49 protein-coding genes (1 of these 49 running past the window's edge) are annotated in these 57671 nt (G+C 73.4%); 28 read left to right on the top strand and 21 right to left on the bottom strand.

The features are described from left to right. Window positions 1–779 precede the first annotated feature (779 nt). Both AC5L34_RS28100 and AC5L34_RS28105 read right to left on the bottom strand, forming a co-directional pair. Window positions 780–2072, bottom strand: coding sequence for an RNA polymerase sigma factor (locus AC5L34_RS28100; RefSeq protein WP_441178053.1), 1293 nt, complete (start codon window positions 2070–2072; stop codon window positions 780–782). A gap of 160 nt (window positions 2073–2232) precedes the next feature. Continuing rightward, on the bottom strand, window positions 2233–2637 hold the full coding sequence (locus AC5L34_RS28105; protein ID WP_441178002.1) for a YciI family protein: 405 nt from the start codon (window positions 2635–2637) through the stop codon (window positions 2233–2235). A gap of 212 nt (window positions 2638–2849) precedes the next feature. Here AC5L34_RS28105 and AC5L34_RS28110 point away from each other — a divergent pair, with 212 nt between their 5' ends. Both AC5L34_RS28110 and AC5L34_RS28115 read left to right on the top strand, forming a co-directional pair. Continuing rightward, the gene (locus AC5L34_RS28110) at window positions 2850–3287 is read left to right on the top strand and encodes an ArsC/Spx/MgsR family protein (RefSeq protein WP_494827700.1); all 438 of its coding nucleotides are present in this window, start codon (window positions 2850–2852) and stop codon (window positions 3285–3287) included. Window positions 3288–3360: 73 nt separating this feature from the next. After that, window positions 3361–5028, top strand: coding sequence for a right-handed parallel beta-helix repeat-containing protein (locus AC5L34_RS28115; RefSeq protein WP_494827702.1), 1668 nt, complete (start codon window positions 3361–3363; stop codon window positions 5026–5028). Between the two features lie 12 nt (window positions 5029–5040). Here AC5L34_RS28115 and AC5L34_RS28120 read toward each other — a convergent pair whose 3' ends face one another. Then, entirely contained in the window at window positions 5041–5223 is a 183-nt protein-coding gene (locus tag AC5L34_RS28120) for a hypothetical protein (protein WP_363900470.1), read from the bottom strand. A 19-nt stretch (window positions 5224–5242) separates the two neighbouring features. On the opposite strand from AC5L34_RS28120, the gene AC5L34_RS28125 reads away from it, so the two are divergent. The 4 genes from AC5L34_RS28125 to pulA all read left to right on the top strand — a co-directional run bounded on the left by AC5L34_RS28125 (window position 5243) and on the right by pulA (window position 12903). Continuing rightward, window positions 5243–5971 carry a hypothetical protein gene (locus AC5L34_RS28125; RefSeq protein WP_494827704.1) on the top strand — a complete coding sequence of 243 codons (729 nt, stop codon included), beginning with the start codon at window positions 5243–5245 and terminating at the stop codon, window positions 5969–5971. Window positions 5972–6008: 37 nt separating this feature from the next. Then, window positions 6009–6398 carry a DUF6841 family protein gene (locus AC5L34_RS28130; RefSeq protein ID WP_441178006.1) on the top strand — a complete coding sequence of 130 codons (390 nt, stop codon included), beginning with the start codon at window positions 6009–6011 and terminating at the stop codon, window positions 6396–6398. A 171-nt stretch (window positions 6399–6569) separates the two neighbouring features. Further along, window positions 6570–7259, top strand: coding sequence for a cellulose binding domain-containing protein (locus tag AC5L34_RS28135; RefSeq protein WP_350823439.1), 690 nt, complete (start codon window positions 6570–6572; stop codon window positions 7257–7259). A gap of 151 nt (window positions 7260–7410) precedes the next feature. Further along, window positions 7411–12903, top strand: a complete 5493-nt coding sequence (gene pulA, locus AC5L34_RS28140; protein WP_494827707.1) for a pullulanase-type alpha-1,6-glucosidase — start codon at window positions 7411–7413, stop codon at window positions 12901–12903. A gap of 101 nt (window positions 12904–13004) precedes the next feature. On the opposite strand, the gene AC5L34_RS28145 is transcribed toward pulA, so the two are convergent. The 3 genes from AC5L34_RS28145 to AC5L34_RS28155 all read right to left on the bottom strand — a co-directional run bounded on the left by AC5L34_RS28145 (window position 13005) and on the right by AC5L34_RS28155 (window position 18235). Further along, window positions 13005–14564, bottom strand: coding sequence for a collagen-like domain-containing protein (locus tag AC5L34_RS28145; RefSeq protein ID WP_441178008.1), 1560 nt, complete (start codon window positions 14562–14564; stop codon window positions 13005–13007). Window positions 14565–14919: 355 nt separating this feature from the next. Next, window positions 14920–16410, bottom strand: a complete 1491-nt coding sequence (locus tag AC5L34_RS28150) for a hypothetical protein (protein WP_441178009.1) — start codon at window positions 16408–16410, stop codon at window positions 14920–14922. A gap of 343 nt (window positions 16411–16753) precedes the next feature. Continuing rightward, complete coding sequence (locus AC5L34_RS28155) at window positions 16754–18235, bottom strand: aminopeptidase P family protein (RefSeq protein WP_441178010.1); 1482 nt, start codon at window positions 18233–18235, stop codon at window positions 16754–16756. Window positions 18236–18462: 227 nt separating this feature from the next. Between AC5L34_RS28155 and asnB the strand changes: the two genes are divergently transcribed. Next, the gene (asnB, locus tag AC5L34_RS28160) at window positions 18463–20424 is read left to right on the top strand and encodes an asparagine synthase (glutamine-hydrolyzing) (RefSeq protein WP_089003352.1); all 1962 of its coding nucleotides are present in this window, start codon (window positions 18463–18465) and stop codon (window positions 20422–20424) included. Between the two features lie 114 nt (window positions 20425–20538). Here the strand turns inward: asnB and AC5L34_RS28165 are convergent, their stop codons facing one another. Together AC5L34_RS28165 and AC5L34_RS28170 are read right to left on the bottom strand one after the other, a co-directional pair. Then, the gene (locus AC5L34_RS28165; RefSeq protein WP_494827709.1) at window positions 20539–21657 is read right to left on the bottom strand and encodes a lytic polysaccharide monooxygenase; all 1119 of its coding nucleotides are present in this window, start codon (window positions 21655–21657) and stop codon (window positions 20539–20541) included. 274 nt (window positions 21658–21931) lie between these two features. Further along, a complete protein-coding gene (locus tag AC5L34_RS28170) occupies window positions 21932–22306 on the bottom strand; it encodes a nuclear transport factor 2 family protein (RefSeq protein WP_441178012.1) in 375 nt (124 codons plus the stop codon). 65 nt (window positions 22307–22371) lie between these two features. Between AC5L34_RS28170 and AC5L34_RS28175 the strand changes: the two genes are divergently transcribed. Then, window positions 22372–23307, top strand: coding sequence for a PfkB family carbohydrate kinase (locus tag AC5L34_RS28175; RefSeq protein WP_441178013.1), 936 nt, complete (start codon window positions 22372–22374; stop codon window positions 23305–23307). Here the strand turns inward: AC5L34_RS28175 and AC5L34_RS28180 are convergent. From AC5L34_RS28180 to AC5L34_RS28190, 3 genes are all read right to left on the bottom strand, one after another. Beyond that, window positions 23304–24242, bottom strand: coding sequence for a MerR family transcriptional regulator (locus AC5L34_RS28180; protein WP_494827711.1), 939 nt, complete (start codon window positions 24240–24242; stop codon window positions 23304–23306). The two genes, AC5L34_RS28175 and AC5L34_RS28180, sit on opposite strands and share 4 nt — an antisense overlap. Before the next feature lie 61 nt (window positions 24243–24303). Continuing rightward, window positions 24304–25131 carry an MBL fold metallo-hydrolase gene (locus tag AC5L34_RS28185; protein WP_494827713.1) on the bottom strand — a complete coding sequence of 276 codons (828 nt, stop codon included), beginning with the start codon at window positions 25129–25131 and terminating at the stop codon, window positions 24304–24306. Beyond that, on the bottom strand, window positions 25128–25538 hold the full coding sequence (locus tag AC5L34_RS28190) for a thioesterase family protein (RefSeq protein ID WP_441178016.1): 411 nt from the start codon (window positions 25536–25538) through the stop codon (window positions 25128–25130). The genes AC5L34_RS28185 and AC5L34_RS28190 overlap by 4 nt, the downstream gene beginning before the upstream one ends. 96 nt (window positions 25539–25634) lie before the next feature. Here AC5L34_RS28190 and AC5L34_RS28195 point away from each other — a divergent pair, with 96 nt between their 5' ends. Next, a complete protein-coding gene (locus AC5L34_RS28195) occupies window positions 25635–26666 on the top strand; it encodes a phosphatase PAP2 family protein (RefSeq protein WP_441178017.1) in 1032 nt (343 codons plus the stop codon). A 15-nt stretch (window positions 26667–26681) separates the two neighbouring features. Here AC5L34_RS28195 and AC5L34_RS28200 read toward each other — a convergent pair whose 3' ends face one another. The 3 genes from AC5L34_RS28200 to AC5L34_RS28210 are packed head-to-tail and all read right to left on the bottom strand — an operon-like array spanning window position 26682 to window position 29027. After that, the gene (locus AC5L34_RS28200) at window positions 26682–28196 is read right to left on the bottom strand and encodes a PH domain-containing protein (protein WP_494827755.1); all 1515 of its coding nucleotides are present in this window, start codon (window positions 28194–28196) and stop codon (window positions 26682–26684) included. A gap of 38 nt (window positions 28197–28234) precedes the next feature. Beyond that, window positions 28235–28774 (bottom strand): PH domain-containing protein, encoded by a 540-nt coding sequence (locus AC5L34_RS28205; protein WP_441178018.1) that lies wholly within the window; start codon window positions 28772–28774, stop codon window positions 28235–28237. A gap of 22 nt (window positions 28775–28796) precedes the next feature. Next, entirely contained in the window at window positions 28797–29027 is a 231-nt protein-coding gene (locus AC5L34_RS28210; RefSeq protein ID WP_494827715.1) for a hypothetical protein, read from the bottom strand. A gap of 275 nt (window positions 29028–29302) precedes the next feature. On the opposite strand from AC5L34_RS28210, the gene AC5L34_RS28215 reads away from it, so the two are divergent. The 7 genes from AC5L34_RS28215 to AC5L34_RS28245 all read left to right on the top strand — a co-directional run bounded on the left by AC5L34_RS28215 (window position 29303) and on the right by AC5L34_RS28245 (window position 36473). Further along, complete coding sequence (locus tag AC5L34_RS28215) at window positions 29303–30409, top strand: AAA family ATPase (protein WP_441178019.1); 1107 nt, start codon at window positions 29303–29305, stop codon at window positions 30407–30409. Then, window positions 30388–31392: a DUF58 domain-containing protein gene (locus tag AC5L34_RS28220; RefSeq protein ID WP_441178020.1), complete on the top strand. Its 1005-nt coding sequence runs from the start codon at window positions 30388–30390 to the stop codon at window positions 31390–31392. Before AC5L34_RS28215 ends, AC5L34_RS28220 begins: the two co-directional genes overlap by 22 nt. Further along, entirely contained in the window at window positions 31389–32339 is a 951-nt protein-coding gene (locus AC5L34_RS28225; protein ID WP_101411557.1) for a VWA domain-containing protein, read from the top strand. The genes AC5L34_RS28220 and AC5L34_RS28225 overlap by 4 nt, the downstream gene beginning before the upstream one ends. Window positions 32340–32962: 623 nt before the next feature. Beyond that, entirely contained in the window at window positions 32963–33667 is a 705-nt protein-coding gene (gene fabG, locus AC5L34_RS28230; protein ID WP_358167034.1) for a 3-oxoacyl-ACP reductase FabG, read from the top strand. A 33-nt stretch (window positions 33668–33700) separates the two neighbouring features. Then, a complete protein-coding gene (gene fabI / locus AC5L34_RS28235; protein ID WP_088999425.1) occupies window positions 33701–34468 on the top strand; it encodes an enoyl-ACP reductase FabI in 768 nt (255 codons plus the stop codon). Between the two features lie 113 nt (window positions 34469–34581). Beyond that, entirely contained in the window at window positions 34582–35643 is a 1062-nt protein-coding gene (locus AC5L34_RS28240; protein WP_494827717.1) for a ferrochelatase, read from the top strand. Beyond that, on the top strand, window positions 35562–36473 hold the full coding sequence (locus AC5L34_RS28245; RefSeq protein WP_494827719.1) for an HAD-IIA family hydrolase: 912 nt from the start codon (window positions 35562–35564) through the stop codon (window positions 36471–36473). The genes AC5L34_RS28240 and AC5L34_RS28245 overlap by 82 nt, the downstream gene beginning before the upstream one ends. Window positions 36474–36503: 30 nt before the next feature. On the opposite strand, the gene AC5L34_RS28250 is transcribed toward AC5L34_RS28245, so the two are convergent. Beyond that, a complete protein-coding gene (locus tag AC5L34_RS28250; protein ID WP_494827721.1) occupies window positions 36504–37259 on the bottom strand; it encodes an alpha/beta fold hydrolase in 756 nt (251 codons plus the stop codon). Between the two features lie 28 nt (window positions 37260–37287). Here AC5L34_RS28250 and AC5L34_RS28255 point away from each other — a divergent pair, with 28 nt between their 5' ends. After that, complete coding sequence (locus AC5L34_RS28255) at window positions 37288–37914, top strand: TetR/AcrR family transcriptional regulator (protein ID WP_494827722.1); 627 nt, start codon at window positions 37288–37290, stop codon at window positions 37912–37914. 39 nt (window positions 37915–37953) lie between these two features. Here AC5L34_RS28255 and AC5L34_RS28260 read toward each other — a convergent pair whose 3' ends face one another. Continuing rightward, window positions 37954–38748, bottom strand: a complete 795-nt coding sequence (locus tag AC5L34_RS28260; RefSeq protein WP_101411551.1) for an Rv1486c family protein — start codon at window positions 38746–38748, stop codon at window positions 37954–37956. Between the two features lie 118 nt (window positions 38749–38866). On the opposite strand from AC5L34_RS28260, the gene AC5L34_RS28265 reads away from it, so the two are divergent. After that, window positions 38867–39676 carry a DUF3097 domain-containing protein gene (locus tag AC5L34_RS28265; protein WP_494827724.1) on the top strand — a complete coding sequence of 270 codons (810 nt, stop codon included), beginning with the start codon at window positions 38867–38869 and terminating at the stop codon, window positions 39674–39676. A gap of 19 nt (window positions 39677–39695) precedes the next feature. On the opposite strand, the gene AC5L34_RS28270 is transcribed toward AC5L34_RS28265, so the two are convergent. Next, complete coding sequence (locus tag AC5L34_RS28270; protein ID WP_441178027.1) at window positions 39696–41012, bottom strand: serine hydrolase domain-containing protein; 1317 nt, start codon at window positions 41010–41012, stop codon at window positions 39696–39698. A 190-nt stretch (window positions 41013–41202) separates the two neighbouring features. Here AC5L34_RS28270 and AC5L34_RS28275 point away from each other — a divergent pair, with 190 nt between their 5' ends. The 5 genes from AC5L34_RS28275 (at window position 41203) to AC5L34_RS28295 (ending at window position 46933) form a co-directional block, all read left to right on the top strand. Continuing rightward, window positions 41203–41676: an NfeD family protein gene (locus AC5L34_RS28275; RefSeq protein WP_363900547.1), complete on the top strand. Its 474-nt coding sequence runs from the start codon at window positions 41203–41205 to the stop codon at window positions 41674–41676. A gap of 4 nt (window positions 41677–41680) precedes the next feature. Next, window positions 41681–42787 (top strand): SPFH domain-containing protein, encoded by a 1107-nt coding sequence (locus AC5L34_RS28280; RefSeq protein ID WP_494827726.1) that lies wholly within the window; start codon window positions 41681–41683, stop codon window positions 42785–42787. A gap of 148 nt (window positions 42788–42935) precedes the next feature. Further along, entirely contained in the window at window positions 42936–43730 is a 795-nt protein-coding gene (locus AC5L34_RS28285) for a hypothetical protein (protein WP_441178029.1), read from the top strand. A 143-nt stretch (window positions 43731–43873) separates the two neighbouring features. After that, window positions 43874–46108, top strand: a complete 2235-nt coding sequence (locus tag AC5L34_RS28290) for a transglycosylase domain-containing protein (RefSeq protein ID WP_441178030.1) — start codon at window positions 43874–43876, stop codon at window positions 46106–46108. A gap of 261 nt (window positions 46109–46369) precedes the next feature. Continuing rightward, window positions 46370–46933 (top strand): dihydrofolate reductase family protein, encoded by a 564-nt coding sequence (locus AC5L34_RS28295; RefSeq protein ID WP_441178031.1) that lies wholly within the window; start codon window positions 46370–46372, stop codon window positions 46931–46933. Window positions 46934–46936: 3 nt separating this feature from the next. On the opposite strand, the gene AC5L34_RS28300 is transcribed toward AC5L34_RS28295, so the two are convergent. Beyond that, a complete protein-coding gene (locus AC5L34_RS28300; protein ID WP_441178055.1) occupies window positions 46937–48799 on the bottom strand; it encodes a thiamine pyrophosphate-requiring protein in 1863 nt (620 codons plus the stop codon). 80 nt (window positions 48800–48879) lie between these two features. Here AC5L34_RS28300 and AC5L34_RS28305 point away from each other — a divergent pair, with 80 nt between their 5' ends. Both AC5L34_RS28305 and argG read left to right on the top strand, forming a co-directional pair. Continuing rightward, the gene (locus AC5L34_RS28305) at window positions 48880–49758 is read left to right on the top strand and encodes a TrmH family RNA methyltransferase (protein ID WP_441178056.1); all 879 of its coding nucleotides are present in this window, start codon (window positions 48880–48882) and stop codon (window positions 49756–49758) included. A gap of 61 nt (window positions 49759–49819) precedes the next feature. Beyond that, entirely contained in the window at window positions 49820–51271 is a 1452-nt protein-coding gene (argG, locus tag AC5L34_RS28310; RefSeq protein WP_494827727.1) for an argininosuccinate synthase, read from the top strand. Window positions 51272–51336: 65 nt separating this feature from the next. On the opposite strand, the gene AC5L34_RS28315 is transcribed toward argG, so the two are convergent. Continuing rightward, the gene (locus AC5L34_RS28315) at window positions 51337–52335 is read right to left on the bottom strand and encodes a quinone oxidoreductase family protein (protein WP_494827729.1); all 999 of its coding nucleotides are present in this window, start codon (window positions 52333–52335) and stop codon (window positions 51337–51339) included. Window positions 52336–52421: 86 nt separating this feature from the next. Here AC5L34_RS28315 and AC5L34_RS28320 point away from each other — a divergent pair, with 86 nt between their 5' ends. Further along, window positions 52422–52844: a MarR family winged helix-turn-helix transcriptional regulator gene (locus AC5L34_RS28320; protein WP_357093949.1), complete on the top strand. Its 423-nt coding sequence runs from the start codon at window positions 52422–52424 to the stop codon at window positions 52842–52844. Between the two features lie 164 nt (window positions 52845–53008). Then, on the top strand, window positions 53009–54793 hold the full coding sequence (locus tag AC5L34_RS28325) for a PucR family transcriptional regulator (RefSeq protein WP_494827731.1): 1785 nt from the start codon (window positions 53009–53011) through the stop codon (window positions 54791–54793). Between the two features lie 42 nt (window positions 54794–54835). On the opposite strand, the gene AC5L34_RS28330 is transcribed toward AC5L34_RS28325, so the two are convergent. Next, window positions 54836–56185 carry a MurL-like N-terminal domain-containing gene (locus tag AC5L34_RS28330; protein WP_494827733.1) on the bottom strand — a complete coding sequence of 450 codons (1350 nt, stop codon included), beginning with the start codon at window positions 56183–56185 and terminating at the stop codon, window positions 54836–54838. A gap of 89 nt (window positions 56186–56274) precedes the next feature. On the opposite strand from AC5L34_RS28330, the gene murD reads away from it, so the two are divergent. Beyond that, window positions 56275–57621 (top strand): UDP-N-acetylmuramoyl-L-alanine--D-glutamate ligase, encoded by a 1347-nt coding sequence (murD, locus tag AC5L34_RS28335; protein ID WP_494827735.1) that lies wholly within the window; start codon window positions 56275–56277, stop codon window positions 57619–57621. A 1-nt stretch (window position 57622) separates the two neighbouring features. Here the strand turns inward: murD and AC5L34_RS28340 are convergent, their stop codons facing one another. Beyond that, window positions 57623–57671: the 3' end of a DUF6114 domain-containing protein gene (locus tag AC5L34_RS28340; protein ID WP_494827737.1), read on the bottom strand. The gene runs 485 nt beyond the window's last position; 49 of the gene's 534 nt are visible here — the last part of the coding sequence; its start codon lies off the right edge, out of view; it ends in the stop codon at window positions 57623–57625.

A 57671-nucleotide genomic window follows, 5' to 3' on the forward strand; every position in this document is an offset into this window, starting at 1 on the left:
GCGGCGTAGGCGGTGGTGACGGGGCCGGCGATGGCGCCGCCGGTGAAGGCGAGCCCGGCGGCGGTCAGGGCGGTCTTGCGCAGGATGTCGGTACGCATGATGTCGGCACCTTCCGATCGGGGGTACGCGGACACGCCAAAGGGGGGACGGGTGCCGCGGGTGAGGAAAGGGGTCGAAACCAGAAAGGGGTGCGCCCTACGACGAGAGGGTGGGGCGTGTCCCGGGGGGATGCAACGACGCGGACCCGGCCGGCATTCCGACCTCGGCCCGGCCACCGCAAGGGCTCCCGGGGGTCACGCGCTCACGATGGATACAACGACCGGGGCCCCCGACCCATGCCCACCGACCCGGTGACCCGCCCCACCCCAAACCCCCGCAAACCAGACGAGACCGGCCCGGACGCGCTGACCCGGGGATCGCACACCATCCCCGAACCGCACAGGATGCCCGAACCGGACACAGCGCCGGAACCGCCCACCATGCCGGAGCCGCACATCCTGTCGGAATCGGACTCCGCGCCGGAGCCGCACATCCTGTCGGAACCGGACTCCGCACCCGAACCGCACGAGATGGCCGCATCGTGATCAGGACCCCATGGCGTTTTCCGGCTGCTTTACGGTCCATGAGGTTCTGATCACCATGGCTTAGCGTCGTGAACGGCAGCGGCGTTCGCGCAGGCGCTCTCGGGAGCGACGGGGCTTGTCGGCCCACCGGGCGCTCGCCGCAGAAGGGCTGGCGCTATGGGAGTGGTCCCGCGCGAGGGCAGCGGGGCCTGGGTGTCACGTCGGCGTACCGGCCGGGCCGGTCGGGCGCCTTTCGGAATTCTGGGGCGTGGCGTCCATCGGGGTGAGCCGGTCGGCTCGGGCACGCAGGTAGCGCTGCTCCGGGAGGCTGAAGGTGCGCTGGGACGCGAGCAGGTAGTCCTCCCGCGCGGCTGCCGTGTCTCCGGCGAGTTCCCGCAGGTGGGCGCGGGTGGCCGCGAGGCGGTGGTGGCGGGCCATCCGGTCGTCGGCGGCCAGCGCCGACACCATGGCCAGGGCGGCGTCCGGACCGTCGGTCATCGCCACGGCGATCGCGTGGTTGAGCGTCGCCATGGGATTGGGCGCGATCCGGCACAGCAGGCGGTACAGGAACTCGATCTGCCGCCAGTCGGTGTCGGCCACGTGGGGCGCCCCCACGTGCACGGCCGCGATGGCCGCCTGTAGCTGGTACGGGCCGAGCGGGCAGCGCAGCATCGCGTCGGTGACGAGCCGGGTACCTTCCTCGATCAGGTCGGCGTCCCAGCGGAGCCGGTCCTGTTCGCCCAGCGGGACCAGGCCGCCCTCGGCGTCGGTACGGGCCGCGCGTCGGGCGTCGGTCAGCAGCATCAACGCGAGCAGGCCGGCGACCTCACCGTCGTCGGGCAGCGAGCGGTGGATCGCCCGGGTCAGCCGGATGGCCTCCGTGGCCAGGTCGGGTCGGTGCAGGTCGGGGCCGGAGGTCGCGGTGTAGCCCTCGTTGAAGATCAGATAGAGCACGTGCAGGACGGCGCCCAGCCGTTCGGCGTACGCCGGTCCGCTCAACGTCGTGCCGGCGGCCCGGATCCGTTGCTTGGCGCGGCTGATGCGCGGACCCATGGTGGCCTCGGGCACCAGGAAGGCGCCGGCGACCTCGGCCGTGGTGAGACCGCCGACGGCGCGCAGCGTCAGGGCGACCTGCGAGGCCGGGGTGAGCGCGGGATGGCAGCACATGAACAGCAGCGTCAGGGTGTCGTCGTGGTCGCGCGGCATCTGCTCGTCGGGGCCGGGGGCGACCATCGCCTCGGGCAGTTCCCGGCTCGCGCTGGCCGCCTCCCGGTCCCGGCGGGCCCGTTCGCTGCGGATCTGGTCGATGAACCTGCGGGCGGCGACCGTCACCAACCAGCCGCGCGGGTGCTCCGGCACCCCGTCGACCGGCCACTGGACCGTCGCCGCCAGCATGGCCTCCTGGAGCGCGTCCTCGCAGGCGTCGAAGTCGTCGTACCTGCGCAGCAGCGCGCCGAGGACCCGCGGTGCCAGCTCACGCAGCAGGCGCCCGAGATCCTCGCCGCCCACCCGGCCGTCGCGTGCCTGCAGCCGGCCACGGCCCGCCCGCCCGTCGTCGCGGTCGCGGCCTACCAGCGCGTCGCGGCCCGCCCGTCCGTCGTCGTGGGCAGCGGTGGGAACGCCGGTGGACCGGTCGGCGAGCACCTGGCCGCCGACCGGTACGCCCGACTCAGCTCGTCGCCGCCGCACCGCTCACCCGTACCGAGGCCGCTTCGGCCCCCGAGGAGAAGATCACCTGACGGATCTCGACGCCGAGACCCTCCACCCTGGCGTCCGGGATCAGCGCGGCCAGCTCGACGGCCCGGTCCCGGTCGGCGCACTCGATGAGGTAGTAGCCGCCGAGGTACTCCTTGGCTTCCAGGTACGGGCCGTCGCTTACCGTGGGCGCGCCTCCACGGACCCGGACGACGACGCTCTCGGCCGGCTCGGCCAGCGCGGTCGTCCCGAGCATCTCGCCGGACTCGCGGATCGTCTCGATGAACTCCTCGTGGCCCTTCATCACCTCGTTGCGTTCGTCCTCGGTGAGCGCCTCCCAGATCTGCGGGTTCATGTGCATGATCAACAGGAACTTCACGTCTGATTCTCCTCGCCCGTGGGCGTCCCGGTGACGCCGCTCGCTCAGTGGTCGTCGCCGGTCCGCCGGTCTTGACATCGTCCCCGATCCGCGACGCGAGAACGCCGCGCCGCTCCGGCCGCGTACGGAAGGGAAGAACGGGGAACGCGGGTGACGCCACCCCGGACGGCCCTCATCGTGCCGACGGCGGGGTGGTTGCGACCATGGCGGGCATGGAGATCTGGAACAACCCGTCCTGCTCGAAGTGCGCCGCCGCCCGTACCGCCCTCGACGAGGCAGGGGTCGGCTACGTGGTGCGCCCGTACCTGGACCGGCCGCCGAGCGCCGCGGAGCTGACCGAGGTGCTGCGCCGGCTCGACGCGCGCCCCTGGGAAGTCTGTCGTACGCGGGAACCCGCCGCGGTGGCCCTCGGCATGGCCGACTGGCCACGGGACGAGGCGGCGGAGCCGCGCTGGATCGAGGCGATGGTGGCCGCCCCGGAGCTGATCCAGCGGCCCCTGCTGCTGCTCGACGACGGGGGAGCGCTCGTGGGACGTACCGCGGAGGCCGTGGCGGAGGCGGTGCGCCGCACCGGCGCGACGCCCGGCACCGGTGCGGAGCCCGGCCCGTCGCCGGCCGCGTCGTCGGAGGGGTCCACGCCCGCCGGGTAGCGCGTTTCCCGGCGGGTGCGGCGGGAATGCGCCGGTCACCGGCGAACGCCGGACGTCGTGGAGGAGGGGTCGGATGCCGCAGCAGGGCGTGTCCACCGCGAAGCGGCTCACCCCGGTCGCAGGGGCGCCCCTGTGGTGCGACGCGCGGGAGTTCGGGCTGCGCGGCGACGGCGTGACGAACGACCAGCCGGCACTGTCGGCCCTGGTCGACCGCCTCGGCGAGGGATACGCCGCCGACGGGCGGGCCCGGGTCATCCACTGCCCGCCGGGGATCTACTCGATCCGTGACGCCGGGACGGTCTGGCGCAGCGGGGTGTCGCTGATCGGCTCCGGTCCGGGGGCGACGCGGTTCCTGCTCAGCAACGAGGGCAACCGGGCGAACCCGACGCCGTTGGCCTTCTGGACGACGGTGCAGCACGGCGCGAGCCGCGACCGGTACATCGCCGACTGCACCTTCGCGGACTTCGAGATCGACGGCTCCGGCGTGGCGATGGTCGAGTACAACTACCTCGCCAAGGGGCTCGGCCTCCAGTACGTGGTGCGCGGCGTCTTCCGCAACCTCTACATCCACCACACCGGCGCCACCGGGCTCGGCTGCGACTTCCTCCAGGACAGCCTGATCGACGGCGTGGTCGTGGTCGGGTGCGGGCGGCTCGACAACGGCGAGGAGATGGGCGGCGCGGGCATCGGCGTCGGCATCGGCGGGTGGGGCGACGTGGAGCGTCTCACGATCGCCAACTGCACCGCCCTCGGCAACGGCACCAACGGGATCTTCCTCGAACTCCAGAAGGACTACTGGACCCCGCCACGCGGCTACCGCATCATCGGCTGCCACAGCCAGGCGAACCGCTTCGGCATCTCCGACTGGGGCGCCGACGGGCTGATCGTCTCCGCCTGCACCCTGACCGGCAACCTGGACGCGGGCTTCGACGTCTCCGGCAACGGCACGGCGGGAGTCGCCGGCCGGGGCGGCATCATCAGCGACTGCGTGATAGACCGCAACGTCCGCGACGGGATCAGCATGGGCAACACGCCCGGCCCGTACACGGTGCGCGGGAACCGGATCAGCGCCAACGGGGAGTACGGCTACCACGAGCACGACCTGGGACACGGCTACCGGGGTGCGGCGGCGGGCGTGGTCGTCGACGGCAACGACTTCTGGGACAACGGCCTGGACGCGATCCGGATCGACCGGCCGATGACCGACGCGGTCGTGGTGGGCAACCGGATCCGCAACAACGGCCGCCGGTGCGCCCCGGCCGCCACCGGCCAGGGCGAGTCGGTGCGCTACCACCACCGGTCCGTCACCGACCTGGCGGCGCACTGGCCGCACGACGGGCACCGGGGCAAGGTGGTACGGGTCGGCTCACGCACGGCGGTGGTGGTGTCGAACACCGACACCGCCCTGACGCTCGCCGAGGTGCGGGCGGACTCGCCGACCGGCTGGAACGAGGACACGCCGCCGCCCGGCGCGTCGTACGAACTGCCGGCGGCCCCACCGGTCAGGGCCGGCATCACCGTCAACGCGCCGTTCGACTCCGCCACGGTGCGCGGCAACCGGATCTGGGACCACCGCGACGAGCAGACCCAGACGTACGGGCTCTGGATCACCCCGGCGGGCAGTTGCGTGTCCTGCCGGATCGAGGACAACGACCTCGCGGGCAACGCCGTCGGGGCGGTGCGGCTGGACACCCCGCCCGTCGGCGGGCGCTGGGACCGCAACCACCACGACGTCGACTGACGTCGGCGGGGCTCAGCGCGCGTCGTCGGCGGGCGCCGTCGCCTCCGCGTGCCGGTCGCGCAGCCGGGCCCGGATCTCCTCCGGGGTGTACGCCCGACGCCGCCGTTCCGCCCGGGCGATGACCACGCCCGACGCCGCCACGCCGGCGAGGCCGGCCAGCCCGAGCACCTTCCACCACCGCATCCCTTGCCGCATCGGCCTAGGGTAGACCCCCATGAGCATCAGCCTGGACGAGGCCGTGGACCTGACCCGTACCGGTGACGTGTGGGTCTTCCGGGGCCGCAGCGTGCCCGACCGGGCCATCCAGTTGACCACGAACAGCCCGGTCAACCACGTCGGCATGGCGGTCGTGCTGGACGACATGCCGCCGCTGATGTGGCACGCCGAGCTGGGCAGGTCGCTGCCGGACATGTGGACGGGCACCCACCAGCGCGGCGTGCAGCTGCACGACCTGCGCGACGCGGTCTGCGTGTGGGCCAACCGGTACGGCCAGCGGGCCTGGCTGCGCCAGCTCGACCCGGCGGCCGACGCGGAGATGGAGAAGGCGGTGCTGCGCACCGTCGCCCGGCTGGACGGCACCCCGTTCCCGTCCACCGCCCAGCTCGCCTGGCGCTGGCTGCGGGGCCGGGTCCCGGCGGTACGCGTGCCGACCCTGCGCGGCCAGGTCCCGGCGGTGCGCGTGCCGGCCCTGCGCGGCCGCGACGGCCACCGCCCCGAGGCCCCGGCGCCCGAGCGCGCCGGAGCCGCCGCACGCGAGCGTGCGCTGGAGACGGCGTACTGTGCGGAGGTGGTCGCGGTGACCTACGAGGCGATGGGTCTGCTCCCCGCCGGGCGGCGCCCCAACTGGTACGACCCGGGTCGGTTCTGGAGCGGCGACGACCTCGGCCTCGCGAACGGCGCCCAGCTCGGGGCCGAGATCGAGGTACGCATCCCGCCGCGCTGAGGTTTGGTCCGTGGTCCGGCCGGCAATTGCTGTCCCCGTGAGAGCATCCACCGATCTGGACACGCTGACCGACTTCTTCGACCGGTACGGCGTGGCGCTGACCACCGGCGACGTGGCCGCCATCGCCGGCTGTTACGCGCTGCCGGGGATGGTGGTCGCCGACACGTACAGCTTCTCGTTCACCTCGCCGGCAGCGGTGGCGCTGTCCTTCGTCGGCGCGGCCCCCGACTACCAGGAGCGCGAGCTGGTCGCGGCGCACGCGGCCATCGAGGACGTGCAGCCGATGTCGGCGCTGCTGACCATGGTGGCCGTGGAGTGGGAGTTCCTGGACAGCCGGGGCCGCAGGGTGCCCGGCGAGCGCTACCGCTACCTCCTGCGCTCCACCGACGACGGTCCGGTCATCTGCACCGTCCTGCGTACCTCCTGACCGCCGACGCGACCGCGACGCCCGAAGGCCGTGGCGGCGGCCCGCATCGCCGCGTCGCCCGTGTCGGCACCGGCCGCGTGGGAGCCGGCGCGCGGTCGCGCCGTGCGCGGACGGTCGCACCATGTCGCCGTCGACCGCTACGCTGCCCGGGACGACCGCGGGAGGATGGGCATGCCCGAGACGCGCCGAGCACCGAGCAGGTCCTACGGCACGACCGCCGTCGCGTCGTCGCCGTGGATCGTGGTGTCCGTCGGCGTCGTGGTGATGGTGGTCCTGCTCGCCATCGCGCTGGGCACCTACCGGGGGCGCGGTCCCGCGTTCGACGCACAGCCCGCCCCGCCGCTGCCGACCGTCGGCCTGGCCGACCCGGAGCCGTCGGCGACCAGCGCCACGGCCACCCGCTCGCCCCGGGCGACGGCCTCGCCGTCCGCGCGTGCCACCGCCCGCCCCACTCCGACGCGGTCCAGGCCCGAGCGCAGCAGCCGCCCGCCGTCGCCGACCCCCAGCGGCAGTGGCGCGGCGCTGATCGCGCCGCCACCGTCGCCCGCGTCGCCGCTGACGGGCCGCTACCGGGTGGTGGAGTCGTACGCGGACGGCTTCGTCGGGGAGCTGCTGGTCGGCAACACCTCGTCGACGGGTCGGGAGTGGACGGCGCGGCTGACCTTCCCGGGGGCGCGGCTGGGCAGCGCGTGGATCGAGGGCGCGCCACAGGGGACGGCGCAACGGATCGACGACGGTTTCACCTACCGCAGCGGCGGCGACCTGCCCGGGGGCGCGTCGGCCACCCTGCGCTTCTACGTCCAGGGCACCCAGAGCCGCCCGACGAGCTGCTCGGTCGACGGCGGCGCCTGCCGCGTCTAGCCCACCCCACCCTCCCCGGCCCGGCGCGAACCTCGCCGGGCCGTTTCCTTTGCAAGCCATCTGCCGTGTTACGACTTTGTTTGCAAGGTATTGCAGAACGTTTCGGCAAGGGTTAGCGTGCGGGCCAGTCAGCGACCAGAGGAAGGCGTCGATGAAACCCCCGCCGTTACCGCGCAAGGCCCTGCTCGCCCTCGTCTCCCTGCTCACCCTCACCCTCGTCGGCACCCCGATGGCCGTGCGGCAGCTCGCCGCCGACGCCCCCGACGGCACCGGCCCGCTGCTCACCGCCGGCGCCACGCAGTGGCGCGCCGAGCCCTCCGCGGAGGCGCTGCTCTCCGCCGGTGACCCGCAGGCCCGCGCCGAGCAGTTCTACTTCGTCCTGCCGGACCGGTTCGCCAACGGCGACCGGCGCAACGACACCGGCGGCCTCACCGGCGACCGCCTCTCCACCGGCCTCGACCCCACCGACAAGGGCTTCTACCACGGTGGCGACCTCAAGGGCGTCATGGACCGGCTCGACTACATCGAGGGGCTCGGCACGACGGCCATCTGGCTCGCCCCCATCTTCAAGAACCGTCCGGTGCAGGGCACCGGGGCCGACGTCTCCGCCGGCTACCACGGCTACTGGATCACCGACTTCACCCAGGTCGACCCGCACTTCGGCACGAAGGAGGACCTGAAGCGGCTGGTCGCGCTCGCGCACCGGCGGGGCATCAAGGTCTACCTCGACGTCATCGTCAACCACACCGCCGACGTCATCAAGTACGCCGAGGACAAGTACACCTACGTGGACAAGGCGACGTCGCCGTACACCGACGCGCAGGGGCGCCCCTTCGAGGACCGCAACTACGCCGACGGCAGCCGGGGCTTCCCGAAGGTGGACACGACGTCGTTCCCGTACACCCCGACGTTCGCGACCCCGGCCGACGCGAAGGTCAAGGTCCCGGCGTGGCTCAACGACCCGACGATGTACCACAACCGGGGCGACTCCACCTTCGCCGGCGAGAACAGCGAGTACGGCGACTTCTTCGGCCTCGACGACCTGTGGACCGAGCGCCCCGAGGTGGTGCGCGGCCTGACCAAGGTCTACTCCGACTGGGTGGCCTCCACCGGCGTCGACGGCTTCCGGCTGGACACCGTCAAGCACGCGAACCTCGAATTCTGGCCGCAGTTCAGCCAGGGCGTCGAGCGCGCCGCCGCGCGCGCCGGCAAGAAGGACTTCTTCATGTTCGGCGAGGTCTACAGCGCCGATCCGGAGATCACCTCGACGTACGTGCGGCGCGGCGGCCTGCCGGCCACCCTCGACTTCGCCTTCCAGGAGGCGGCGCGCGGCTATACCGCCGGCGACGGCTCCGCCAGGGCGCTCGCCGACGTGTACGCCCGCGACGACCTCTACCGCGCCCGCGACACCGACGCGCGCCGGCTGACCACCTTCCTCGGCAACCACGACATGGGCCGGATCGGCTCGTTCATCGCCGGCGGCGGCACCGACCCGGCCACCCACCTGCGCCGCGACCAGCTCGCCCACGAGCTGATGTTCCTGACCCGCGGTCAGCCGGTGGTCTACTCCGGCGACGAGCAGGGCTTCACCGGCCCGGGCGGCGACAAGGACGCCCGGCAGGACATGTTCGCCTCGAAGACCCCCGACTACCTCGACGACGACCTGCTCGGCACCGACCGCACCCACTCCAGCGACCAGTTCGACCGCGCCCACCCGCTGTACCGGGCCATCGCCGAGCTGGGCGCGCTGCGTCAGGCGCACCCGGCCCTGCGCGACGGCGTGCAGGTCGGCCGGTACGCCGCCGACGGCCCGGGCGTCTTCGCGTTCTCCCGGATCGACCCGAAGCAGCGCACCGAGTACGTCGTCGCGGTGAACAACGCCGCGACGGCGCAGACTGTCACCGTGGACACCTGGTCGGCCGGCGCCACCTTCACCGGCGTCTACGGCGCATCGTCCGCCCCGGTCGCCGGCGCGGACGGCAAACTCACGCTGACCGTGCCGCCGCTGTCGGCCGTGGTGCACCGTGCCGGCGCCCCGATCGCGGCGCCCGACGCCGCGCCACGGATCACGATCACCGCCCCCGCACCCGGCGCGCCCGTCGCCACGAAGGCCGCCGTCACCGCGCAGGTCACCGGCGACCCGCTGGCCACGGTCACCGTCGCCGCCCGGGTCGCCGGCGGCAGGTGGACGCTGCTCGCCAGCGCCGAGACGGCCCCGTACACGGTGCACCACGACCTGACCGGGCTGGCCGGCGGTACGCGGATCGAGTACAAGGCCGTCGTCCGCGACGGAAAGGGCCGCACCGCGACCGCCCGGTCCACCGCGACCGTGGGCACCCCGGCGCAGTCCGCGTCCCGGGAGTGGGCCGTGGTGCACTACCAGCGCCCGGCCGGCGGCTACGACGACTGGGGCCTCTACGCCTGGGGCGACATCGACCCGGCGTACGCGACCGAGTGGCCCAAGGGGCAGCCGTTCGCCGGCGAGGACTCCTACGGCCGGTTCGCCTGGGTGAAGCTCAAGCCGGGCGCGAAGTCCGTCGGCTTCCTGGTCGTGGACAAGGCCGGCACCAAGGACGTGGAACAGGACCGGACGATCGACGTGACGCGCACCGGCGAGGTCTGGGTCAAGCAGGGCGACCCGGCGACCTACCCGAGCCGGGAGGCCGCCACCGGCGAGCCCGACCCGCCCGTGGCGGACGGCACCGCCGTCATCCACTACCGCCGCGCCGACGGCAACTACGACGGTTGGGGCCTGCACGTGTGGGACGGCGCCGCCAACCCGACGGACTGGGCCGCCCCGCTCGCCCCGGCCCGGATCGACTCCTTCGGCGCGGTCTTCCGGGTGCCGCTGGCCGCCGGGGCGACCGGACTCAGCTACATCATCCACAAGGGGGACGAGAAGGACCTGCCGACCGACCAGCGGCTCGACTTCGCCGCCGCCGGGCGGGAGGTGTGGCTGCTCGCCGGCACGCCCGGGCGGCTGCTGCCGTCCACCGCGTCCGGCGCCGCCCGGGACGTCGACATCACGAAACAGAAGGCGCACTGGATCGACCGCTCCACCGTCGCCTGGCAGGCCGGGCCCACCGACGGCAGGACGTACGCCCTGGTGGCCGCCCCGACCGGCGGGGTGACCGTTGCCGACGGCGAGCTCGTCGGGACGTACGCCACGCTGCCGTTGACCGCGCAGCGCAACGGCCTCACCGAGGCCCAGCGCGCGGCCTTCCCGCACCTGTGGGCGCACGGCGCCTTCACCCTCGACCGGCGGGACCTGGCGAAGGTGCCGGCGGCCCTGCGCGGGCAGCTCCTCGTGACCGAGCGGGACGCCGAGGGCGCCCTGCTCGCCGCGACCGGCGTGCAGATCCCCGGCGTGCTCGACGACGTCTACGCCCGCGCCACCAGCGCGCGACTCGGACCGACCTTCGCCGGCAGGGTGCCGACGCTGTCGCTCTGGGCGCCGACGGCGCGGCAGGTGTCGTTGCAGCTCTTCGACTCGCCGACCGCGACGCCGCGGACGGTGGCGATGCGCCGCGACGACCGCACCGGCGTCTGGTCGGTGCGCGGCTCCCGCGACTGGACCGGCCGGTACTACCGCTACCAGGTCCAGGCGTGGCAGCCGGCGACGCAGAAGCTGGTCACCGCCTCGGTGACCGACCCGTACTCGCTGGCGCTCGCGCCGGACTCCACGCACAGCCAGATCGTGGACCTGACCGACCCGGCGCTCGCCCCGGCGGGCTGGGCGAAGCTGCGCAAGCCGGCGGCGGTGCCGTCGACGAAGGTACAGATCTCCGAGCTGTCGGTGCGGGACTTCTCCGTCGCCGACACCACCGTGCCGGCCGAGCGGCGGGGGACCTACCTCGCCTTCACCGACCCGGGCACCGCCGGCATGAAGCACCTGAAGGCGCTCGGCGACGCGGGGGTCACCCACCTGCACCTGCTGCCCGCGTTCGACTTCGCCACCATCCCCGAGCGCCGCGCCGACCAGCGGCAGCCGGCCTGCGACCTGGCCGCGTTGCCGCCGGACTCCGAGCAGCAGCAGAAGTGCGTCGCGGCGGTCGCCGACACCGACGGCTACAACTGGGGGTACGACCCGCTGCACTACACCGTGCCGGAGGGCGGCTACGCCGTCGACCCGGCCGGGGCGAAGCGCACGACGGAGTTCCGGCAGATGGTGGCCGGCGTCAACGGCGCCGGGCTGCGCGTGGTGATGGACGTCGTCTACAACCACACCTCGGCGGCGGGCGCCGATCCGAAGTCGGTGCTCGACCAGATCGTGCCCGGCTACTACCACCGCCTGCTCGACGACGGCGCCGTCGCCACCTCGACCTGCTGCGCCAACACCGCCCCCGAGCACGCCATGATGGGCAAGCTCGTCGTGGACTCCCTGGTCACCTGGGCCCGGGCGTACAAGGTGGACGGCTTCCGGTTCGACCTGATGGGCCACCACCCGAAGGCGAACATCCTGGCCGTACGCAAGGCGCTCGACGAGCTGACCGTCGCCCGCGACGGCGTGGACGGCAGGAAGATCCTGCTCTACGGCGAGGGCTGGAACTTTGGCGAGGTCGCCGACGACGCCCGGTTCACGCAGGCCACCCAGGCCAACATGGCCGGCACCGGGATCGGCACCTTCAACGACCGGCTCCGCGACGCGGTGCGCGGCGGCGGGCCGTTCGACGCCAACCCCCGCGTGCAGGGCTTCGCCTCCGGTCTGTTCACCGACCCCAACGGCGACGACGTGAACGGGTCCACGGCCCAGCAGCGGGCCCGCCTGCTGCACCAGCACGACCTGATCAAGGTGGGGCTCACCGGCAACCTGCGCGGGTACCGGTTCACCGACTCGTCGGGCCGGCAGGTCACCGGCGCGCAGGTCGACTACAACGGCTCGCCCGCCGGCTACACCGCCGCGCCGGGGGAGGCGGTCACCTACGTCGACGCGCACGACAACGAGATCCTGTACGACGCGCTGGCGTACAAGCTGCCGCAGGACACCCCGGCGGCGGACCGGGCGCGGATGCAGGTGCTGGCGCTGAGCACGGTGGTGATGGGGCAGGGGCCCGGGTTCGTCACCACCGGCACCGAGCGGCTGCGCTCGAAGTCGCTGGACCGCAACTCGTACAACTCCGGCGACTGGTTCAACCAGATCCGCTGGGACTGCGCCCAGGGCAACGGCTTCGGCGCCGGCCTGCCGCCCGAGCAGGACAACCGGGACAAGTGGCCGTACGCGAAGCCGCTGCTGGCCGACCCGGCGCTGGTCCCGGACTGCGCGGCGATCGACCTGGCCGACGCCCGCTACGCCGAGCTGCTGAAGATCCGGGGCTCCTCGCCGGTCTTCGGGTTGGCCACGGCGGAGCAGGTGCAGAAGCGGGTCGCCTTCCCGCTCTCCGGCGCGGCCGAAACCCCTGGCGTACTCACGATGACGCTGGACGGCCGGGGCCTCGACGGGCGGTGGAAGTCGGTGACGGTGGTCTTCAACGCCACGCCCGAGACGGCGACGCAGCGGCTGACCGGGCTGCGCGGGGCGGACGTGGCACTGCACCCGGTGCTGCGGACCTCGGCGGACGAGGCGCTGCGGACGGCCTCCTTCGACCGGGCCAGCGGCACGTTCACGGTGCCGGCGCGCAGCGTGGCGGTCTTCGTGCGGCAGTAGTCGTGTCACACGTGTCCGGCCCCCTCCCGCCGAGCGGAAGGGGGCCGGACCGTTCTCTGTGTCAGCCGATGCCGTTCCCAGCTGATACCGCGTGACTGTCGTCAGTTGGCGCAGCCGGTGACGTTGGTGCAGTTGCGGGGTTCGTTCTTCTTGATGATGGTCTTGTTGTCGAGGTTGACGGCGGTGGCGTTGCCGTTGTTGTAGATGCCACCTGCGCCGGCGGTTTCGGAGGCGAAGTTGCCGACGATCTTGCTGTCGCGGATGGTGAGGACGGCGTTGTTGTCGTTGTAGATGGCGCCGCCCTGTTCGGCGTGGTTGCCCTTGAACTCGCTGTCGTAGAGGTTGAGGGTTTCGCCGTTGAACAGGCCGCCGCCGTTGTCGCCGGCGGTGTTGTCGGTGAAGGCGGTGTGCTTGATGGTGGCGATGTTGTCGCTGTCGTGGTAGATGCCGCCGCCGTCGTCGGTGGCCTTGTTTCCGGCGATGATGACGTATTCCAGCAGCATGGTGGAGTCGCCGTCGTTGTGGATGCCGCCGCCGTCGTCGCAGGCGGTGTTGTGGGCGATCTTGGTGCGGGTGATGGTGAGGCGGGCGTCGTCTTCGCTGTGGATGCCGCCGCCGTCGTTGCTGGCCTTGTTGTTGGTGATCTGGCTGTAGGCGATGGTGGCGATGCCGTCGTCCTCGTTGGCGATGCCGCCGCCGTTGCCGCTGACCGCGCTGTTGCCGGTGGCGGTGTTGCTGTCGATGCGGGTGTCGTGGACGGTCAGTACGCCTTCGTTGTAGATGGCGCCGCCGTTGCCGCCGTTGCCGACGCCGCGGGCGTGGTTGTTGGCGAGGACGCTCTTGTCGATCTCGACCGTGCCGAAGTTGGCGATGGCGCCGCCGTTGCCCTGGTTGCCGACGCCGGTGACCCGGTTGTCGATGAGTTTGGTGTGCTTCAGGGTGGCCTCGCCGCCCTCCTGGACCAGCAGGGCGCCGCCGTTGGCGCCGCTCGGCGGTGGCGGGGGCGCGGTCACCTGGCCGCCCTTGAGGGTGAGGTCCTTCAGCGTCAGGTCGCCGCCGGAGGCGACCTCGAAGAACCGGAACAGTGCGGTGCCGTCGTGGAAGAACGTCGAGTTGTTGCCCAGGATCGTGATCCGCTCGTCGATGACGGGGAAGGCGTTGTTCCCGGTCTCCTCGGTGAACCGGTAGGTGCAGTCCTTGGCCAGCTTGAACGCTCCGCCGTTGTCCTCGTTGGCCCTGTTCACCGCCTCGACCAGCACGTCGGTGTCGCACGGCAGTTCCTTGGCGTCCTTGCCGTCACGGCCGTCCTTGTCCTTGCCGTCGCGGCCGTCCTTGCCCTGCCAGTCCTTGCCGTCCTTGCCCTGCCAGTCCTTGCCCTGCCAGTCGTCCCGGCCACCGCGGGCGTCCTGCCCCTCCTGGCCCTTGCCGGTCTCGCCCGCCCGGTCGTCGCGACCGGCGGCGTCATCCTTGGTGACCTGCTCGGCCGTGGACCACTTCAGGTCGGTGAGACGGTCGACCCCGACGGCGCCCGCGCTGCTCGCGACGGTGACGCCGGCGAGGCTGACCACGCCGGTCAGCCCGGCGACGCCGGTGGCGAGCCACAGCTTGCGCCGGCTCTTCGGCGCGGTGTTCTCGGCGTTCTTGCGAAGGTAGTTGGACATCGGAGCTCTCTGCTCTCTCCTCGTACCAGACAGGGCTGCTCCGCCACTGCGGGCTGCCCTGGCTACAAATCGGTTGTAGCTACTGAGGACCACCGTATGAGAATCTTTTTCCCTTCACGGTCATATCCGAAAGGAGCCCACGTTAGGGGTATCGCGGGTCAAGGCGTGACGGTCCGGACGGCGAGGAGTGCGCCCCGCAGTCGTGCCGAACCGGCGGCTACGCCACGAGTCGCCTCAATCGCCCCGGAACCCGGGCACCTTTCCAGCCCCGGGGCGGATTCGTCCCGGACCGGCGCCCGCACGGAAGGGATCCCTCCCCCGGGCAGGGGAAGGGATCCCTTCGTTATGTGGTGGTTCAGTTGGCGCAGCCGGTGACGTTGGTGCAGTTGCGGGGTTCGTTCTTCTTGATGATGGTCTTGTTGTCGAGGTTGACGGCGGTGGCGTTGCCGTTGTTGTAGATGCCACCTGCGCCGGCGGTTTCGGAGGCGAAGTTGCCGACGATCTTGCTGTCGCGGATGGTGAGGACGGCGTTGTTGTCGTTGTAGATGGCGCCGCCCTGTTCGGCGTGGTTGCCCTTGAACTCGCTGTCGTAGAGGTTGAGGGTTTCGCCGTTGAACAGGCCGCCGCCGTTGTCGCCGGCGGTGTTGTCGGTGAAGGCGGTGTGCTTGATGGTGGCGATGTTGTCGCTGTCGTGGTAGATGCCGCCGCCGTCGTCGGTGGCCTTGTTTCCGGCGATGATGACGTATTCCAGCAGCATGGTGGAGTCGCCGTCGTTGTGGATGCCGCCGCCGTCGTCGCAGGCGGTGTTGTGGGCGATCTTGGTGCGGGTGATGGTGAGGCGGGCGTCGTCTTCGCTGTGGATGCCGCCGCCGTCGTTGCTGGCCTTGTTGTTGGTGATCTGGCTGTAGGCGATGGTGGCGATGCCGTCGTCCTCGTTGGCGATGCCGCCGCCGTTGCCGCTGACCGCGCTGTTGCCGGTGGCGGTGTTGCTGTCGATGCGGGTGTCGTGGACGGTCAGTACGCCTTCGTTGTAGATGGCGCCGCCGTTGCCGCCGTTGCCGACGCCGCGGGCGTGGTTGTTGGCGAGGACGCTCTTGTCGATCTCGACCGTGCCGAAGTTGGCGATGGCGCCGCCGTTGCCCTGGTTGCCGACGCCGGTGACCCGGTTGTCGATGAGTTTGGTGTGCTTCAGGGTGGCCTCGCCGCCCTCCTGGACCAGCAGGGCGCCGCCGTTGGCGCCGCTCGGCGGTGGCGGGGGCGCGGTCACCTGGCCGCCCTTGAGGGTGAGGTCCTTCAGCGTCAGGTCGCCGCCGGAGGCGACCTCGAAGAACCGGAACAGTGCGGTGCCGTCGTGGAAGAACGTCGAGTTGTTGCCCAGGATCGTGATCCGCTCGTCGATGACGGGGAAGGCGTTGTTCCCGGTCTCCTCGGTGAACCGGTAGGTGCAGTCCTTGGCCAGCTTGAACGCTCCGCCGTTGTCCTCGTTGGCCCTGTTCACCGCCTCGACCAGCACGTCGGTGTCGCACGGCAGTTCCTTGGCGTCCTTGCCGTCACGGCCGTCCTTGTCCTTGCCGTCGCGGCCGTCCTTGCCCTGCCAGTCCTTGCCGTCCTTGCCCTGCCAGTCCTTGCCCTGCCAGTCGTCCCGGCCACCGCGGGCGTCCTGGACACCCCTCTTGTCGTCTTTCTCACCGGAGCCCAGGTCGGCTGTGCCAGCGTCGCTGACGTTCTGCCGCAGGGTCGACGACTGCGCGTCCGACAGCCGGTCCGCGCCGCCGGACTTGTCCTCGCGGGCGGCCAGGCCGCCCAGTGCCGCCAGGCCGACCACGCCGGCAACGCCTGCAGCCACCCAGAGTTTGCGCCGCCCTCGGGCCGGGGCGCCCGTGGGGGCGCCACCGTCGGGAGTCGTTACGTCATTGGACATCAGAGCCTTCCGCCCTTTCCTGCTGTCAGACGGGGTCGCACCATCTGAAGCGGCGCGACTAGCCACAAATGGGTTTGTAGCCTCTGATAGCCACCGTATGAGAAGGATCCTCGCGAGATGCCCTAATCCGAGAAAACCCCGTATTCCCCTCACTCTGGACGTGACGCGGCAACCCGGACGGTCCGGGCAGGAAGGGGGTGAGCAGCGCAAACGACGACGGGACCCGCGCCGGTGGCGGCGGGTCCCGTCATGTGGTCGTACCCCGGGATCAGCCGGGCAGGCGGGGACCCGCCTCGCGCTGCTCGGCCAGCCAGGTCTCCACCTCGTCGGCGGCGCGCGGCAGCCCGGCGGAGAGGTTCACCGCGCCGGTCGCGGTGACCAGGATGTCGTCCTCGATCCGGATGCCGATGCCGCGCAGCTCCTCGGGCACCAGCTCGTCCTCGGGCTGGAAGTAGAGCCCGGGCTCGACGGTGAGCACGTAGCCCTCGCCCAGCGTGCCGTCGCGGTACTTCTCCTTGCGGGCGTTCGCGCAGTCGTGCACGTCGATGCCGAGCATGTGACTGGTGCCGTGCAGCGTCCAGCGCCGGTAGACCGTCGACCCCCCGTCCATGGCCTCGTCGACGCTCACCGGCAGCAGGCCCAGGTCCGACAGCGCCTGCGCGAGCACCCGCATCGCCGTCAGGTGGACCTCCCGGAACGCCACGCCGGGCCGGATCGCGTCGATGCCGGCCTGCTGCGCGGCGTGCACGGCGTCGTAGACCTGACGCTGGAGCGGGGTGAAGCGGCCGTCGACCGGCAGCACCCGGGTGACGTCGGCCGTGTAGAGGTGGCGGTTCTCCACGCCCATGTCCATCAGCAGCAGCTCGCCGGGCCGGGTGGTGCCGTGGTTGTGCACCCAGTGCAGGATCGTGGCGTGCTCGCCCGCGCCGACGATCGAGCCGTAACCGACGTCGTTGCCGTCGTGCCGGGCGCGCAGCGCGAAGATCCCCTCCAGCAGGCGCTCCGAGACGCCCCGGTCCGCCGGCAGGGCCCGGGCCACGTCCTCGAAGCCCCGTACGGTCGCGTCGACCGCGTCCTGGAGCTGGGCGATCTCCCACTCGTCCTTGACCAGCTTCAGCTCCGAGATCGCGATCGCCAGCTCCCGGTCGCGGGCCGGCTGGCCCTCGGCGCGGTGGCCGTCGTACGGGCGCACGGCGGTGTCCACCCGCGCGTCGAAACCGCGCAGCACCCGGGTACGCCCCGGCGCCAGGTCGGCCAGCGTCCCGTCCAGCTCGGTCAGGTCCGCCGTGGGCAGGCCCAGCTCGGCCGACTTCTCGGCCAGGGTGTGCCGTCGGCCCACCCACAGCTCGCCGTGCCGGCTGCGGAAGAACTCGTCGGTCCGCCGCGACGAGCGGGGCCGCATGTACAGGGTGGCGTCGTGGCCCGACCCGTTCGGCCGCAGCACGAGCACGCTGTCCGGGTCGTGGTCGCCGGTCAGGTAGGCGAAGTCGCTGCCCGGCCGGAACGGGTGGTCGGTGTCGTTGGCGCGTACCTTCTCGCCGCCGGTCGGGATCACCAGGGTCTCGCCCGGGAAGGCCGCCGAGAGCGCGGCCCGGCGCTTGGCGTGGTTCGGCACCTCGGGCCGCGGGCCGACCGGCAGGGTGGTGTCCCGCCAGCCCTGCCGCATGAACGCCAGGAACGCCTCGGGGAAGTCCGGGTCGTGCGACTCGGTGCCGTCCGCCGGCCTGCTGTCGGTACGTCCCTCGGCCATGCTGCGCTCCCTCCGCGTCGTCGCAGGTCAGACGGTACCGCGCGCCGCCGGGGGCCGGCCGGGCCGGGACCGCCGGCAGTGTCGTGGGCGACGGATGCCACCCGTCCGGGGCGTCCACCGCCGGTCGTCGGCTGCCGACGTCCTCCCGCCCGGGCGCACGGTGCCGCGACGGGGAGAGCCCAGCGGTGCCGCGACGGCCGCTCGGGCCGCGTGGAAAGATGACGACCATGTGCGGACTCCTGGCCTTCTTCAGTGCGCGCGGCGACGCCGCCGCCCACCGCGACAACATCGCCGGGGCGTTGGAATGCCTGCACCACCGCGGACCGGACGAGACCGGTGTCGAGGTGGTCGGCGACGCCTCCGGCCGGTACGCGGACGGGGTGTTCGCGCACAAGCGGTTGGCGATCATCGACGTGGCCTCCAGCCAAGAGCCCCTGTCCTACGCGAACGGGCGCTACCTGCTCACCTTCAACGGCGAGATCTACAACTACATCGAGCTGCGCGAGGAGCTGATCCGGACCTTCGGCGCGCAGTTCGCCACCGCCGGTGACGGCGAGGTGATCGTCGCCGGCTACCACTTCTGGGGCGAGCAGGTGCTCACCCGGCTGCGCGGCATGTTCGCCTTCGTCATCTGGGACCGGCAGGAGCGCCGCGCGTTCGGCGGGCGGGACTACTTCGGCATCAAGCCGCTGCACTACCTGGAGACCGCCGACGGCCTCTACCTGGCCTCGGAGAAGAAGGCGCTGCTGCCCTTCGCCCACTCCAACTACCAGGGCGACGCCGGCATCGACACGGCCAACCTCAGCCACTACCTGACCCTGCAGTACGTGCCCGAGCCCGGCACCCTGCACAAGGGCATCAGCCGGATCGGCTCGGGCGAATACCTGACCTGGTCCCCGGGCGGGCGCATCGACGTGCGCCGGTGGTACCGGCCGGTTTTCCGGCCCACCCCGGTCGACGACGAGCAGCGCCTCTACCACGAGATCCGGGAGACGCTGCGCGAGAGCGTCCGGATGCACATGCGCTCCGACGTGCCGGTCGGCTCGTTCCTCTCCAGCGGCATCGACTCGACCGCCGTGGTGGCCCTGGCCCGGGAGTTCAACCCGAACATCCTCACCTTCACCGTCGGCTACGACGTGCCCGGCTACTCGGAGATCGACGTCGCCCAGGACTCGGCCCGGCACCTCGACGTGACCACCATCCCGACCAAGATCGGGCCGTACGACATGATCGAGGCGCTGCCGAAGATCGTCTGGCACCTGGACGACCCGGTGGCCGACCCGGCCCTGGTGCCCCTCTACTTCGTGGCCAAGAAGGCCGCCGAGCACGTCACCGTGGTGCTCTCCGGCGAGGGCGCCGACGAGTTCTTCGGCGGCTACACCATCTACCGCGAGCCGCTGTCGCTGAGCTCGGTCAACGGGCTGCCCGACGGGGTGCAGAAGGGGCTGCGGGCGGTCTCCAAGGCCATCCCGCAGGGGGTCAAGGGCAAGAGCTTCCTGGAGCGCGGCACCACCCCGATCGAGCAGCGCTACTACGGCAACGCCCGGATGTTCACCGAGGAGGAGAAGCAGCACCTGCTGCGCCGCTACGACCCCTCGGTCCGCTACACCGACGTCACCGCGCCCATCTACGCCGAGTGCACGGAGCTCGACGACGTCACCAAGATGCAGTACGTCGACCTCTACACCTGGCTGCGCGGCGACATCCTGGTCAAGGCCGACCGGATCTCGATGGCGCACTCGCTGGAGGTGCGGGTGCCCTTCCTGGACCGCGCGGTCTTCGACGTGGCGTCGCGGATCCCGGTGGACCTCAAGCTCCCGCCCCGCTCCGACGCCACCAAGTACGCGATGCGCCAGGCGCTCCAGGGCGTGGTGCCGCCGGCCATCGTCAACCGCAAGAAGCTGGGCTTCCCGACCCCCACCCGGGTCTGGCTGCGCGGCGAGATGTACGAGTGGGCCCGGCACGTGCTGTCCACCTCCGGCGCCGGTGACCTGCTCGACCTGTCGTACGCGATGCGGCTGCTGGAGGAGCACAAGCGGGAGGAGGCCGACCACTCCCGCAAGGTGTGGACGGTGCTGATCTTCTGCATCTGGCATGCCATCTTCGTCGCCAAGACCCTCGACCCGGGCATCCAGCGCAACCAGTCCGCCCTGCTCACCAAGCCGGTGGTCGGCTCCATGGTCCGCTGACCCGCCCCGCCGGCCCTCCGCCGGCCATTTCGCCGATCAAGAGGTTTGCGTCCCCGCTGCGGTTGCCGGGGACGCAAACCTCTTGATCGTTCAGCGGGGGTCGTCCCGCGGGGGTCAGCGGCCGGAGCAGGTGACCGTGGGCAGGGTGTTGGTGCCGTTGGTGGTGGCGACGAAGCCGAAGGTCGTGGTGCCCTCCGGGGGGATCGCTCCGTTGTACGGCGCGTTGGTCACGGTGACCGAGGAGCCGGACGTGCTCAGCGTGCCGCTCCACAGGCTGTTGATGCTCTGCCCGCTGGGCCACGTCCAGTTGGCCGTCCAGCCCGACCACGTCGACGCGCTGTGGTTCATGATCATGACCTCGCCCTGGAAGCCGCCGTTCCAGGCGCTGATCACCTTGAAGACCGGCATACAGTCACCGCTGTGCGGCGGCGGCGTGGTCGGGTTCGGCGGCGGCGTGGTCGGGTTGGGCGGGGGAGTGGTCGGGTTGGGCGGCGGGGTCGTCGGGTTGGGCGGCGGCGTGCCGCCCGGGCCGACGCCGGTGACCTCGCCGTTGCCGCCGTCGAAGGTGACGTCCGAGCAGCCGAAGAAGTTCTCCTGGCTGTCGGAGCGCACCCAGCGCGAGTAGATGAGGTGCCGGCCGCTCTTGTTGGTGGGCAGGTTGCCGCTGAAGTAGTAGTGCCCGTCGTTGGTGCCGCTCGAGCCGCGCTGCGGCGGGTTGGTCACCGTCAGGAACGGCTCCTCCAGGTCGCTCCAGGCCAGCGGACGGTCCGGGCTCCAGCTGTCCTTCGTGACGTAGAAGTAGAACGTGCCGGGGTGGTGGGCCCAGTTGCTGTAGCGGAACTCCATCCGGGCCCCGGCCGTCAGGTGGGTCAGCGGCCAGTCGGTGCGGGCCAGGTCGTAGCCCGCGAAGCCGGGGTTGCCGCCGCTGCACAGCTTGCCGTCCGGGATGAAGCCGACGGTCCGGCCGCCGGCGTCGGAGCGCAGCACGCTGAACCAGTTGTAGAGCGAGTTGGTCCCGCTCTGGGCCACGGCGGCGGAGCAGGCGGGGTTGTTCGGCTTGATCTCGCCGGTGCTGGTGAGACCGTCCTTCCAGCAGAGGTAGGTGCGGCTGCCGGGGGCCATCGGGGTGCCGTGCGCGGCGGCGGGGTCGGGCCCCGCCGTCAGGACGACGGCACCCGCGAGAAGGGTCGCGGCCGCGGTGAGCAACGCGGCCGTACGCGATCGGTGGGACACGGGTTCTCCTCACTCGCGGGACGCGGGCGCCCCGCGGGCAACGCGCGGGGGCGGCGCTGGCCGCCCCGCTGCGACGCGGGCAAGACGGTCGCGGCGGACGTGCCCCGGCGCGGATGGCCGGCGGACGTGCGCCGTCGGCGGCCCGACTGGCGGGCCGGTGCCCTCGCGTGGATGTGAGACCCGGCGCCGGCGGCGCGGCAGCCCCCCCGCACCGCCCGGCAAGCGCCATCCCACCACGGACGGCGGTGGCGCGCAATAGCCGATGCTCGATGTGTCAGTAGCGCTCGACGAGGTGTTGCCGGCCGGGCGGCGGTTCGTAGGGCTCCGGCCAGAACTCGGTCACCTCGCGGACGAGGCCGGCCTCGTCGAGGTCGAGGAAGCTCGCGACGGGAAGCTCCTCGCCCTGGTGGGCGCAGGTGAGCCAGGTGGCGGCGTGCCGGCCCGAGGCGACCGCCCGCGTCACCGTGAGGTGCCAGCCGTCGGGGTACTCCTGGTTGAAGCGCAGGAAGGACTCCCGGCCCACGATCCGCTCGCGGGTCTGTGGCAGGTGGTAGACCACGTCGTCGGCGAGCAGCCGGCCGAGGGCCGCCCAGTCCCGCGCCTCCAACGCCGCCCAGTAGGCCGATACCGTGGCTTCAGCGCTCGTCATGGCGCATGACTGTGCCAGGCTGGTACGACAAGATCGTTCGGCGCGCGCCGTGGACGGAGGCCGGAATGGGATACGCGGTGGTGCTCGGCGAGGCACTGGTCGACCTGCTCGACACCGAGCGCGACGGTGAGCCCGTCTACCGGCAGGCGGTCGGCGGTGGACCGCTCAACGTGGCGGTCGCCGTCGCCCGGCTCGGCGGCGCGGTGCAGTTCGTCGGGTCGCTCGGCGACGACGTCCTGGCCGGGCGGATCCGTGCCTTCCTGACCGGGGCGGGCGTCGGACTCGCCGGGGCGGTCACCGTCCCCGCCCCGACCGCGCTGGCGGTGGCCACCTTCGCCGGGGCGGAGCCCGACTTCCGGTTCTACGGCGAGCCGCCCTCCTACGGGCTGCTCGGCCCCGACGACCTCGACGCCGGGCTGGTCGCCGGCGCCGACGTCGTCTACTGCGGGTCGATCGTGCTGCTCCAGCCGCCGGTGCTGGCCGCCGCGCGCCGGGCCTGGGGGCTCGCCTCCGGGCTGCGGGTCTTCGATCCGAACGTCCGTCCCCGGCTGCTCCACGGGCCGGCCGCGCTGGCCGGGCTGCGCGAGGTGGTGGCGGAGTTCGCCGCCGGCGCCCACCTCGTCAAGCTGAGCGCCGCCGATGCGAAGCTGCTCTATCCCGGCGAGCCGGAGGAGGGCGTGGCGGCGTACCTGCGGGAACTCGGCGCCGGCACCGTCGTGGTCACCCTCGGCGCCGCCGGCGCGGTGCTCGCCGCCGCCGGTGCCGATCCGGTACGCGTACCCGCGCCGGAGGTCGACGCGGTCGACGCCACCGGCGCGGGCGACTCGGTGATGGGCGCGCTCGTCGCGGACCTGCTCGTCGACGGCGAGCCCACGGACCCGGCGGCCTGGCCCGAGCGGGTGGCCTTCGCGCTGCGGGTCGCCGGCCTGGTCTGCGAGTCACCCGGCGGGGCGACCGCCATGCCCACCCGCGCCGAGGTCCTCGCCCGCTTCGCCCGCTAGGCCGGCGTGCGAGCACGCAGGGCCCGGACGGACCAGTCGAGGGCCGGCGCCAGGCTCTCGGGTGCCTGCCAGCCGTTCACCACGGAGAGCAGCCGCAGATAACGCTCCCTGCGTGGGTCGTTCGCGGACTCCAGCCTGGCCAACAGCCGGCACCGGAGAGCGACGTCCTCGGGGCGGCCGCAGAACTCCGCGTACCGGGCTAGGACCGCTTCGACGACCGCGTCGGCCTTGGGTGAGGCCGGGTCGACGCCAGCCCGCCGGACCGGTTCGGTCTGGTCACGGACCATGGCGACGGGGTCGCGGCGGACGCCGGTGGTGCGGCTGTGGGCGCGGTCGGCCGCGTGCTGCTCGGCCATCCGCCGCATGCTCGCGCGGAAGTCCGGGTCCCGGGACAGCTCGGCCAGTTCCACCCACGCCTCGACCTGCTCGACGTCGGCGTCGTCGGGCAGCTCGGGGGTCATCGAGCGCATGATCCCGGCGAACCCCGGGTCGGTGTCCAGCCCGCCGAAGGCCGCGTCGAGGAACTCGGCGACCAGGCGTCGCCGTTCGTGCTCGGAGAGTCTGGCCAGTCTGTGCACGAGTTCCATCTCCTCCGGGTCGGACGCGCGCCTGGCCACCACCGTGAGTACCGCCTGTTGGAGCCGCAGCGCCCTGACCTGTGTCGCCAGCGCCTCGGCGTGCGTCGCGGCGACCTCGGCGAGGGGGACCTCCCGCTCCACGACCCTGCGGATGGTGGCGAGGTCGAGCCCCAGCTCGCGAAGCGTACGCACCAGGTTCAGGCGCACGACGGCCGCAAGGTCGTAACGGCGGTGGCCGGTCGGGCCACGGTCGGTCGGCGGCACGATTCCCCGGTCGGAGTAGAACCGGACCGTCTTGACCGTCAGCCCGGTACGTCGGGCCAGCTCCCCGATCGAGTAGCGCGTGTCGCTGGTCATGTCCCCACCCTCGCGCCTCCTCCTACGGGAGACGCAAGCCCCCGCCGCCAGGCCGTCGCCGTCAGGCGGTGCCGTCGAGTTCGGCGTAGCCCCGGCGGGCGGCGTGCAGGGCGGCGCGGGCGCCGAAGGGCGCCTCGGCGGCGACGCGCTCGGGCGGGGCGCCGCCGGTGTGCCCGGCGCGGATGAGCCAGGCCAGCTCGACGAGCTGGGCGTGCTGCGCGCGGACGAACCCGGCGTCCACCGGCTCGCCGTGCCCCGGCACGACCACGGTGGCCGGGGTGGTCGTGCGCAACAGCTCCGCCACCGTGTCGGGCCACTGCAACGGGTACGACTCCTCGAAGGCGGGCGGGCCGCTCTGCTCCACCAGGTCGCCGGCGACCAGCACGTCGGCGTCGGGCACGTGCACCACCAGGTCGCCGGCGGTGTGCCCCCGACCCGGGTGGCGCAGCACCACGCGCCGGCCGCCCAGGTCGAGCACGGCCTCGTCGTGCACGGTGTGCGTCGGTGCCAGCAGCACGGTCCCGGCGACCTCCTCGGCCAGCGCGGGCTGCGTGTCGCGCAGCTCCGCGTACGCCTCCCGGCGCAGCCGGTCCGGCTCGCGCATCGCCTCGGCGGCGATCTCGTGCGCGTAGATCGGGCGGGGCGGTTCGGCGGCGAGCGTCGCGTTGCCGAAGCAGTGGTCGAAGTGGTGGTGGGTGTTGACCACCGTCCACGGGTGCGGGGTGACCGCCCGCGCGGCGGCGGCCAGCTCGGCGGCCTGCCCGGCGGTGGAGAGCGTGTCGACCAGCAAGGCCGCCCCGTCGCCGACGACGAGGGTGACGTTGACGTGCAGCGACGGCTCGCGCAGCACGTGCACCCCGTCGGCGACCTGCACGAAGCGGGCGGTCACGACGACCGCGCGGCGCGTTCCACGAAGCGCTGCCGGTCGACCAGCACCCGCTCCACCCGGCCCTCGGCGACCGTCTCGTCGCCGTCGCTGACGCTCACCTCGAAGTGCAGCCGCCGCCCGTCGACCGCGCTCAGCCGCGCCTGCGCCACCACCGTCCGCCCCACGGGAGTGGCCGCGCGGTGGTCGAGCTCGACCCGGGTGCCGACGGTCGTCGACCCGCCCGGCATCCGGGTGGCGGTGGCCGCCACCGTGGCCGCCTCGGCGAGGGCGAGCACGCGGGGCGTGCCCAGGACGGGCACGTCGCCGGAGCCGACCGCCTGGGCGGTGTCGGCGTCGGTGACGGTCAGCTCCACCCGGGCGGTCAGCCCCGGGGTCAGCGCGGATTCCGGCTGCTCCTGCATGGCCAAAGCCTAGACGAGACGGCACCGGGCGGCGGGTCGCCCGGGAGGGACCGCGGTGGTCGGCGTCGGTCGATGCCGCCCACGCCGTTAACCTTGACCGCGATGTCTGTCGCGACCGACCCCCAGCCCCCCGCCCGGACCGAGCCGCCCGCCTCGCCCGACGGCGGGCGTCGCCGCGTGGTCGCGATGACGGTGTGGGGGGTCGCCTTCGTCGCCGGCTGGCTCGGCATCGGCCTGCCGACCGACCCGGCGTACGCGTTCCTGTGGATCTGGGCGGCGACGATCGCCTGGAACAGCAGCCGGCCGTGGCGCAGCCACCTGCGCTTCGCGCGGGACTGGGTGCCGGTGGTGCTGCTGCTGGCCGTCTACAACCTGTCCCGGGGCTTCGCCGACAACGGCGCCACCCCGCACGCGTACGAGCTGATCGTCGCCGACCGGGTCATGTTCGGCTGGGCCACGGGCGGGCAGGTGCCGACGACCTGGCTCCAGGAGCACCTCTACCGGCCCGAGGTGCACTGGTGGGACGTCGCCGTCAGCTGGGTCTACTTCTCCCACTTCGTGGTGGCCCTGGCCGCCGCGGCGGTGCTCTGGCTGCGGGACCGGGGGCGGTGGGCGGCCTTCATGCGCCGCTGGGGCTTCCTCTGCGCCACCGGCCTGATCACCTACTTCCTCTACCCGGCCGCCCCGCCCTGGTGGGCGGCGCAGAACGGCCTGCTGGAGGAGGTCGCCCGGATCTCCACGCGCGGGTGGAAGGCGTTCGGCATGCACGGCGCCGGCAACCTGCTCAACGCCGGGCAGATCGCCTCCAACCCGGTGGCCGCGATGCCCTCGCTGCACACCGCGTTCGCGCTCTTCGTGGTGCTGTTCTTCCTGCGGCAGACCCGCCGCCGCTGGTGGCCGCTGCTGCTGGCGTACCCGCTGGCGATGACGTTCACCCTGGTCTACTCGGGCGAGCACTACGTCATCGACGTGCTGGTCGGCTGGGCGTACGTCGGGATGACCTTCCTCGCGGTCGGCCTGGCCGAGCGCTGGTGGGCGGCCCGCAAGGCCCGCCGGGCCCCGGCGGAGCCCGACGCCGCGCCGACCGACCCGCAGGCCTCCGCCGAGCCGCCGCCGGTGACGGCGGCGCGCTGAGCGGTCCGGGCGACCTCAGCCCGCCCGACGGGCGGCGTGCGCGCGGGCCGTCAGCTCCGCCGCCAGGGCCCACGCCTCGGTGACGTCGCGGTCCCGGGCGGCGGCGCCGGCGCCGCCCGCGGTGTCGGCGTGCACCGTCGCCAGCCGCAGCCGCCGCTGCGCCGGCCCCTGCACGACCCGCACGCTCTGGATCCGGGCGTACGGCACGAGCGCCACCTGCCGGGTGAGCAGGCCGGAGCGGACGGCGAAGACCCGGGGGTCGAGCCCGGCGCCGAGCACGCCCCGGCTCAGCGGGTTGAGCCAGCGGGCCCGCGTCGGCGGCGGGCTCAACGGCAGCGCGTCGAGCCGCACCCCGGGCAGCACCTCGGCCACGATCGCCTCGCCGGTCGCCAGGTCGCCGACGGGGAGCAGCCGGTCCGGCCGGTTGCGCTCGTCGGCCTCACCGGCGGAGTAGCCCGCCACCTCCAGCCGCAGCCGCAGCCAGCCCTTGACCCGCCACAGCAGCGGCCAGGTCACTCCGACGGTCTGCACCCGGTCCAGCGGCACGGTCTGCGCGCGCGTCTCCAGCAGGCCGTTGCGGATCCGCAGCGTGCCCTGGTCCCGGGCGAGCCGGAAGTTCCAGTCGTCGAGCACCCGCCGTACGGGTTGCAGCAGCACGCCCGCCATGGCGGTGAGGGTGCTCGCCACGGCGATGAACGACCAGGTGTCCTCGGAGAGGAACTGCGCCACCACGAACGCCACGCCGAACGGGATCATGAACGCCTGCGGGGTCAGCAGCTGGCTGACCAGCAGGTCGTTGTTCGCCACGGCGTGCAGGGGCCGGCCGGGTGGCGCTGCCGGCGTCGCGGACGGAGCGGCGGCCACCCCGGCCGGCGACGGCGGGTGCGTCTCGGCCGCGACCCGCCCGGCGAGGGCGAGCAACCGCTGGCGCAGCGCGTTCGCCTCGACGACGCCCAGGTAGGCCAGCGGCGCCTCGGTCTTGCCCCCGCCCACCACCTCCAGCCGCAGCTCGGCCAGGCCGGTGAGCTGGGCGAGCAGCGGCCGGACCACCTCGACGGCCTGGAGCCGTTCCAACGGGATCGCCCGGGTGCGCCGCCAGAGGAGCCCCTCGTACACCCGCAGCTCGCGGCCCACCACGTGGTAGCCGGTGTAGTACCAGCTCACCACGGCCAGCACGGTGGCGCCCAGGGCGAGCACCGCCGCCATCAGGGCGAACCAGCCGAAGCCGACGCGGGACAGCGTCGACCAGGACAGCCCGGCGATCACCACCACCAGGGACTTGGCGCCGTGCAGGGCGGGGCTGAGGGGATGCAGCCGCTGCCGTGGCTCGGCGTGCTCGGGTGGCCCTGCGTGCTCGGGTTGCCCTGCGTTCTCGGGTGGCCCTGCGTGCTCGGACGGTCCGGCGTGCTCCGGCGACCCGGGGAGCGCGACGGGCTCCGCCCCGGGATGGGCGGCCCTCTCCGGCGGGAAGCGGGCGTCCTGCGGGACGGGGCCGAGGGTCTCCGGTCGGGCGCCGGGTTCCGCCGGCATCGGCCCGGGGCGGTCCGTGCCCCGGGCGGCCGGGTCGCTCACAGTCCCTCCGCCCGGTCCTCGCCCAGGGCGGTGAGCCGGTCGCGCAGCCGGGACGCCTCCGCCGGGCGCAGCCCCGGCACCCGGGCGTCGGTCGCCGCCGCGGCCGTGTGCAACTGCACGGTGGCGAGCCCGAACGCGCGCTCCAGGGGGCCCGCGCTGACGTCCACGAACTGCATCCGGGAGTACGGCACGATGGACAGCCGCCGCACCAGTAGCCCGTGCCGGACCAGCAGGTCGTCCTCCCGCTCCGCGTAGCCCCAGGCCCGTACGGCGCGCACGATCGCCACGCTGCGCAGGCCGCCGAACAGCAGGACCAGGCCGACCGCCGCGCCGAGGAACCAGCTGCCGCTGACCGCCCAGGCGACGCCCAGCCCGAGGGCCAGGACGATCAGCACCATCGCCAGGCGGATCAGCTCCACCCAGATCTGGTCGGACGAGATCGACTGCCAGCGGACGGTGTCCGGCCACGGCTCCAGGGGGCCCGCCGGCGGGAGGGACGGCGCCGGTGGCGGGCCGGCGGACCCGTCACCGCTCACCGGGGAAGTCCGTTGTGCGCGCTCACCCTTCGAGCGTAGGCGATCCGGGGGCCCGTACGACCTCCCGGAGGAAGCCACGGGCGTCGAGGAAGTCGCCGAGGGTGGCGCGGTGCGCCGTGCACGCCAACCAGGTCTTGCGCCGGTCGGCGTCGTGCAGCCGCGGATTGTTCCACCTCAGCGCCCATTCGGCCGGGGCGCGACAGCCGCGGGACGAGCAGATCAGCGGCTCGTCGGCGGGGAGGGGGGTGCTCATCCCGGCCAGTCTAGGGCGGCGGCACCGGAAGTTTGAGCGCCGGGCGGCCACGGGGGGAGCCGCCCGGCGACGGGGTGAATGGTACACGCGCCGGACCGGTCCGTGTCCACCCGTGATCGGCGATTCCGTGCCGCGCGACGGCGTGGCGGGCCGGCCACGTGCCACCCGTGACGGTACGGCGAAAATCGCCTTCTCCCCACCTCGGCACTCAGCCGGGCATGCGAGTCTTGATACGCACCACGCCGCGCGACAACCGATCATGCTGTGGAGGACCGGTGGCCCAGCCGACCACGCCCGACGCCCCGATGCCGAACGGGACGGGCCCGGAGACACCCGAGCCGGTGACCACCCCGGCCGAGGACGCGACCCTGCTCGAGCGGGCGCTGTTCGAGATCAAACGGGTGATCGTCGGGCAGGACCGGATGGTGGAGCGGATGTTCGTCGCGCTGCTCGCCCGGGGCCACTGCCTGCTGGAGGGCGTGCCGGGGGTGGCGAAGACCCTCGCGGTGGAGACCCTCGCGAAGGTGGTCGGCGGCTCCTTCGCCCGCGTGCAGTTCACCCCCGACCTGGTGCCCGCCGACATCATGGGCACCCGCATCTACCGGCAGTCGAGCGAGAAGTTCGACGTCGAACTGGGGCCGGTGTTCGTCAACTTCCTGCTCGCCGACGAGATCAACCGGGCGCCGGCCAAGGTGCAGTCGGCGCTGCTGGAGGTGATGAGCGAGCGGCAGGTCTCCATCGGCGGCGAGAGCCACCAGGTGCCCGACCCGTTCCTGGTGATGGCGACACAGAACCCGATCGAGCAGGAGGGCGTCTACCCGCTGCCCGAGGCCCAGCGGGACCGCTTCCTCATGAAGATCGTCGTCGGCTACCCGACCGACGCCGAGGAGCGGGAGATCGTCTACCGGATGGGGGTCGCCCCGCCACAGCCGGCGCCGGTCTTCACCACCCCCGACCTGATCGCCCTGCAACGCAAGGCGGACCAGGTCTTCGTGCACAACGCCCTGGTCGACTACGCGGTCCGGCTGGTGCTGGCCACCCGCGCCCCGGCGGAGCACGGGATGCCCGACGTCGCCCAGCTCATCCAGTACGGCGCCAGTCCGCGCGCCTCGCTGGGTCTGGTCCGGGCCACCCGCGCGCTGGCGCTGCTGCGCGGGCGCGACTACGCCCTGCCGCAGGACGTGCAGGACATCGCGCCGGACATCCTGCGCCACCGGCTCGTGCTCAGCTACGACGCGCTCGCCGACGACGTGCCCGCCGACCACGTGGTGCACCGGGTGATGTCCACCATCCCGCTGCCCTCGGTCGCGCCCCGGCAGCAGGCGACCCCCACGCCGACCGCCACGCCGCCGGGCGCCGGTTGGCCCGGGCAGCGCCCGTGACCTCACCCGCCCGTCGGCCTGCCGACGTCCCCTCCGACCGCACCGAAGCCGTCCTGTCGCGGCTGCAACTGATGGTCACCCGCAAGCTCGACGGCCTGCTCCAGGGCGACTACGCCGGCCTGCTGCCCGGCCCGGGCAGCGAGGCGGGGGAGTCCCGCGAGTACCGCCCCGGCGACGACGTACGCCGGATGGACTGGCCGGTCACCGCCCGCACGACGATGCCGCACGTGCGGCGTACGGTGGCCGACCGGGAGCTGGAGACGTGGCTGGCGGTGGACCTCTCGGCGAGCCTGGACTTCGGCACCGGGCGGTGGCTCAAGCGTGACGTCGTGGTGGCCGCCGCGGCGGCGCTGGCCCACCTGACCGTGCGCGGCGGCAACCGGATCGGCGCCGTGATCGGCAGCGGCGGCGGCGCGAGCGCCCCGGCCCGCCGGTGGCGCGCCGCGCCGCCGGTCGCCGGCCCGGACGTCTTCACCCGGCTGCCCGCGCGCTCCGGCCGCAAGGAGGCCCACGCGCTGCTGCGGGCGATCGCCGGCACCGAGATCCGTCCCGGGCGCAGCGACCTGGGTGCGCTGGTCGACATGCTCAACCGGCCGCCCCGGCGCCGGGGCGTGGCGGTGGTGATCTCCGACTTCCTCGCCCCGCCGCAGCGGTGGGCCCGGCCGCTGCGTAAGCTGCGCGTCCGGCACGACGTGGTGGCGATCGAGGTGGTCGATCCCCGGGAGCTGGAGCTGCCCGACGTCGGGGTGCTGCCGGTGGTCGACCCGGAGACCGGTGAGCTGCACGAGGTGCAGACCGCCGACCCGCGGCTGCGCCACCGCTACGCCGAGGCGGCGGCCGCCCAGCGGGCGGAGATCTCCGCGGCGCTGCGCGGCGCGGGTGCGGCCCACCTGCGACTGCGTACGGACCGAGACTGGCTGCTCGACATGGTGCGTTTCGTGGCCGCGCAGCGGCACGCGCGCACCAGGGGGACGACACGATGATCCGCTTTCTGCAACCGTGGTGGCTGCTGGCCGTGCTGCCGGTGCTCGCTCTCGCCGCCCTCTACGTCTGGCGGCAGCTGCACCGCCGGTCGTACGCGCTGCGGTTCACCAACGTGGACCTGCTGCGCACCCTCGCGCCGAAGGGGCTGGGCTGGCGGCGGCACGTGCCGGCCACGGCGTTCCTGCTCTGCCTGCTGGTGCTGGCGACCGCGCTGGCCCGGCCGTCGGTCGACACCCGGGAGCCGCTGGAGCGGGCCACGGTGATGCTGGCCATCGACGTGTCGCTGTCCATGCAGGCCGACGACGTGTCGCCGAACCGGCTGGAGGCGGCGCAGGAGGCGGCCAAGCAGTTCGTCGGCGAGCTGCCGGAGAGCTACAACCTGGGGCTGGTCTCGTTCGCCAAGTCGGCGAACGTGCTGGTGCCGCCGGGCAAGGACCGGGACGCGGTGACCGCCGCGATCGACGGGCTGGTGCTGGCGGAGGCGACGGCGACCGGGGAGGCGGTCTTCACCTGCCTGGAGGCGATCCGGTCGGTGCCGGCGGACGGCGCGGCGGGGATCCCGCCGGCCCGCATCGTGCTGCTCTCCGACGGATACCGCACCTCGGGCCGGGCCGTGGAGGAGGCGGCCGCCGCCGCGCAGGCGGCGAACGTGCCGGTCTCGACGATCGCCTTCGGCACCGACTCCGGCCAGGTGGACATCGGCGGCCAGCTGCAACGGGTGCCGGTGGACCGGCTGGCCCTGGCCGACCTGGCCGAGGCCACCGAGGGCTACTTCTACGAGGCGGCCTCGGTGACCGAGCTGAAGCAGGTCTACCAGGACATGGGCAGCTCGATCGGGTTCCGCACGGAACCGCGCGAGGTCACCCAGTGGTACGCGGGGGTGGCCCTGCTGTTGGCGCTCTGCGCCGGCGCACTCAGTCTGCTGTGGTCCTCGCGGATGCTCTGACGTGCCCGACGACCGGCGGCGTCAGTGGGCGGCGCCGCCGGCGAGGACGAAGACGACGGCCACCCAGACGGCGGCGAGGGTGAAGCCCAGCGGGGCGACGTAGCGGCTCATGGACGGCTCCGGGTGGCGGCTGGACGGTCCGCGCGTGCGGGGGCGGACCGCAGGGGGTGGATCAGGACGCGCACACGAAGTCGTGACCGGGCGGCTCCCGGCGGGCCACCCGGGCGGCGGGCGGCGGCACGGTCGTCCGGCGCGGGGCCGGTGAACCGGGCGGAGGCGGGGAGCGGAGCTGGGTCAGCTCACCTGCTGAGTCGTGGCTCAGCGGGGCTGACGTTCGGCCCGGCCACGACTGGGAGGATCGCTATCTCGCACAGCGATCACCTCCTGCGGTCGGCGGGGCCCGGAACGCGGGCCGCACGGCCCGCAAACGCGGATCATCGTACACCCGCCGGTCTCCGCCGCCGCACTCGGCCGAGCGGCCGGACGGACCTCCTCCGCGGGGCCGGCCGCGCGGGGCGACGGGCGCGACGCCACCGGTCCGGACGTGCCCGGCGTTAGCGCTTACCTGCCGGTAACGCCTAGGCTCCGACCGACCGGGAGATCACTGAACTACAGGGGGAACCGTGGCCCGTACCGTCCTGGTGACCGGCGGCAACCGGGGGATCGGCCTGGCCATCGCGCAGGCCTTCGCGAAGCAGGGCGACCGGGTGGCGGTGACCCACCGCAGCGGCGAACCCCCGGAGGGTCTGTTCGGGGTCCGCTGCGACGTGACCGACTCCGCGTCGGTCGACGCCGCGTTCACCGCCGTCGAGGCCGAGCTGGGGCCGGTGGAGGTGCTCGTCGCCAACGCCGGGATCACCGACGACACGCTGCTGCTGCGGATGTCCGAGGAGCAGTTCACCCGCGTGCTCGACACCAACCTGACCGGCGCGTTCCGGTGCGCCAAGCGCGCCTCGGGCAAGATGCTGCGCGCCAAGTGGGGGCGCATGATCTTCATCTCCTCGGTGGTCGGCCTCTACGGCGGCCCCGGCCAGGTCAACTACGCGGCCAGCAAGGCCGGCCTGGTGGGCGTGGCCCGCTCGATCACCCGCGAGCTGGGCAGCCGCAACATCACGGCGAACGTGGTCGCGCCCGGCTACGTGGAGACCGACATGACCGCCGGCCTGCCCGAGGACCGCAGGTCCGAGTACCGCAAGGCCATCCCCGCCAACCGCTTCGCCCAGCCGGACGAGATCGCGGGCGTGGTCACCTGGCTGGCCGGCGACGCCGCCGGCTACGTCTCCGGCGCCGTCATCCCGGTCGACGGCGGCCTCGGCATGGGCCACTGACAAGCGGCACTGAGAACTACGGAGGATCCCTGCATGTCCGGACTGCTCGCCGGTAAGCGGCTGCTGGTCACCGGCGTCATCACCGACGCCTCGATCGCCTTCTCGGTGGCGAAGCTCGCCCAGGAGAACGGGGCGCAGGTCGTGCTCACCGGCTACGGCCGGCTCTCCCTGGTGGAGCGGATCGCCAGGCGGCTGCCCGAGCCCGCCCCGGTGATCGAGCTGGACGTGACCGACGCCGACCACCTCGCCGGGCTCGGCGACCGCGTGCGCGAGCACGTCGACGGCCTCGACGGGGTGGTGCACTCGATCGGCTTCGCCCCGCAGAGCTGCCTCGGCGGTGGCTTCCTCGACGCCCCCTGGGAGGACGTGGCGACCGCGTTGCACGTCTCCACGTACTCCTACAAGTCGCTGGCCATGGCGGCGCTGCCGCTGATGTCCGCCGGCGGCGCGGTGGTCGGCCTGACCTTCGACGCCACGAAGGCGTGGCCCGTCTACGACTGGATGGGCGTGGCCAAGGCCGGGCTGGAGTCCGCCTCCCGCTACCTGGCGCTGCACCTGGGCAAGCAGGGCATCCGCAGCAACCTGGTCGCCGCCGGGCCGCTGCGCACCATCGCCGCGAAGTCGATCCCCGGCTTCGACCAGTTCGAGGACGCCTGGACCGAGCGCGCGCCGCTGGGCTGGAGCCTGACCGACCAGGAGCCGGCCGCGCGGGCCTGCCTGGCGCTGCTGTCCGACTGGTTCCCGGCCACCACCGGCGAGATCGTGCACGTCGACGGCGGCTACCACGCCATCGGCGCCTGACGCCGCGGAAGGGTCCCCCGCCGACGCCCCCGGGCGCGGCGGGGGACCCTTCCCGCGCCCGGGACCAGGGGGCCCCGCCCGGCGGGGACGGCGACCGGGGAAGAATGGGGCCCATGGCGTACGACGCGGTGGTCCTGGTGTCCTTCGGCGGACCGGAACGGCCCGAGGACGTGATGCCCTTCCTGCAGAACGTGACCCGGGGGCGGGGTGTGCCGCCGGAGCGGCTGGCGGAGGTCGCGGAGCACTACCAGCACTTCGGTGGCGTCTCCCCGATCAACCAGCAGTGCCGGGAGCTGCTCGCGGCGATCCGGGAGGACTTCGCCGCCAACGGCGTCGACCTGCCGGTCTACTGGGGCAACCGGAACTGGCACCCGATGCTCGCCGACACCGTGGCGCAGATGCGCGACGACGGCGTCACCCACGCCCTGGCGTTCGTGACCAGCGCCTACGGCGGCTACTCCTCCTGTCGGCAGTACCAGGAGGACATCGCCGCCGCCCGGGCGGCGGTCGGTCCGGACGCCCCGGCGATCGACAAGATCCGCCAGTTCTGGGACCACCCCGGCTTCGTCGAGCCGCACGCCGACGCGGTGCGGGCGGCGCTCGGCCGGCTCGACCCGGCGAAGCGGGACAGCACCCGGCTGGTGTTCACCGCACACTCGATCCCGAACTCGATGGCCGCCAACGCCGGCCCCCACGGCGGTCGGTACGAGGCGCAGCTCACCGAGGCCGCCCGGCTGGTCCACGCGGCGGCGGCCCCGGACCTGCCCTGGGACCTGGTCTGGCAGAGCCGCTCCGGTCCGCCGCAGGTGCCGTGGCTGGAGCCGGACGTCAACGACCACCTGCGTACGCTGGCCGAGGCCGGCACCACCGCCGTGGTGCTCAGCCCGATCGGGTTCGTCTCCGACCACCTGGAGGTGGTGTGGGACCTGGACACGGAGGCGCGCCAGACGGCCGGGCAGCTCGGGCTGGACTTCGTCCGGGCCGCCACCCCCGGCGTCGACCCCCGGTTCGTGGCGATGGTCCGTGAGCTGGTGCGGGAGCGGATCGAGCCCGACGGGGTCGCCCTGCGCCGCCTCCTCGGCGAGCTGCCGATGTGGGACACCTGCCCCACGGTGTGCTGCGTCCCGGCCCGCCGCCCCGCCGCCGCCCCGGCACCCGGGAACCCGGCCTCCTGACCGCCACGCCGGCCCCGCCGGCGGCCCCGACACCCCTGGAACGAGTGACGATGCAGGACCGCAAGCTGGTGGAGAGCTGGCTGACCGACATGGACGGCGTGCTGGTGCACGAGGGCCAGCCCGTGCCCGGGGCGCCGGAGTTCGTCTCCCGGCTGCGCGCCTCCGGCAAGCCGTTCCTGGTGCTCACCAACAACTCGATCTACACGCCGCGCGACCTCACGGCCCGGCTGAGCCGGATGGGCCTCGACGTGCCGGAGCAGGCGATCTGGTCCTCCGCGCTGGCCACCGCCCAGTTCCTGGCCGACCAGCGGCCGGGCGGCACCGCGTACGTGATCGGGGAGGCCGGGCTGACCACGGCGCTGCACGCGGTCGGCTACGTGCTGACCGACTTCGCCCCGGACTACGTGGTGCTGGGCGAGACCCGCACCTACAGCTTCGAGGCGATCACCAAGGCGGTCCGGCTGATCAACGACGGGGCCCGGTTCATCTGCACGAACCCCGACGTGACGGGCCCGTCGGTGGAGGGCGCGCTGCCGGCCGCCGGGTCGGTGGCCGCGATGATCTCCAAGGCGACGGGGGTCGAGCCGTACTTCGTCGGCAAGCCCAACCCGATGATGATGCGCTCCGCGCTGAACACGATCAACGCGCACTCCGAGACGACCGCGATGATCGGCGACCGGATGGACACCGACATCCTGTGCGGGCTGGAGGCCGGCCTGGAGACGATCCTGGTGCTGACGGGGATCAGCAGCCGCGCCGAGGCGGAACGCTACCCATACCGGCCCTCGCGGATCGTCGACTCCGTCGCCGACCTGGTCGACGAGGTCTGAGCGGTGCCGGGCGAGGTCTGAGCGGTCCCGTCAGCGCAGGAAGTCGACCAGGACGGGCGCGAGGACGTCGGCGGGCACCTGGTGCCACCGGCCGGGCAGGCTGCGGTGGGTCGCGTCGGGCAGCAGCGCCGCGGTGGTGGCGGCCATGCCGGTGAGGTCGTCGGTGCTGCCCGCGCTGTGCAGGACCAGCGTCGGTGTGGTCACCCGGGCGAGCAGCTCCGCGGTGGTGGCCTCGCTGAGCATGCTGTCGTAGGCGAGGGTGTGCGCGACCGCGACCATCGCCTCCCAGTGCGGCGTTCCCCGCATGCCCGCCACCGCCTCCGTCGGCACCCCGATGGAGGTCAGGAAGAAGGTGACCGCCTCCTCGCCGGCGAGATCCCGCAGCGCCGCCGTGAAGGCCCGCGCGGCGGCCGGGTCCGCCGTGTCGAGCGGCGGTTCCAGCAGCACCAGCCGGTGCACGTCGAGACCGGCCGCGGCCGCGTGCAGCGCGAGCAGGCAGCCGGAGGAGTACCCGTACAACGACACGGGCCCACCCACCTCGCCGAACAGCGCGGCGAGGTCCTCGACCTCGCGCTGGGGCGCGTACGGCGGGGTGTCGGTGCTGTCGCCACGGCCCCGCCGGTCGTAGCGGTGGACGGTGAACCGGCCCGCGAGCAGCCCGGCCAGCTCGCCGAGGGGACTGTTCGACCGGTGGTGCCCGGCGGCGTCGACGAGGATCAGCGGCGGTCCGCTGCCGGCGCTCTCGTAGGCGATACGGGTGCCGTCCCGCGAAGCCGCGACGTTCATGAACTGAACCGTACAGTACAGTTCGGGGGTGCGGACGGAATCGAAACGCCGGACGATCCTCGACGCCGCGCTCGCGGAATTCCTGGAGCACGGCTACGTCGGCGCCGGGATGGACCGCGTCGCCGCCCGGGCCGGCGCCTCGAAGGTGACGGTGTACGCGCACTTCGCCGACAAGCGCGCCCTCTTCGAGGCAGCCATCACCCAGGCGGTCGCCGACGCCGAGCGGGCCGGGGCGGCGTTCGTCTCGGTGCTCGCCGAGTCCGACGACCTCCCGCACGACCTGCGGGCCTTCGCCCGTGAACACGTCACCACGGTCACCCGCCCGCACCTTGTGCACCTGCGCCGGATGCTGATCGGCGAGGCTGGTCGCTTTCCCGACCTGGCCCGCGCGTGGCACCGGGCCGCACCCGAGCGCGGCCACGCCACCCTGGCCGCCGCCATCGCCCGGCTCACCGAGCGGGGGCTGCTACGCGCGCCCGACCCGCTGCTGGCCGCGCAGCACCTCAACTACCTGATCCTGTCGATCCCGCTGAACGAGGCGATGTTCGCCGTGCGCGAGTCGTACGACGAGGCCGAGCTGCACCGGTGGGCGGACGAGGCGGTGCGCGTCTTCCTCGCCGCGTACGGCGTCTGCGGTCTATTTCATCAACCGTGACTGGCGGCGCCGGCCACCGACGCCGCCCCGCCGAGGCGGTCAGGGGCGCAGCGGGGCGTTGCAGGCGGCGACCAGGGCCTGCCGGCAGGCGGTGGTCAGCGGGCGCAGCGCGGCGTCGCGCTGCTGGGCCTCGTAGTTGTTGATCGCGCCACCCGGCGCGGCGTGCCCGGCCAGGGCGAGCACCCGGTCGAGCACGGCGGCCCGGGCGAAGAGCCGCCGGGCCCGCGGGTCGAACCCGGGCGGCAGGTCCGTCGCGCCGTCGGGCCGGCGCAGCGCCTCCAGCGCCCCCGCCAGCTCGGGTCGCCACTGGGCGACGTCCAGCCGGGTCAGCGCGGCCGTGGTGTCGTGCAGCGCCGCCGCCAGCTCCGCCTCGGCCTCGGCGGCGCCGGGCAGCGTGAGCGAGGCGGCCGGGGCGTTCGCCGGCAGCGGATAGACCCGCCAGAGCACCGTCTCGAAGGTGTCGCCGGAGCCCGACGTGTGCGTGCGCACGTGCGGGATCAGCCCGAGGCCCCCGGCGACCACCGCCTCGCCGGCCACCAGCGCCGCCCCCGCGAAGTCACCCGGACCGGGCAGCCCGCGCGGGTCGCCGGGCGCGGGCAGCACCAGCCGGATCTCGTCGGGCGAGAGCTTCGCGAGGGTGGGCAGCGCCTGGGGCAGGGGTACGTCGGTCCAGGTGCCGGGCGCGTCGGCGACCAGGTGCTCCTCGTCGCCGGCGATGGCGTCGGCCAGCTCGTCGAAGGGCACCAGCCCGGCGCGCCACGCGCGCACCCAGGCAACGAACCGGCTGGACCGGCGCGGTGTGAGAGTCGCCGCGCCCGCTGCGGGGGTGGACATGCCGAAAGGGTACGTGGTCACCGCCGCCCCTGTCTCGACTGCCGCTCCGCCCACCCCGCCGCCCCTGACCGTGGCGTGTCGGGTGCGGTGGGAGGGGTTGGGGATTAGCTTGATCGGCATGGGGCGGTATGCGGAGGACGTGCTGGCGGGGGACTGGCGGCGGCGGAAGGTCACGCCCGAGGTGGACGCCGAGCCGGATCTGGTGGTCGAGGACGCCGACTCCGGCTTCTGCGGCGCGGTGGTGGGCTTCGAGGCCGGCGCGGTGGTGCTGGAGGACCGGCACGGGCGCCGGCGCAACTTTCCGCTGCTGCCCGCGGCGTTCCTGCTCGACGGGCAGCCCGTGACGCTGCGCCGGCCGACCCGCGCCCCGGTGCCGGCCGCCCGCCGCCGTACCGCCTCCGGCTCGATCGCGGTCGACGGCGTACGCGCCCAGGTCGCCAAGGCCAGCCGGATCTGGGTGGAGGGCATCCACGACGCGGCCCTGGTCGAGCGGATCTGGGGCGACGACCTGCGCGTCGAGGGCGTGGTGGTGGAGCCGTTGGACGGCATCGACGCGCTCGACGCCGAGGTGCGCGACTTCGCGCCCGGCCCGGGCCGCCGCCTCGGCGTGCTCGTCGACCACCTGGTCGCCGGCTCCAAGGAGAGCCGGATCGTCGCGAAGGTGACCTCCCCGCACGTGCTCGTGACCGGGCACCCGTACGTCGACGTGTGGCAGGCCGTGAAGCCGGCGGCGCTGGGCATCCGGGCGTGGCCGGTGGTGCCGCCGGGGCGGCCGTGGAAGGAGGGCGTGTGCGCCGCGCTCGGGGTCGCCGAGCCGGCGGAGATGTGGCGGCACATCCTGTCCCGGGTGGACAGTTTCGCCGACGTGGAGACGCCGTTGATCAACGCGATGGAACGTCTGATCGACTTCGTGACCGAGCCGGCCTGAGCGCCGGCCCGGCGGTCGCTCAGGGCTCCTGGTCGGGGGTACGGGTGAAGACGAAGGTGGCGATGTCGAGCGCCACCGCCCGCCCCGCCTCGTCGCGCAGCACCGACAGGATCTCGCCGTTCTCCGGGCCGGAGCGGCCCCGCCAGCGGTCGGGCCCCTCCGGTACGAAGACGCTGACCCGCTCCCCGCGTACGTAGACGACCAGCTCGCCCCTGGCCGCGTCCCAGGTGACGTCGAGCGACGCCCCCATCCACCACCAGCGGCCGGTCACCTCGTCGACCTCGGCGGGCGGGGCGGTGGTGGCGGGCCGCCAGGGCTGCGGGAACGCCGGCTCGGCGTCCAGCACGGTGGTCAGGACCCGCAGCGCGAGCCCGCCGATCCCGCCGGTGCGGAAGCCGTACGAGTTGGCGAAGCCGATCACGCCGGTGCGGGACGGGCGGTGCACCGCCAGGGCGGCCACGTAGCCGGGCATCGAGCCGCCGTGCCCGACGTACACCCGCTCGCCCTGCCGGTAGAGCTCCAGCCCGAGGCCGTGCCCGCCGGTCCACGAGTCGACGTCGCTGATCGACACGGGGACGCACATCTCGGTCAGCGTCCCGGCCGCCAGCACCTGAGGCGCCGGGTCGGCCAGGAAGGCCGCCCAGCGGGCCAGGTCCTCGGCGGTCGACCAGAGCTGCCCGGCCGGGGCCATCGCCCCGGTGTCGGTACGCGGCTCCTCCCGCAGCGTGTCGTGCCAGGGGTGCACGACGTAGCCGCGGGCGAACGGCTCGGTCGCCGCGTACGTGGTGCGGCGCATGCCGAGCGGCTCCAGCACGCGCTGGCGCAGCAGCTCGGCCCACGGGGTGCCGGTGATCCGCTCCAGCACCCCGCCGAGCAGCCCGTACGCCAGGTTCGAGTAGTGGTAGACGCGGTGCGGGGGGTAGGCGATCTTCTCGGCGCCGACCCCGGCCAACACGGTGGCCAGGTCCCCGACCTCGGCGCGCTCCCACCACTGCCCGTCCGGCTCGCGGCGCAGGCCGCTCGCGTGGCCGAGCAACTGCCGCAGGGTGAGCGCGCCCACGCCGGTGTCCGGCAGGTGCTTCTCCAGCGGGTCGTCCAGGGCCAGCCGGCCGGCGTCGCGTTCCTGCATGACCAGGGTGGCCGTCATGGTCTTGCTGATCGACCCGAGGCGGTACTGGAGGTCGGCGTCGGGGCGCGGGTGCTCGCCGGCGGTGGCGAGGTGCGTGAGCGCGCCGTCGCGCACCACGCCGACCAGCAGCGACGGCGTACGGCCGGCGGACTGCGCCGCGGCGACCAGGGCATCGACCTGGCGGGTGGTCTCGGGCAGCAGGGACACGGGCTCTCCTGAGGGTGATTCCGGTGCCGTCGGGGTGGACCGTCGGCGTCTCGCCGAGCCTACTGATCTTCGTGCATCCACCGCCGCCCCGCGCCCCCCACCCGCGATCCGGTGGGCCGCCGGCACGTCGCCGGGGCCAGTTGATCTTCATGGGTGGGCTTCACGTGCGTGGACGTGTCACGATCGGGGGGTGGACGCCGTGCTGTGGATCGTGCTGGGTGTCGTTCTGGCGGTCGCTGAGATCTTCACGACGACGCTTTTTCTGATCATGTTCGCGGTCGGGGCCCTGGCCGCCGCGGGAGCGGCGGCGCTCGGCGCCCCGGTCGAGGTGCAGGCGATCGTCTTCGCCGCGGTGTCGGCGCTGACGGTGCTGGGGGTGCGGCCGACGCTGCGCAGACACCGCCGCTCGGCGCTCGAGAGCGGCGAGCAGCCCTTCGGCGTGGAGGCGATCGAGGGCAGCACGGCGCTCGTGCTGGAGCAGGTCGACACCGGGCAGGGCATGGTGAAGATCGACGGCGAGCTGTGGCAGGCCCGCTCCTACGACGCGAGCCAACACTTCGCCCCGGGCGAACGGGTGCAGGTGATCCAGGTGCGGGGCGCTACCGCCCTGGTGTGGCGGGACGACGTTTCCCCTTCCGGCGAGCTACCCGAAGCGAAAAGGTGAGTACATGGAACTTGTGATCCCGGTCCTACTGATCGCCATCGCGCTGATCGGGGTGATCACCCTGGCCAAGGCGGTGCGGATCGTGCCGCAGCAGCGTCAGGACGTGGTCGAGCGGCTCGGCAAGTACAAGCGCACGCTCAACCCCGGGCTGAACATCCTGGTCCCGTTCGTCGACGCGGTGCGCACCAAGGTCGACATGCGTGAGCAGGTGGTCAGCTTCCCGCCGCAGCCGGTGATCACCTCCGACAACCTGGTGGTGTCGATCGACACGGTCCTCTACTTCAAGGTCGTCGACTCGGTCCGGGCCACCTACGAGATCTCGAACTTCCTCCAGGCCATCGAGCAGCTCACCGTCACCACGCTGCGTAACGTGATCGGCTCGCTGGATCTGGAGCGGGCGCTGACCAGCCGCGATCAGATCAACCGTCACCTGTCGGGCGTGCTGGACGAGACCACCGGCCGGTGGGGCATCAAGGTCACCCGGGTGGAGCTCAAGGCGATCGAGCCGCCGGCGAGCATCCGCGACTCGATGGAGAAGCAGATGCGCGCCGAGCGGGACCGCCGGGCGGCGATCCTGAACGCCGAGGGGCACAAGCAGTCGCAGATCCTCACGGCCGAGGGTGAGAAGCAGTCCGCGGTGCTGCGCGCCGACGGTGACCGGCAGGCCCGCATCCTCCAGGCCGAGGGTCAGGCGAAGGCGATCCGGACGGTGTTCGACGCGATCCACCAGGCGAATCCGAGCCAGAAGGTGCTCGCCTACCAGTACCTCCAGGCCCTGCCGCAGATCGCCAACGGCACCTCGAACAAGGTCTGGATCGTGCCGGCCGAGCTGACCAAGGCGCTGGAGGGCATGGGCGGCGCGCTGGGCGGGCTGAGCCGGATGGTCGGCGACGAGCCGACGCCGGAGGCGTCCGGCAGCGCGAGCGAGGTGGAGCGCGAGGCGGCCGAGGCCGCGCAGGCCGCGGCGGCCGCCGCGCAGCAGATCCACGACGAGGTACGCGTCGCCGAGGCGCAGGCCTCCGGCGGCAAGCCGCAGGGACTGCCGGCGCCCGAGCCGGTCTCCCCGGCGAGCCTGCTGCGCGACCCGGCCAACCAGCGCGAACGGGGCTGACCGGCCCGGGCGACGACCGCCCGAAAATGCGAGAAGAACTCATGGGGCGCTCCGTCGCCTGCCACCATCGGTCCTAGGACGGGCGGTGAGCAGGCATCGGGGCGCCCCGGCGCGTCCCGCACCGCTCGTCGGACGAGCGAGGTGACGCATGAAGGATCCGGCGAAGCGGGTACGCTCCTCGGCCCCGGTGCCCGGCGCGCACGACCCCACCGGGCCGCTCGGCAGCCGGCGCACCGGCGGGGGGTTCGGCGTACTGCCCTTCGTCGAGCCGACCCCGGTCGGGCCGGCCACGAACGCCACCTGGGCCTGGTCGCTGCGCCGGCTCGCCCGCGGCGCGGTGTGGCTGCTGCCCGCGTACGCCATCCTCTACGCCGTCGTGGCGATGGGCAGCGACGGTGGGGTGGGCAACGACCCTTACCCGGCCGACGGCCGGCCCCTCTACCTGGTCGGCTGGGTGGCGGCGGTGTGGCTCGGGCTGCTCGCCCTGCTGGCGCTGACCGGGCTGCTGGCGGCGACCCGCAGCCGCCGGGCGGCCGTCGCCGGCCTGCTCGTGTCGATCGCCGGCACGGTGCTGATGCTGCCCTTCGCGGGCCTGGCGGAGCAGACCCCCGTCTTCGGCACCACCGCCCGCACCCTCGTCCTCGTGGGCGCCACCTGCTACAGCCTGGGCTGGCTGCTGACCGGCTGGTCGGTGGCCCGTTCCGGGACGTTCAGCATCGGCGACGGCGCCATGCTGATGATCGCCGCTCCGCTGCTGGGCGTCGGCGGCGCGCTGATCGGCTCGTTGCAGACCTTCGGCGCGATCTTCGTGCTGATCGCCGGCATCGGCATCGGCTACCGCTCCGGCCGGCTGGTGCCCCGGGACATCGCCCGCGACGCCGCCAGCGCGAGCCTCACCGCCGCCCCGGCCGCGCCCGGCCCGAACGGCGCCCTGCCCACCTGAGCGGCGCGCCGGCGGGTCCGGTGGGGCCACCGGTGCCGCTGGGGCACCGGGGATGGAAAGTCGCTGGCAGCAGGCGGTGAAGTTGCTGACAGCAGGGCTTCAGGGGTGGTCGGTTGGCCGCTTCCGTGGCAATCCTGGGGACCATGGCCCCACCCCGCCCGCCGCTGTCGCGGCTGTTCACCGTGCTGCTCGCCGGCGTGCTCGCCGGCCTCGTCCTGGCGGTCGCCGCGCTGCCGGGAAACCTGCTGCTCGGGTTCGCCGCCAAGGCCGCGGTCGGTTCGTACGCGGCGCTGCCCGAGGCACTGCGCACCCCCGCCACGCCCCAGCGCTCCTACCTCTACGCCAACGACGGCAGGACGCTGATCACCACGTTCTACGACGTCAACCGCACCGACGTGCCGCTCGACGAGATCGCCCCGGTGATGCGGCAGGCGATCGTGGCGGCCGAGGACCGGCGCTTCTACGACCACGGCGGGGCCGACCTGCGCGGGCTGCTGCGGGCCGTGGTGTCGAACGTCTCCGGCGGTGGCCAGCAGGGCGGCTCCACGCTGACCATGCAGTACGTCCGCAACGTGCTCAAGACCGACCCGGGCCGCACCGCCGAGGAGCGCGCCGCGGCCACCGAGCAGACCGTCGGGCGCAAGATCCAGGAGATCCGGTACGCCACGGCGCTGGAGCAGCGCCTCAGCAAGGACGAGATCCTCAACCGGTACCTGAACATCGCGTACTTCGGCTCCGGGGCGTACGGCATCGCGGCGGCCAGCCAGCGCTACTTCGCCAAGCCCCCGGCGGAGCTGACCCTCGGCGAGGCGGCACTGCTCGCCGGCCTGGTGCAGTCGCCGGAGGCGTACAGCCCGATCGACGGCGACGCGGACGCGGCGCTCCAGCGGCGCGGCTACGTGCTCGACTCGATGGTCTCCACCGGAGCGATCAGCGCCGAGGAGGCCGCGCGGGCCCGGGCCGAGAAGCTGACCCTGCGCCCCACCGCCCAGCCCAACGGCTGCACCGCCGTCGCCCAGGGCCACGACGACTGGGGCTTCTTCTGCGACTACCTGCGGCAGTGGTGGCTCGCGCAGCCCGAGTTCGGGGCCAGCGTCGAGGAGCGCGAGCAGGCGCTGCGCCGGGGCGGCTACACCGTGGTGACCTCGCTGGACCCGCAGGTCCAGGCCACCGCGCAGAAGGAGGCCACCCGGGTCTACTCGTACGACAACAAGCGCGCCCTGCCGATCGCCGCCGTCGAGCCGGGCACCGGCCGGGTCCTGGCGATGGCGGTCAACCGGCACTACAGCCTCGATCCCAACCCCGACGGGCAGGCCAACCACCCCAACACCGTCAACCCGCTGATCTCCGGCGGCGACAGCGTGGACGGCTACCAGGCCGGCTCGACGTTCAAGCTCTTCACCATGCTCGCCGCGCTGGAGGCCGGCAAGCCGCTGTCCACCGGCTTCGACGCGCCCAGCCGGCTGCCCACCCGGTACGCCGCCGAGGGCGAGGGCAGCTGCGACGGCCGGTGGTGCCCGGCCAACGCCAACCCGGAGTGGATGGACGGGTACCGGATGATGTGGGACGGCTTCGGCCGTTCGGTGAACACCTACTTCGTCTGGCTGGCCGAACAGGTCGGGCAGGAGAAGGTGGTCGAGATGGCGAAGCGCCTCGGCATCACCTTCCGGGCCGACGCCGACGCCACCTTCGCCGAGAACGACGCCGCCGACTGGGGCTCGTTCACCCTGGGCGTGACCGCCACCACCCCGCTCGACCTGGCCAACGCGTACGCCACCGTGGCCGCCGAGGGCACCTACTGCGCGCCGCTGCCGGTGGTCTCGGTGACCGCGCCGGACGGCGAGCGGGTTCCCGTGGGCGACCCGTCCTGCCGGCGGGTGCTCGACGCCGACGTGGCCCGGGCCGCCACCGACGCGGCCCGCTGCCCGGTCGGTCAGCAGTCCACGCTCGCGCAGTGCAACGGGGGCACGGCCACCTCCGTGAACCGGATCCTCGACGGCCGGCCGGTGGCCGGCAAGACCGGCAGCTCGGAGCGCAACGCCACCGAGACCTTCGTCGGCTTCACCCCGCAGGTCGCGGTCGCCGGCATCGCCGCCAACCCCGACGACCCGACCGACTCGGTGGGCGCGGCGGTGCAGGCGAAGGTGATCGACGCGGTCGCCCGGGTCATCGGCACCGCCGTCGCGGGTGAGCCGGAGAAGGCCTTCGCCGCCCCGAGCCGGGAGCTGATCGGCGACCCGCGCCGCCCGGTGGAGCGCCCGCCGGTCGAGCAGCGCCGCCCGTCGGAGGAGCGCCGTCCGTCGGAGGAGCGGCGGCCGTCGCCCTCGGACGATCAGCGCCTGTCCGACCTGCGCCGCTGGCTGGAGCGCCGCGGCTGACCGCGGGCCGCGAGGTGACGGGCGGGGCGTCGGAGTGCCGCGCGCCGGTCGCGGCGCCGCCCCGCCCTGCCCGGTCTGCCCCATCCGTGGGGGGCAGCTCGACAGCGCGCAGCCGGAGCCTCCGCCGGCCCTCAGCTTCGACACCAGTCGCGGAAGGTCCCGAAGAAGAGTCGTCCGGGGATGTCAAAGCCGGCGCCGCCGCTCCGACCACCTGGCGAGGACGCCCACGAGGGGCGTCGCGACGCCAGCGGGAGCAAGACCATGCGAGAGATCATCTACGGGGTGCACCAGTCGCTCGACGGGTTCATCGAGGGGCCGAACGGCGAGTTCGACTGGCCGCAGATGGGGGACGAGCTGTCCGCGTACTCGCTGGCGCAGTGCGAGCAGGTCGGCGCGTTCCTCTACGGCCGCCGGGTCTGGGAACTCATGGCCGGGTACTGGCCGCAGGTCGAGTCGATCTCCGACCACCCGCACGACCTGGCGTTCGCGCCGATCTGGCGGCGTACGCCGAAGGTGGTCGTCTCGCGCACCCTCACCGGGGCCGAGCACGGCGCGCAGGTGGTCGGGGGTGCCGACCTCGGCAAGGAGGTCAGCGCGCTGAAGGAGCAGCCGGGCGGCGACCTGCTGCTCCTCGGCGGCGCCGGGGCCGCCGGCGCGCTGACCGGACTCGGCCTGATCGACGAGTACCAGATCTTCGTGCACCCCGTGGTGCTCGGCGGCGGCAAGCCGGTCTTCGCGCCCAGCGAGCGGATGGGCCTGCGCCTGGTCGACTCGCGGGTCTTCGACGGCCGGTCGGTCCTGCTGCGCTACCGCCGGGAGGGCTGACAGTCAGCCCCGTCCGCGTCCCGACCGGAGGGTGGCGACCGCCGTGGGCAGGCCCCGCCGGATGATGCCCGCCCAGTCGGTGTCGCCACGCAGGACGGCGGCGGCGGTGTTGCGGGCCTGCTCGGCGGTGAAGTGCGGCGGCAGCATCAGCTCGGCCGGGTCGACCAGGGCGTTGACGACCACCGGCCGGTCCGCGCTCAGCGCCCGCTCCCAGACGCCCGGCACCTGCTCCGGCGCGTCGACCAGCTCGCCGCCCAGGCCCAGCACCTCCGCCCACCGGTGGTAGGCGATGTCGGGCAACTGCTGGCTGTCGGGGAACATCGGCGTCCCCTCGCTGGAGCGCTGCTCCCAGCTGACGAAGGCGAGGTCCCGGTTGTTGAGTACCAGCACCACGAACCGCGGGTCCGACCAGCTCCGCCAGTACTTGGCCACCGTGATCAGCTCGTTGACCCCGTTCATCTGCATCGCGCCGTCGCCGATCAGGGCCACCAGCGGGCGGTCCGGGTGGGCGAACTTGGCGGCCAGCGCGTACGGCATCGCGCCGCCCATCGAGAGCAGGGTGCCGGAGAGGTTGGCCAGCATGCCGGGGCGCACCTGGACGTGCCGGGCGTACCAGGCGGTCGTGGTGCCGCAGTCGACCGCGATCATCACGTCGTCCGGCAGCCGGTCGTTGAGGGTGGCGAAGAGCAGTTGCGGGTTGACCGGGTCGGCGGACTGCCCGGCCAGCTCCCGCTGCGTACGCCGCCAGGCCGTGGTGGCCTCGCCGATCGTCGCCCGCCAGCGGGTCGGCCCCGGGCCGGGCCCGAGCTCGCGCAGCAGGGCCCGCAGAGTCGGCCCGGCGTCTCCGGTGAGGTTCACCTCGGTCGGGTACCGCAGCCCCAACTGCGTGCCGTCCCGGTCGATCTGCACCGCGCGGGCCCGCCCCTGCGGGGGGTAGAACTCCGAGTAGGGCATGTTGCTGCCCACGATCAGCAGCCGGTCGCACTCGTTCATCAGCTGCCAGCTGGGCCGGGTGCCGAGCAGACCGATGGCGCCGGTCACCCAGGGCTCCCGGTGGTCGACCGCGGCGAAGCCGAGCAGCGCGGTCGCCACCCCCGCGCCGAGCCGGTCGGCGACGGCGCGGACCTCGTCGACCGCGCCGAGCGCGCCCTGCCCGACCAGCATGGCGACCCGTTCGCCGCCGCCCAGCACCTCGGCGGCCCGGCGCAGGTCGGCCTCCGGCGGCACCGTCGGGCCGGTGCCGGGCACGTCGCTGGTGCGGTAGTAGCCGTGCGCGTGCGGCGGTTCCGGCACGGCCGGCGCGTCCTGGATGTCCGACGGGAGCACCAGCGCGGTGACGGTACGCCGCGCCAGCGCCGTGCGGCAGGCCCGGTCGACCAGGTGGCGTACCTGGCTGGGGTGGTCGAGCTGGGCCAGGAAGGCAGCGGCCACGTCCTTGTAGAGGGCGAGCAGGTCCACCTCCTGGTAGTAGCCGCCGCCCTCGGCGGTGAGCGCGGTGTGCCCGACCAGGGCGACCACCGGCTGGTGGTCCAGCTTGGCGTCGTACAGGCCGTTGAGCAGGTGGATCGCGCCGGGACCGCTCGTCACCAGCGCGCAGCCGAGCGGCCCGCCGCCGTACTTGACGTGGGCCGAGGCCGCGAAGCCGGCGGTCTCCTCGTGCCGGACCTGGACGAACTGCGTCCGTTCCCCGGTGCGTTGCAGCGCCGAGGTCAGGCCGTTGATGCCGTCGCCGGGATAGCCGAAGTAGCGGCGTACGCCCCAGCCGGCCAACCGGTGCACGATGTGGTCCGCGACGGTGGCGTCGCGCGGCAGCGGGCCCAGGTCGACGCGCCGTCCGTCCGGGAGTTCGGCGGCCGGCTCCGGCATGCCCATGGGACGTACGTTCACCTGGCTGTCCTTCCGTCGGTCCGACCGCTCCGGCCCGCCATTCCCCTTCTTACCCGGACATAACGCCCCGGGGTGCCCCGGCGTCGGGCGGCCCGGGGTGGCCGCCGCGCGTCCGGCAGAATCGGCGGGTGCCCATCCACCCCATCACCGACCCCGACGACGACCGGATCGCCGACTACCGGGCGCTGACCGACGTCGAACTGCGCACCCGCTGGGAGCCGCCGCACGGCCTGTTCATCGCCGAGGGCGAGCTGGTGCTGCGCCGGGCGCTGCGGGCCGGCTACCCGGCCCGGTCGTACCTGGTGGACGCCAAGCGGGTCGATCAGCTCGCCGATCTGGACACCGGCGACGCCCCGGTCTACGCCGCGACCCAGGACGTGCTGCAGCGGGCCACCGGCTTCCACGTGCACCGGGGCGTGCTGGCGTCGTTCCGGCGCAAGCCGCTGCCGGTCGCCGCCGACGTCCTGGCGGCGGCCCGACGGGTGGTGATCCTCGAGGACGTGAACAATCACACCAACCTCGGGGCGGTCTTCAGGGGCGCCGCCGCGCTCGGCATCGACGCGGTGCTGCTGTCGCCGTCCTGCGCCGATCCGCTGTACCGGCGCAGCGTCCGGGTCAGCATGGGGGAGGTCTTCGCGGTGCCGTACGCCAAGCTCGAGCAGTGGCCCGCGGGCCTGGACCAGGTGCGGGAGGCGGGCTTCACCGTGCTCGCCATGACGCCGGCCGCGGACGCCGTACCGATCCAGCGGCTCACGCCGACGCAGCGTGAGCGGGCGGCGCTGCTGCTCGGGGCCGAGGGCCCCGGCCTCACCGCGGCGGCCCAGTCCGCCAGCGACGTACGGGTGGTCATCCCGATGCGGCGCGGGGTGGACTCGTTGAACGTGGCCGCCGCGGCCGCGGTCGCCTTCTGGGAGCTGGGCCGGGACGACTTCGCCTGACGCGGCGGCGTGGAGGCGCCGTTATTTGCATGCCCATGCGGCCTGGTGCATAATATTTCCCGTGTCCAAGGTCCTCACCTCCCTGCCCATCGGTGAACGTGTCGGCATCGCCTTCTCCGGCGGCCTCGACACCTCGGTCGCGGTCGCGTGGATGCGCGACAAGGGCGCCGTGCCCTGCGCCTACACCGCCGACATCGGCCAGTACGACGAGCCCGACATCGCCTCGGTGCCGGGTCGCGCGCTGAGCTACGGCGCCGAGGTCGCCCGGCTGGTCGACTGCCGCGCCGCCCTGGTCGAGGAGGGCCTGGCGGCGCTGACCTGCGGGGCCTTCCACATCCGCTCGGGCGGGCGGGCGTACTTCAACACCACCCCGCTGGGCCGGGCCGTGACCGGAACCCTGCTGGTGCGGGCGATGATCTCCGACGACGTCCAGATCTGGGGCGACGGCTCGACGTTCAAGGGCAACGACATCGAGCGGTTCTACCGCTACGGCCTGCTGGCCAACCCGCAGCTGCGCATCTACAAGCCGTGGCTCGACACCAACTTCGTCGCCGAACTGGGCGGGCGCAAGGAGATGTCGGAGTGGCTGCTCGAACGCGGCCTGCCGTACCGGGACAGCACCGAGAAGGCGTACTCCACCGACGCCAACATCTGGGGCGCCACGCACGAGGCGAAGACCCTCGAGCACCTCGACACCGGCATCGAGACGGTCAACCCGATCATGGGAGTCCGGTTCTGGGACCCGTCGGTGGAGATCCCGACCGAGGACGTCACGATCGGCTTCGACCAGGGCCGCCCGGTGACGATCAACGGCAAGGAGTTCGGCAGCCCCGTCGACCTGGTGCTGGAGGCCAACGCCATCGGCGGCCGGCACGGCATGGGCATGTCGGACCAGATCGAGAACCGCATCATCGAGGCCAAGAGCCGGGGCATCTACGAGGCGCCCGGCATGGCGCTGCTGCACGCCGCGTACGAGCGGCTGGTCAACGCCATCCACAACGAGGACACCCTGGCCAACTACCACAACGAGGGCCGCCGCCTCGGTCGCCTGATGTACGAGGGCCGCTGGCTGGACCCGCAGGCCCTGATGCTGCGCGAGTCGTTGCAGCGCTGGGTCGGCACGGCGGTCACCGGCGAGGTGACGCTGCGGCTGCGCCGGGGCGAGGACTACTCGATCCTCGACACCACCGGCCCGGCGTTCAGCTACCACCCCGACAAGCTGTCGATGGAGCGTACGGAGGACTCGGCGTTCGGCCCGTCGGACCGGATCGGCCAGCTCACCATGCGTAACCTCGACATCGCCGACTCGCGGGCGAAGCTGGAGCAGTACGCCACCCTCGGCATGGTCGGCGGCCCGACCCCGCAGCGGATGGTCGGCGCCGCGCAGGCGGCCTCGACCGGGCTGATCGGTGCGATGCCGAAGGGCGGCGCGGAAGCCATCGCCTCCCGGGGCGTCTCGTCCGGCGACGACGAGGCGCTCGACCGCGCCGCGATGGAGTTCGGCGTCGACTGAGTGACGCCGGACGTTCCCCGAGGGCCCCTCGGCGGGAGGGGCCCCCGGGCCGCGTCGCTCGCGTTCTACCCGACCCTGAGGGCCAGCTTCCCGACGTAGTGATCGTTCAGGGCGCGATGCGCCTCCCCGGCCCGCTCCAACGGGAAGGTCCGGGCGATGTGGACCTCGAAGTGGCTCGCCTCGATGATCGCGTTCAGCCGATCGGTGGCGGTGCGGCTCCGATCCCCGTCGTAGTGGGACAGCGTCGCGCCCGGCGACGTCATCGGCGCGGGCAACACACCGTTCGGCCAGGCGATCCCTCCCGACTTCCTGATCGCGCGGAGGGATCGTTCGGCGACCTCGCCGCCCACGGTGACCAGAGCAGCGTCGAGCCCGCCCGGTGCGAACTCGAACGCCGCAGCCAACACGTCGTCTCTGCGACCGTCGACGGCGTCGTCGGCGCCCAGCCGCCGGGCCAGGGCGACCCCGTCGTCACCGGAGGCCACGGCCAGCACCCGGATGCCGCTGTGCCGCGCCAGTTGCACGGCCATGTGCCCGATACCCCCGCTGGCCCCGAAGACCATGAGCGTCTCGTCCGGCCGCAGACCGAGCAGATCGAGACCGCTCAGTGCGGTCAGGGCGTCCCAGGGCATCGCGCCGGCCTGTCCGGTCGACAGCCGGTCGGGCACGCGAGCCACGAACTCCGCCTCGACGACGGCGTACTCGGCGTAGGAGCCACCACGCGGCACCGGCATCGTCGCGGCGTAGACCCGCTCGCCCACGTCGAACCGCGTGACGTTGCGGCCGACCGCGGCCACCGTGCCCGCCGCGTCCCAGCCGAGGACATAGGGGAAGGTCGACGCGATACCGAAAACGCCGTCGTATTCCCCCTCCCGCTCGCCCGCGTCCCAGGACCCGACCCCGGCGAACTCCACCCGGATGAGGACGTCGTCGTCGCCGACCTGCGGGAGCGGTATCCGGCGCGGCGAGAGTTCGTCGACTCCGCCGAACCGGTCAAGGACGACCGCGTTCATCTGCGGCACCACGACCGCGCCGCCCGTTGTGCGCTCGACTCTGCTCTCCATCGGCCCCCCTCGTTTGCTTGAGTGCATCAAGGATCATTGGACCACAGGTATTTGAGTGAATCAAATAAATCATCTAGGCTGGGGACATGGCGCTGCCGAACGGACCCGTGACCGCCTCGTCCGAGGCCGAGGCCGTCCTGTTCGACCTGGTCGACGTGTACGACCGCGCCTACGAGGCGGCGGCAGCCGAGCTGTCGCTCAGCCCGGCGCAGGCATGTGTACTCGGGCGGCTCGACGAGCGACGGGGCATGGGCGCCCTGGCCGAGGAACTGGGCTGCGATGCCTCCAACATCACCCAGATCGTCGTGCGTCTCGAAGCGCTCGGCCTCGTGGCCCGCGAGCCGGATCCCCGGGACCGTCGCGCCCGACTCGTCGGGAGAACCCCCCGGGGAGACGAGGTCAACCAACGGTTCGCCGAGGCCTTCACGTTCGCCCGCACGGCGGTCGGACGACTCTCACCCGACGAGCAGGACCAGTTGACGGCGCTGCTGCGCAAGGCGCTGGGCTGACCCGCACCCCCGGCCGCACCCCGTCACGCTGGGAGACGACGCTTCACGCGGGCGGGCCGTAGCAGGCCGGGACCGAGCAACGTGGTCCGATGCTGGGCGGCGCGGGCCGAAACCCGAGCGGCTGTCCGTGCGGAATTGACATCACGGACGGTAGCGTGTCGCCCGTGTTCCCTACCGTCCGTGAGGTACTCGCGCTGGACCCGGTCCGCCACGGCGCTCCGCGCCTGGTCGCCGGCGAAGCCGGCCTCGACCGCCCGGTGCGCTGGGTGCACGTCACCGAGGTACCCGACATCGCCCCCCTGCTCGGCGGCGGGGAGCTGGTGCTGACCACCGGCATCGGGCTGCCCGCCGACGACGCCGGGCTGCGCGCGTTCATCGGCGACCTGGCGGACGTCGGCGTCTCCGGTCTGGTCGTCGAGCTGGGCCGCCGGTACGCCAGCGCGGTGCCCCGGGTGATGGCCGCCGCCGCCGAGCGGCGCGGGCTGCCCCTGGTCGAGCTGCGGCGGGCCACCCCGTTCGTCCGGATCACCGAGGCCGTGCACGCGTTGATCGTCGACGCCCAGCTGACCGAACTGCGGGCGACGGAGGAGATCCACCAACGCTTCACGGAGCTGTCGGTGGAGGGCGCCGACCCCGGCGAGGTGGTCCGGCAGGCCGCCGAACTCTCCGGCTGCCCGGTGGTGCTGGAGAACCTCTCCCGGCAGGTGCTCGCGTACGACCCGGCGGGGGAGAGCGCCGAGCTGCTGCTGGACTGCTGGGAGCAGCACTCCCGGCGGATCCGGCCGGCGGGACGGACCGCGTACGACGCCGACAACAGCTGGCTGGTCACCACCGTCGGCGCCCGGGGACAGGACTGGGGCCGGCTGCTGCTGCGCTGGCCGGGCGGGGGCGACCTGGCCGCCGACCGGCGCGGGTTCGAACCGGGCGAGGAGGGCGGCGCGACCGTCGGCATCGCCGCGCCGCCGACGGCCCCGCCCACCCGGCTGACCATCCTGGTCGAGCGGGCCGCCTCGACGCTGGCGCTCGGCCGGCTGATCCGGCGCGACGCCGAGGGCCTGGAGCGGCAGATCCACCGTACGCTGCTCACCGCCCTGCTCGACCACTCGCTGCCGGTCGACGAGGTGGCCCTGCGGGCCCGGGCGCTCGGCGTGGTGCTGGAGCGCCGGCACCTGGTCGGGGTCATGGTGCGGCATCGCGGCGACGACCCGGCGGGGGAGGGCGGCCCGCTCGCGGAGCCCGGCCACCCGGCTGAGGCCGGCGCGGCTGGCCCGCAGGCCGGCCCGGCGCGCCTGCGGGACCTGGCCGAGGCCGTCGGGCAGGCGTTGCGCGAGGCGAAGCTGACCGGGCTGACCAGCGCCGTCGACGACCAGGCGGTCGGGGTGCTGCTCGCCCTGCCGGAGCCGGCGGCCGAGGAGCGGGCGTTGGCCGCGTTCGCCGCCGCCCTGCGCCGCACCCGCCCGGACGCCCACGGCCGCCCGAACGGCGCGCCGCCGCAGGGCTGGGCGGTGCTCGTCGCGGCCGGGTCGGGTGTGGCCGGCCTGCGCGAGGCGCGACGGTCGCTGATCGAGGCCCGGCAGATCGCCGACGCCGCCCGCCGGGACCGGCGGGACCTGCCGGTCTTCCGGCTGCCGCACGTGGGGCTGGCGGGGCTGCTGCACCTGCTGCGCGACGAGCCCCGGTTGCAGACCTTCGTCGAGCGGGAACTCGGCGCGCTGCTCGCCTACGACGCGCAGCACCCCCGGGAGCAGTTGCTCGGCACGCTGCGCGCGTACCTGGAGCAGGGCCGGAACAAGTCGGCGGCGGCCGGCGCGGCGCACCTGTCCCGGCCGGCGTTCTACGAGCGCCTGGCCCGGATCCGCCGTGTCCTGGACGTGGACCTCGACTCGGTGGAGGCCTGCCTCTCCCTCCACGTCGCCCTCCTGGCCCTGGACGCCATCCGTACCCGCTGACACTCCCGCCCGCCGCGCCTCCGTCCGGGACGGGGCGGGCGGTCAGGGGAGGGGAGTGAGGGCCTTTGCGTACGGTGGGGGGACGTGGTTCGGGCCGCCCGGGGTGAAGACGTCCGAGGCGGCCGCCGCCGACCAGGCCGTCGCCGGAACCGCGTCGACCAGGGCGCGTACGACCGGGGCGTCGCGCCACTGGTCCTGCTCGGCGAGCAGGCTCAACGCCACCACCGACTCCTCCACCTCGCCGACGCACTCGAACGGCTTGTGCCCGTCCACGCCGAGCAGCTCCCGGTAGCCGGGGATCTGCGAGGAGTCGGCGAGCAGGTCGCCGCCGAAGATGTGGGTGACCCGCTCGCGGGACATGAACGGCGCCATGGCCAGGAAGACGAACCGGCACTTCGGGCAGTCGCGGCACCAGCGCTCGCTGGCGTCGCGCAGCTTGAACGCGGCGTTGCAGCTGGTCACGACGTCGTCGTAGCGGTCGATCTCGGCGAACGCGCGGGCGATGTGCAGCTCCGACAGCGAGCGCAGCAGCGAGAAGTACGGCTCGGTCAGCCCGGCGTGCCCGGCCAGCGCCGCCCGCAGCAGCCCCTCCGCCTCCACGCCCTTGGACCACTGGTGGTTGATCTCGTGGCCGTTCCAGACCAGGTTCGGGTCCGACGCCGACCGCTCGTTGGACATCACCACCGGGCCCAGCCCGTGCAGCACCGCCGTGGCGACCGCGATCAGCGAGTTGATCGCGGTGACCGGGATGTGGCCGTTGCGCGCCCCGGCTGCGTTCAGCTCGAACAGCACCGGGTCGATGCGCCGCCGGGCGGCGAGCGGGGTGAGCCCGGACGCCTCGTTCACCGCGACGATCACGTGGTTGGGGTTGACCGAGAACGGCACCGGGTCGAAGCCGGCCCGGCGCAGCGCCTCCAGGCTGACGATGGAGTCCTTGCCGCCGCCGACCGCGGAGAGCGGACGCCGGTCGGAGTCGTCGTACACCCGGGGCGCGGACACCTCGCCCGCCGGCACCTCCGGACGCAGCTCGAGCACGTGCGGCAGCTGGTTGCGGTACGCGTACTCCGCGAGGCCCTTGGTGTAGACGGCGGTGACCAGCTCGGCGGCGGCCGTGCCCAGCGGCGCCGGCAGCACCAGGCGGGGCGGCGCGGCGGCCTTGTAGTAGCTGACGCCGGCGACGACGTGCAGCAGCTCCAGCACCCGGCCGAGGGTCGCCACGGTCTCGTCCGACGGTGGCGCGTCCGGCAGGGGGAGGGTGACCACCTCGGTGAACCGCTGCTCGCCGTCGGGGCCCGTGAGGGCGTAGTCGAACAACACCTCCCCGGTGGAGAGGTCGATCGAGTAGGACGGGAAGGTGAAGGCGTCCATCCGCCGCAGCTGCTCATTGGGCACACGCCATACTAGGCCCTGGTTCGTCCGGCCGTGTCCGGCTGCGGCGGACCCGCCCCCGTCTCACCGTCGAGATCCCCCGAGGAGAGCCCGTGCGCCTGTCTGACCTGCGCGGACGTACCGTCGCCGTCTGGGGGGCCGGCCGGGAGGGCCGGGCCGCGGTGATCGCGGTCGCCGCACACGGCCCGGCCGACCTGGTCGCCGTCGACGACAGCGCCAACTTCCTCAGCCTGCCCTGGGAGGGGCCCCTGGCGGAGGCGGCGCCGCTGGTCACCGGCGAGGAGGGCTTCGCCCGGCTGGCCGCCGCCGACGTGGTGGTCCGCTCGCCCGGCGTGCCGCAGACCCACCCGTGGCTGGTCGAGCTGCGCCGGCGCGGCGCGACCGTGACCCAGGGCACGGCGCTGTGGATGGCCGACCACGCCGCCCGTACGGTCGGCGTCACCGGCAGCAAGGGCAAGAGCACCACGTCCAGCCTGATCAGCCACCTGCTCGCCGCCGTGGACCGGCCGAACGTCTTCGGCGGCAACATCGGCGTGCCGACGCTGGACCTGCCGGAGGCGGAGCTGTACGTGCTGGAGCTCTCCAGCTACCAGTGCAGCGACCTGACGGACTCGCCGCGAGTGGCGGTGGTCACCTCGCTCTTCCCCGAGCACCTCGACGCGCACGGCGGCGAGCGTGAGTACTACCGCGACAAGCTCAACCTGCTGGCGCACGGGCCGCGGACCGTGGTGGTCAACGGCGCCGACCCGAGGCTCGCCCTCGAACTGGGCGACCGCGCGGCGGTACGCGCCGGCCTGCCGGACACCGTCCACGTGGCCGGCGGCGCGGACGGTACGCCCTGGTTCCACCTCGGCGACCGGCCGCTGTTCCCGCGCGCCGTGCTGCCGCTCGTGGGCCGGCACAACGAGGGCAACCTCTGCGTGGCCCTCGCCGTGCTCGACGCGCTCGGCGTCGACGTGGTGGCCCGCAAGGACACCCTGGCCGTGGCGGTCGCCGGGTTCCAGGGGCTGGCCCACCGGCTCACCGAGATCGCCGACCCGTCCGGCCTGACCTTCGTCGACGACACCCTCGCCACCAGCCCGTACGCGGCCATGCACGCCATCGACGCGTACGAGGGGCGGCCCTTGACGGTGATCGTCGGCGGCACCGACCGGGGCCTGGACTACACGCCGCTGCGCGAGCACCTCGCGGAGCGCGAGCTCACCGTGCTCGGCATCCCCGACAGCGGCGCCCGGATCGTCGAGGCGCTCGCCGGGCTGCCGAAGGTGCGTACCGAGGTGGTCGACGACCTGGTCGCCGCCGTCCGGCTGGCCCGCGAGCTGACCCCGGCCGACGGGGTGGTGCTGCTCTCCCCGGCCGCGCCCAGCTACGGGCGGTTCCGCAACTTCGAGCACCGCTCCGAGGTCTTCGCCCAGGCGGTACGCGACACCGCCGGCTGACTCAGCCCCGCTCGGCCGGCGTCGGGTCCGGCGTACGCGCGCCCGGCAGC

The organism is Micromonospora sp. ZG13, assembly GCF_059359355.1.

Excerpts from the sequence above, each read along its gene's own strand:
- AC5L34_RS28110 (WP_494827700.1), top strand. The coding sequence starts at position 2,850 with ATGGAGATCTGGAACAACCCGTCCTGCTCGAAGTGCGCCGCCGCCCGT.
- AC5L34_RS28115 (WP_494827702.1), top strand. The coding sequence starts at position 3,361 with ATGCCGCAGCAGGGCGTGTCCACCGCGAAGCGGCTCACCCCGGTCGCA.
- AC5L34_RS28120 (WP_363900470.1), bottom strand. The coding sequence starts at position 5,223 with ATGCGGCAAGGGATGCGGTGGTGGAAGGTGCTCGGGCTGGCCGGCCTC.
- AC5L34_RS28125 (WP_494827704.1), top strand. The coding sequence starts at position 5,243 with ATGAGCATCAGCCTGGACGAGGCCGTGGACCTGACCCGTACCGGTGAC.
- AC5L34_RS28135 (WP_350823439.1), top strand. The coding sequence starts at position 6,570 with ATGCCCGAGACGCGCCGAGCACCGAGCAGGTCCTACGGCACGACCGCC.
- pulA (WP_494827707.1), top strand. The coding sequence starts at position 7,411 with ATGAAACCCCCGCCGTTACCGCGCAAGGCCCTGCTCGCCCTCGTCTCC.
- AC5L34_RS28145 (WP_441178008.1), bottom strand. The coding sequence starts at position 14,564 with ATGTCCAACTACCTTCGCAAGAACGCCGAGAACACCGCGCCGAAGAGC.
- AC5L34_RS28155 (WP_441178010.1), bottom strand. The coding sequence starts at position 18,235 with ATGGCCGAGGGACGTACCGACAGCAGGCCGGCGGACGGCACCGAGTCG.
- asnB (WP_089003352.1), top strand. The coding sequence starts at position 18,463 with ATGTGCGGACTCCTGGCCTTCTTCAGTGCGCGCGGCGACGCCGCCGCC.
- AC5L34_RS28170 (WP_441178012.1), bottom strand. The coding sequence starts at position 22,306 with ATGACGAGCGCTGAAGCCACGGTATCGGCCTACTGGGCGGCGTTGGAG.
- AC5L34_RS28175 (WP_441178013.1), top strand. The coding sequence starts at position 22,372 with ATGGGATACGCGGTGGTGCTCGGCGAGGCACTGGTCGACCTGCTCGAC.
- AC5L34_RS28180 (WP_494827711.1), bottom strand. The coding sequence starts at position 24,242 with ATGACCAGCGACACGCGCTACTCGATCGGGGAGCTGGCCCGACGTACC.
- AC5L34_RS28195 (WP_441178017.1), top strand. The coding sequence starts at position 25,635 with ATGTCTGTCGCGACCGACCCCCAGCCCCCCGCCCGGACCGAGCCGCCC.
- AC5L34_RS28200 (WP_494827755.1), bottom strand. The coding sequence starts at position 28,196 with ATGCCGGCGGAACCCGGCGCCCGACCGGAGACCCTCGGCCCCGTCCCG.
- AC5L34_RS28210 (WP_494827715.1), bottom strand. The coding sequence starts at position 29,027 with ATGAGCACCCCCCTCCCCGCCGACGAGCCGCTGATCTGCTCGTCCCGC.
- AC5L34_RS28225 (WP_101411557.1), top strand. The coding sequence starts at position 31,389 with ATGATCCGCTTTCTGCAACCGTGGTGGCTGCTGGCCGTGCTGCCGGTG.
- fabI (WP_088999425.1), top strand. The coding sequence starts at position 33,701 with ATGTCCGGACTGCTCGCCGGTAAGCGGCTGCTGGTCACCGGCGTCATC.
- AC5L34_RS28240 (WP_494827717.1), top strand. The coding sequence starts at position 34,582 with ATGGCGTACGACGCGGTGGTCCTGGTGTCCTTCGGCGGACCGGAACGG.
- AC5L34_RS28250 (WP_494827721.1), bottom strand. The coding sequence starts at position 37,259 with ATGAACGTCGCGGCTTCGCGGGACGGCACCCGTATCGCCTACGAGAGC.
- AC5L34_RS28260 (WP_101411551.1), bottom strand. The coding sequence starts at position 38,748 with ATGTCCACCCCCGCAGCGGGCGCGGCGACTCTCACACCGCGCCGGTCC.
- AC5L34_RS28265 (WP_494827724.1), top strand. The coding sequence starts at position 38,867 with ATGGGGCGGTATGCGGAGGACGTGCTGGCGGGGGACTGGCGGCGGCGG.
- AC5L34_RS28280 (WP_494827726.1), top strand. The coding sequence starts at position 41,681 with ATGGAACTTGTGATCCCGGTCCTACTGATCGCCATCGCGCTGATCGGG.
- AC5L34_RS28285 (WP_441178029.1), top strand. The coding sequence starts at position 42,936 with ATGAAGGATCCGGCGAAGCGGGTACGCTCCTCGGCCCCGGTGCCCGGC.
- AC5L34_RS28290 (WP_441178030.1), top strand. The coding sequence starts at position 43,874 with ATGGCCCCACCCCGCCCGCCGCTGTCGCGGCTGTTCACCGTGCTGCTC.
- AC5L34_RS28295 (WP_441178031.1), top strand. The coding sequence starts at position 46,370 with ATGCGAGAGATCATCTACGGGGTGCACCAGTCGCTCGACGGGTTCATC.
- AC5L34_RS28300 (WP_441178055.1), bottom strand. The coding sequence starts at position 48,799 with ATGCCGGAGCCGGCCGCCGAACTCCCGGACGGACGGCGCGTCGACCTG.
- AC5L34_RS28315 (WP_494827729.1), bottom strand. The coding sequence starts at position 52,335 with ATGGAGAGCAGAGTCGAGCGCACAACGGGCGGCGCGGTCGTGGTGCCG.
- AC5L34_RS28320 (WP_357093949.1), top strand. The coding sequence starts at position 52,422 with ATGGCGCTGCCGAACGGACCCGTGACCGCCTCGTCCGAGGCCGAGGCC.